This window comes from Cellulomonas cellasea (assembly GCF_006538745.1).
Classification (GTDB): domain Bacteria; phylum Actinomycetota; class Actinomycetes; order Actinomycetales; family Cellulomonadaceae; genus Cellulomonas_A; species Cellulomonas_A cellasea.
Genome location: NZ_BJLR01000046.1, coordinates 1 through 48,490 on the forward strand (window position 1 = coordinate 1; position 48,490 = coordinate 48,490).

Annotated in this window: 34 protein-coding genes and 1 pseudogene; 11 read left to right on the forward strand and 24 right to left on the reverse strand. The window is 70.1% G+C overall.

The annotated features are described in order from the left end of the window. Positions 1 to 590, reverse strand: a 590-nt coding sequence (locus CCE01nite_RS20915; RefSeq protein ID WP_141372973.1) for an immunoglobulin domain-containing protein, incomplete at its 3' end; no start/stop codon positions are given. 739 nt (positions 591 to 1,329) lie between these two features. Between CCE01nite_RS20915 and CCE01nite_RS20920 the strand changes: the two genes are divergently transcribed. Both CCE01nite_RS20920 and CCE01nite_RS20925 read left to right on the forward strand, forming a co-directional pair. Beyond that, the gene (locus CCE01nite_RS20920) at positions 1,330 to 1,950 is read left to right on the forward strand and encodes a recombinase family protein (RefSeq protein WP_034625628.1); all 621 of its coding nucleotides are present in this window, start codon (positions 1,330 to 1,332) and stop codon (positions 1,948 to 1,950) included. Beyond that, a complete protein-coding gene (locus CCE01nite_RS20925; RefSeq protein ID WP_034625631.1) occupies positions 1,947 to 2,582 on the forward strand; it encodes a DUF1016 N-terminal domain-containing protein in 636 nt (211 codons plus the stop codon). Before CCE01nite_RS20920 ends, CCE01nite_RS20925 begins: the two co-directional genes overlap by 4 nt. Before the next feature lie 119 nt (positions 2,583 to 2,701). Here the strand turns inward: CCE01nite_RS20925 and CCE01nite_RS20930 are convergent, their stop codons facing one another. Continuing rightward, entirely contained in the window at positions 2,702 to 3,322 is a 621-nt protein-coding gene (locus tag CCE01nite_RS20930; protein WP_141372974.1) for a DUF4352 domain-containing protein, read from the reverse strand. A 27-nt stretch (positions 3,323 to 3,349) separates the two neighbouring features. Next, on the reverse strand, positions 3,350 to 5,797 hold the full coding sequence (locus CCE01nite_RS20935) for a membrane dipeptidase (protein ID WP_034625638.1): 2,448 nt from the start codon (positions 5,795 to 5,797) through the stop codon (positions 3,350 to 3,352). 136 nt (positions 5,798 to 5,933) lie between these two features. Here CCE01nite_RS20935 and CCE01nite_RS20940 point away from each other — a divergent pair, with 136 nt between their 5' ends. Together CCE01nite_RS20940 and CCE01nite_RS20945 are read left to right on the forward strand one after the other, a co-directional pair. Beyond that, positions 5,934 to 7,724 carry a sensor histidine kinase gene (locus tag CCE01nite_RS20940; RefSeq protein WP_052103535.1) on the forward strand — a complete coding sequence of 597 codons (1,791 nt, stop codon included), beginning with the start codon at positions 5,934 to 5,936 and terminating at the stop codon, positions 7,722 to 7,724. Further along, positions 7,721 to 8,392 (forward strand): response regulator transcription factor, encoded by a 672-nt coding sequence (locus tag CCE01nite_RS20945; protein ID WP_034625641.1) that lies wholly within the window; start codon positions 7,721 to 7,723, stop codon positions 8,390 to 8,392. The genes CCE01nite_RS20940 and CCE01nite_RS20945 overlap by 4 nt, the downstream gene beginning before the upstream one ends. Before the next feature lie 91 nt (positions 8,393 to 8,483). Here the strand turns inward: CCE01nite_RS20945 and CCE01nite_RS20950 are convergent, their stop codons facing one another. The 4 genes from CCE01nite_RS20950 to CCE01nite_RS20965 form a co-directional block, all read right to left on the reverse strand. Beyond that, positions 8,484 to 8,882 carry a hypothetical protein gene (locus tag CCE01nite_RS20950; RefSeq protein WP_052103537.1) on the reverse strand — a complete coding sequence of 133 codons (399 nt, stop codon included), beginning with the start codon at positions 8,880 to 8,882 and terminating at the stop codon, positions 8,484 to 8,486. Continuing rightward, positions 8,879 to 11,299 carry an ATP-dependent DNA helicase gene (locus CCE01nite_RS20955; RefSeq protein WP_169743977.1) on the reverse strand — a complete coding sequence of 807 codons (2,421 nt, stop codon included), beginning with the start codon at positions 11,297 to 11,299 and terminating at the stop codon, positions 8,879 to 8,881. Before CCE01nite_RS20955 ends, CCE01nite_RS20950 begins: the two co-directional genes overlap by 4 nt. Before the next feature lie 31 nt (positions 11,300 to 11,330). After that, positions 11,331 to 12,536 (reverse strand): MobF family relaxase, encoded by a 1,206-nt coding sequence (gene mobF, locus CCE01nite_RS20960; protein WP_084142473.1) that lies wholly within the window; start codon positions 12,534 to 12,536, stop codon positions 11,331 to 11,333. Positions 12,537 to 12,637: 101 nt separating this feature from the next. Further along, positions 12,638 to 15,034 (reverse strand): hypothetical protein, encoded by a 2,397-nt coding sequence (locus CCE01nite_RS20965; protein WP_141372976.1) that lies wholly within the window; start codon positions 15,032 to 15,034, stop codon positions 12,638 to 12,640. Positions 15,035 to 15,469: 435 nt separating this feature from the next. On the opposite strand from CCE01nite_RS20965, the gene CCE01nite_RS20970 reads away from it, so the two are divergent. Next, positions 15,470 to 15,895: a hypothetical protein gene (locus CCE01nite_RS20970; protein ID WP_141372977.1), complete on the forward strand. Its 426-nt coding sequence runs from the start codon at positions 15,470 to 15,472 to the stop codon at positions 15,893 to 15,895. Beyond that, positions 15,892 to 17,223, forward strand: coding sequence for a hypothetical protein (locus tag CCE01nite_RS20975; RefSeq protein ID WP_034625650.1), 1,332 nt, complete (start codon positions 15,892 to 15,894; stop codon positions 17,221 to 17,223). Before CCE01nite_RS20970 ends, CCE01nite_RS20975 begins: the two co-directional genes overlap by 4 nt. A gap of 42 nt (positions 17,224 to 17,265) precedes the next feature. Here the strand turns inward: CCE01nite_RS20975 and CCE01nite_RS22465 are convergent, their stop codons facing one another. The 12 genes and pseudogenes from CCE01nite_RS22465 to CCE01nite_RS22620 form a co-directional block, all read right to left on the reverse strand. Further along, entirely contained in the window at positions 17,266 to 17,388 is a 123-nt protein-coding gene (locus tag CCE01nite_RS22465; protein WP_281282422.1) for a hypothetical protein, read from the reverse strand. Positions 17,389 to 17,830: 442 nt separating this feature from the next. Beyond that, the gene (locus CCE01nite_RS20980) at positions 17,831 to 18,208 is read right to left on the reverse strand and encodes a PASTA domain-containing protein (RefSeq protein ID WP_141372978.1); all 378 of its coding nucleotides are present in this window, start codon (positions 18,206 to 18,208) and stop codon (positions 17,831 to 17,833) included. 448 nt (positions 18,209 to 18,656) lie between these two features. Next, on the reverse strand, positions 18,657 to 19,061 hold the full coding sequence (locus CCE01nite_RS20985) for a hypothetical protein (protein ID WP_034625653.1): 405 nt from the start codon (positions 19,059 to 19,061) through the stop codon (positions 18,657 to 18,659). A 209-nt stretch (positions 19,062 to 19,270) separates the two neighbouring features. Further along, positions 19,271 to 20,959 carry a DUF4474 domain-containing protein gene (locus tag CCE01nite_RS20990; protein ID WP_052103544.1) on the reverse strand — a complete coding sequence of 563 codons (1,689 nt, stop codon included), beginning with the start codon at positions 20,957 to 20,959 and terminating at the stop codon, positions 19,271 to 19,273. 40 nt (positions 20,960 to 20,999) lie between these two features. Continuing rightward, positions 21,000 to 21,470: a hypothetical protein gene (locus CCE01nite_RS20995; protein WP_034625659.1), complete on the reverse strand. Its 471-nt coding sequence runs from the start codon at positions 21,468 to 21,470 to the stop codon at positions 21,000 to 21,002. Positions 21,471 to 21,510: 40 nt separating this feature from the next. Next, positions 21,511 to 24,159 carry a hypothetical protein gene (locus CCE01nite_RS21000; RefSeq protein ID WP_141372979.1) on the reverse strand — a complete coding sequence of 883 codons (2,649 nt, stop codon included), beginning with the start codon at positions 24,157 to 24,159 and terminating at the stop codon, positions 21,511 to 21,513. A gap of 170 nt (positions 24,160 to 24,329) precedes the next feature. Beyond that, positions 24,330 to 25,325, reverse strand: coding sequence for a LuxR C-terminal-related transcriptional regulator (locus tag CCE01nite_RS21005; protein WP_141372980.1), 996 nt, complete (start codon positions 25,323 to 25,325; stop codon positions 24,330 to 24,332). 1,457 nt (positions 25,326 to 26,782) lie between these two features. Further along, a complete protein-coding gene (locus CCE01nite_RS21010; protein ID WP_157464164.1) occupies positions 26,783 to 27,853 on the reverse strand; it encodes a hypothetical protein in 1,071 nt (356 codons plus the stop codon). A gap of 343 nt (positions 27,854 to 28,196) precedes the next feature. Continuing rightward, positions 28,197 to 34,304: a toxin TcdB middle/N-terminal domain-containing protein gene (locus CCE01nite_RS21015; protein WP_034625669.1), complete on the reverse strand. Its 6,108-nt coding sequence runs from the start codon at positions 34,302 to 34,304 to the stop codon at positions 28,197 to 28,199. A gap of 12 nt (positions 34,305 to 34,316) precedes the next feature. Continuing rightward, positions 34,317 to 37,487: a Tc toxin subunit A-related protein gene (locus CCE01nite_RS21020; protein WP_052103549.1), complete on the reverse strand. Its 3,171-nt coding sequence runs from the start codon at positions 37,485 to 37,487 to the stop codon at positions 34,317 to 34,319. A 9-nt stretch (positions 37,488 to 37,496) separates the two neighbouring features. Further along, entirely contained in the window at positions 37,497 to 37,622 is a 126-nt protein-coding gene (locus CCE01nite_RS22470; protein ID WP_281282423.1) for a hypothetical protein, read from the reverse strand. Positions 37,623 to 37,919: 297 nt separating this feature from the next. Beyond that, a pseudogene (locus CCE01nite_RS22620) lies at positions 37,920 to 38,093 on the reverse strand (ComEA family DNA-binding protein); the annotation flags it as partial. A 126-nt stretch (positions 38,094 to 38,219) separates the two neighbouring features. Here CCE01nite_RS22620 and CCE01nite_RS21905 point away from each other — a divergent pair. Next, complete coding sequence (locus CCE01nite_RS21905; RefSeq protein WP_052103551.1) at positions 38,220 to 38,978, forward strand: helix-turn-helix transcriptional regulator; 759 nt, start codon at positions 38,220 to 38,222, stop codon at positions 38,976 to 38,978. A 1,653-nt stretch (positions 38,979 to 40,631) separates the two neighbouring features. On the opposite strand, the gene CCE01nite_RS21035 is transcribed toward CCE01nite_RS21905, so the two are convergent. Further along, positions 40,632 to 42,335 carry a zinc metalloprotease gene (locus CCE01nite_RS21035; RefSeq protein ID WP_141372982.1) on the reverse strand — a complete coding sequence of 568 codons (1,704 nt, stop codon included), beginning with the start codon at positions 42,333 to 42,335 and terminating at the stop codon, positions 40,632 to 40,634. Positions 42,336 to 43,179: 844 nt separating this feature from the next. Between CCE01nite_RS21035 and CCE01nite_RS21040 the strand changes: the two genes are divergently transcribed. Further along, complete coding sequence (locus CCE01nite_RS21040; protein WP_141372983.1) at positions 43,180 to 43,548, forward strand: hypothetical protein; 369 nt, start codon at positions 43,180 to 43,182, stop codon at positions 43,546 to 43,548. A gap of 11 nt (positions 43,549 to 43,559) precedes the next feature. On the opposite strand, the gene CCE01nite_RS21045 is transcribed toward CCE01nite_RS21040, so the two are convergent. Further along, a complete protein-coding gene (locus CCE01nite_RS21045) occupies positions 43,560 to 43,943 on the reverse strand; it encodes a winged helix-turn-helix transcriptional regulator (protein ID WP_034625692.1) in 384 nt (127 codons plus the stop codon). A 77-nt stretch (positions 43,944 to 44,020) separates the two neighbouring features. Here CCE01nite_RS21045 and CCE01nite_RS21050 point away from each other — a divergent pair, with 77 nt between their 5' ends. Both CCE01nite_RS21050 and CCE01nite_RS21055 read left to right on the forward strand, forming a co-directional pair. After that, positions 44,021 to 44,428 carry a RidA family protein gene (locus CCE01nite_RS21050; protein WP_034625696.1) on the forward strand — a complete coding sequence of 136 codons (408 nt, stop codon included), beginning with the start codon at positions 44,021 to 44,023 and terminating at the stop codon, positions 44,426 to 44,428. A gap of 346 nt (positions 44,429 to 44,774) precedes the next feature. Then, entirely contained in the window at positions 44,775 to 45,341 is a 567-nt protein-coding gene (locus CCE01nite_RS21055) for a hypothetical protein (RefSeq protein WP_034625700.1), read from the forward strand. A gap of 145 nt (positions 45,342 to 45,486) precedes the next feature. On the opposite strand, the gene CCE01nite_RS21060 is transcribed toward CCE01nite_RS21055, so the two are convergent. The 3 genes from CCE01nite_RS21060 to CCE01nite_RS21070 all read right to left on the reverse strand — a co-directional run bounded on the left by CCE01nite_RS21060 (position 45,487) and on the right by CCE01nite_RS21070 (position 47,540). After that, positions 45,487 to 46,383, reverse strand: coding sequence for an endonuclease/exonuclease/phosphatase family protein (locus tag CCE01nite_RS21060; RefSeq protein ID WP_141372984.1), 897 nt, complete (start codon positions 46,381 to 46,383; stop codon positions 45,487 to 45,489). A gap of 186 nt (positions 46,384 to 46,569) precedes the next feature. Continuing rightward, complete coding sequence (locus CCE01nite_RS21065; RefSeq protein ID WP_034625709.1) at positions 46,570 to 46,995, reverse strand: VOC family protein; 426 nt, start codon at positions 46,993 to 46,995, stop codon at positions 46,570 to 46,572. Between the two features lie 8 nt (positions 46,996 to 47,003). Beyond that, the gene (locus CCE01nite_RS21070) at positions 47,004 to 47,540 is read right to left on the reverse strand and encodes a GNAT family N-acetyltransferase (RefSeq protein ID WP_084142476.1); all 537 of its coding nucleotides are present in this window, start codon (positions 47,538 to 47,540) and stop codon (positions 47,004 to 47,006) included. Between the two features lie 136 nt (positions 47,541 to 47,676). On the opposite strand from CCE01nite_RS21070, the gene CCE01nite_RS21075 reads away from it, so the two are divergent. Next, a complete protein-coding gene (locus CCE01nite_RS21075) occupies positions 47,677 to 48,333 on the forward strand; it encodes a trimeric intracellular cation channel family protein (protein ID WP_034625712.1) in 657 nt (218 codons plus the stop codon). The last annotated feature ends 157 nt before the right edge of the window (positions 48,334 to 48,490 follow it).

Sequence of the window (48,490 nt, forward strand, 5' to 3'; positions counted from 1 at the left end):
TTCTTGTCCGCCGGAAAGTAGAGCAGCAGGCTGCTGCGCCCTTCTCCGGTGAAGTCGTCTATCCAGAATGTGTGGTTCGCCCACGCCTCATCGACAACGCGGCCCAATCTAAAGTTCAGGCAGGCCGCCAACTTTGCGGTATTCTCAGGCCCTAATCTGGCACTCCAGCCTAACGCCTCGAACTTCGATGTCGCGATGTGGTCGAAAACGCTGCCCGGCTCTGCGACTACGACCTCGACCTCGACCTCGTAACGCTCGTTCACAAGCCCGATGAGCGTTAGCCGTGCTGGATTGTAGGCAAGCTCGTACAGCACAGTGAACGTGCTTGTGCTCGTGGGCACGGTGAGCCTGCCAGGCAAGGCGCCTGTGGCGGCTCGTGGGACGGGGACTCCGCCGACGAACCACGAGACCCTCAATGGTGCCGCCGGGCCGACGCCACCGTCGCCCTTGGCGGCCAGGCTGAAGTGCGTCGTCGTCTCCTGACCCGAAATCGTCCAAGACAAGTCGCCGCACGGTGACTTGCGCGTCTCCGTGCGGAGCACGGCGTGCTCGAATACGAAGCCGGTGCGCTCGATCGTCACAAGGTCCACAGCACCAGACTCCTCGTCGTTGAACTCCTGGTATCACGAGCGGCGTTGAATCCAGCGCCACCTCCGTGCCGTGCTCCGTAGACGCCGCCCGCAGGGACACCAGACGCATCTCTTCACTCCGAGAGTGTCCGCACCACGACCTGGCGCGAGGCTTCCCGCGCACGTACTCCAGGTGGAGTCCTTGCCGACCCAATGAACACCGTCGCGTTCGCTCTGAGACAGAACGGTTCTACCGCTCGGTTCTGTACCCCTTCAACTGATTGAGGTCAGGTGGGCGCCGTCACTGCACGAAGATGCGGCGATCGGTGACCCCGCAACCAACCAGATGGACCCGCGCGACGAGTGACCGGACGATCGAGGACGCGGCGGCACGGTTCTTCGCCGCGTGGGAGGAGCGCGCAGCCGCGGAACTAGAAGCTGCCGACGCGGTGGGGCGTCTGCTCGAGGCCGAGCTCAGCCATCGGTGTGCGGTCTTGTCTTTACCGAGGAAGTAGCTCCGTCTCCTGGCGGGGGGTGGAGGCCTTGAAAGTTCGGTGCGTGCACGCCGACATCGTTTGGGCCTGCAACGTCGGCCACCGAGCGACCACCCGATACCGGCGTCTCACTTCCTTGGAAGTGAGACGACCCGCGGGCACCGCTCCCCCCGGCTGGCCGTAACGGCGCGTCGCGTTCCAAAATCCCTCGCCAAACGCGCGTCGCACAAGGTCGCTACGGCGACGAGTTCCACTACGGTCGGCGCATGGAGCTGGGCTACGCACGGGTGTCGACCGCCAAGCAGGACCTCGAACGCCAGATCGACGCCCTCACCGCGGCCGGCATCCCGGCCGAGCGGATCTTCGTCGACAAGAAGTCCGGCGCTCACACCGACCGCCCCGGCCTGACCGCGCTGCTCGACTACGCGCGCGAGGGCGACGTCATCGTCGTGCACACCCTGGACCGGCTCGGGCGCACCGTGCGCGACACCCTCAACCTCATCCACGACCTCACCGACCGCGGCGTCGGGCTGCGCAACCTCGCCGACCCCATCAAAGTCAACTCCTCGGATCCATCCGACCCGATGGGTCAACTGGCCCTCGTGCTGCTCGCGCTGTTCGCGCAGATGGAGCGCACGTACATGCTCGAGCGCGCCGCCCACGCCCGCGCCGTCGCCGCCAAGACCGGCCGGCGCACCGGCCGCCCCACCGTCGTGGACCCCGACAAGCTCACCTATGCGATCCACCTGCGCGACGCCGGGCACACCATGGCCGAGATCGCCGTTAAGACCGGCATCACCCGCGCCACCCTCTACCGCCACATGCCACCCCGCCCCGCCACCCCCGTCACCGCCGCCGGGCAGCCCGAGCCGGCGCCGCGCTCATGAGCCTGACGCCGGGCGACGACCGGTCGGTCGCGGACTACCGCCAGCTGCTCGACGACGTGCTCACCGAGGTCCGCGCCGCGCGGATCCGCGCGGGGCAGGCGGTCAACGCCGAGCGCACGCTGCTCTACTGGCGCGTCGGCCAGCTCATCCTCGAGCGCCAGCAGCAGGAGGGCTGGGGCGCGACGATCATCGACCGGCTCGCCGCCGACCTCGCCGCGCAGTTCCCTGGCGCGCGCGGCTGGTCCCCGCGCAACCTCTGGTACATGCGCGCCCTGGCCGAGGCCTACCCCACCCGCGTTCGTGCAACAGCTGTTGCAGGACTCCCGTGGGGCCACCTCACCGTCCTGATGAGCCAGGTCCCCGACCCCGGCGCCCGCACTTGGTACGCCGAGCAGGCCTCCCGCTACGGATGGTCCCGCGCGGTGCTCACCCACCACATCAGCACCCGCCGGTACGAGCGCGTCGGCCAGGCACCGGACAACTTCACCGCCACGGTCCCCGCCGGCGAGCAGGACCTCGTCCGTGAAGTCCTCGCCGACCCCTACGACCTGGAGTTCCTGGCCCTCGACCCCACCCACTCCGAACGCCAGCTAAAGGACGCCCAGGGACAGCGCCGTCAGATCTGCCGTTGAGCCCGATGCTCGGTTGACCGCTTGCTGCGTCGCGCGGCGCTCGACGTGGGCCGCGTAGGGCGCCGCCCCACTCCGCTGAGCACCCGTTCCAGACGGGTGCTGCCGACACAAGTGCCGCATTACGGACGAGCGATTCCAGTCACGACGACGCCACCACTTGGCGCTGCGCTGCCGTAGAGGCGGGCAAAGGAGACATCCAGCACTCCCGGGCCAACCTCGTACAGGCCCTCGAACTCAATCGTGCCGCTGAGGGACTGCCCGCTCGAGATGGTCTCGACCCAGCTCCCGGAGAACGGGTCGGCCTCGTAGGCGCGGCCGCCTTCGTCGACCGCGGTGACGTTCTTGAAGAGCGGGACCGTGAGGCTGTCATCGGTCCCGTTGGTCACGGTAGCGTCGATGCGCAAGTGTCCGCCCTGATTCTCGACCTTCGTGACCTCCACGACAACGTCGCCTCGTGTCGCCGACCACGGCCCTACCGCGGGGTCCGGTTGAACCGTGTCGGCTGGGGGCGGCTGATCGCGGCCTGGTGTCGGGGCATCGCCGCTCGACTTCGAGGGGCCGGATGACGCGAGCGGATCCTTGTTCGGCTTGGACTGTCGCTCACCGAACGTCACGGACCCACCCCAGGGCGTTGCCACTTCCTGGATGACGAGCCCCTGGCTGAGCGCGTAGGCCAGGCAAGCGACTACGAAGACGGCGGGCGCGAGCCAGGCCCAGCGCTTGCCGTTGGGCTTATCCACTTCGACCTCATCTCCTCCGTCGCCTGCTCACGACGCCGGCCACTCGGGAACCCAACGCAGGAGGTGGCCGTCGTCGCGCACGCGGTACACGTGCGTGCGCGATGCGGTCAGATTGACGTTCCGCGGGTCGCCGCTCAGGCGCGCGGAGCCCGCGGTCGTGTGCCGCCAGACTGAGCCGTCGTCGTGCAGCGTGAGCGCGGCGTCGGGCTGTGCGGCTACGGCAGTCACCCGCCCCGGTCCGCGCACGGCGACCCACTGCCCGGAGCCTTGGTCGTGCGCCGCGCTGCCGTCTTCTAGCAGGAGGCACACGCGACGGCCCGACGCCGCCACCATGCGCGCGGGTGTCCCGCTCCAGATGCGGCTCCACCCCGTGTACGCGACGTTGCGGTACACCCAGACGGTTCCGTCGTCGTGGAGTTGGTAGAGCTCGTCGGCGCCCACAATATCGACGGCGCGCGGGTTGGTGTCGATCTCCGCCCAGCCGGTGAGCGGTGTCCCGGTATACGCCCAGACGCGCCCGTCGTCGTGGAGCTGGAACAGGTCCTCGCCCCGTGCGGCGAGGCGGACGGTGCGCGGGTTCCCGTCGAGGAGCTGCCACCCCGTGTAAGGCGTGCCGGTGTACCGGTAGATCGCGCCGTTCGAGTGCCGCTGATACAGCTCCTTCTCGGTCACGAGCAGAGCCTTCGTCGCGGGGTTGGTGTCGATCTCGGCCCAACCGACCCTCGGCACGCCGGTGTACTCCCAGATCCGTCCGTTGTCGTGGAGCTGGAACAGCCGGCCCCATGCGGCGGCGACCAGCTCGGTCGCGGGATTGTCGTCGAGGAGAGTCCACCGCGAGTCCGGCGCGCCGCTGCGGCAGGCCTCCCACGTCACAGCGAATGCCTCCGCCGAGTAGAACATCCCACCGAGCTCGGCGTCACCGAGCAGCCCGGCGACGTACAGCTCCTCGAGGAGGTCGGGGAGCAGACCGATGTGCGCCATGCCCTCGGCGCTGAAGTCCCACGACCGCTCACCGAACCGGCACCGCGTCAGGGCGTCGGGCGGGGCCCCGGGGCTGTCCGCGTAGACCACCATCCCGCGAGCGGCGCGCGACGTTGCGTCCAGCGGGACGGGTCCGGCGAAGCGGGGCGCTGGGAGGCGCTCGAGTCCACTCGCGTCCGAGCCGATCGCGACGCCTTCGTAGCCGTTGCTAATCTGCGCCCGGACCTGCTCGGCGACATGGTCCATCCCTTCGCCGATGCCGACGCCGACCAGGCCCCGCAGCGCACGGAGGCGGCGCAACGTCCGCACGGAGTGGTGGCGCTCCGTCGCATGGCCCCCGCTACGCACGCCGGTGTGCCCCGCGACGAGCGGGTACCGCTCGGCCTCCGCGATCGAGAGCACGTCCTCGACGGTCCGCTCCGACATGTGGTCGACGTCAATGAGCACGCCCCGTCGCATCAGGTGCCGCACGGCGACCGCGCCGAGAGCCGTGAGGCCGCGCGCGTTGCGGTGCCCGGTGCGAGTCGCAGGCGGCGCTGGGACGTCACGCAGCAGGTCCTCGCCGAGCGCCCTCTCGGCCACGGCGCGTCCGATCCAGCCCAGGTCCGGCGGAATGTAGGGCGCCGTGATCCCGGAAACGGGCGGGGCCGGCTCGATCGTCGCGTGACGTCCCGTGAGGTACCGGGTGCTCAGGGCGAGGAGCGGTTCGTACACTGCGCTGCCCCCGAACGCATTGTCGGCCAGGTGGACCGGGAAGAAGTACCGCACGCCGGCAGCGATCAACCGGTCAAGCTCGTCCGTGACCTGCGCGGGCGTAGGGTGCGGAATCGGGTCCGCGCCCGCGCCGGTGGGCCGGCGCGCGCAGAAGTTGCCGATCGCGTCGACCTCGATGCCGAGCACCACCGCGAGACGCCCCGCCGATACGGTGCGACGGAGCTCCTGCGCGTTCTCGACCACGTCCATGAACCCGCTCAGTGCCGCGAGCTTCTTGATGGCCTCGATCTGCAGGTCCGCCGAGGTCCGGTCGTCCGTCGGGCCCTTCGTCTCCGTGAGGTCCGCCAGCAGAGCGCTGTTGACGGCCAGCGCCACCACGACGCGCAGACCACCTTGCCACGCTCGCTCCAGCCACTCCACGCGGGCCTGCTGGTGGGTGCGGTCGTGCCAGGTCGGCCAGGTACGGAAGCCCGGCCAACCACGGGCTTCGTGCTCCGCGACGTACCCGGGCGTGGCGTCAACGCCCCCCATCGCGCGCAAGGTGCCGACGACGTTGGCGCGGACAGCGTTGCCGCGCAGCTGGAACGGATGGAACTCGTGGTGCCCGCCACAGTCGTGCAGCGTGTCCGCGGGCGCCCCGTCGGGCGCGCCGTACACGAGCTCGGTGCCGAAGCCGAGGTGCGCGGCCGGGTGGATGTGCATGTCGACGAGACCGACGAGCCGGTCCCCCGCCAGCCGGTTGACGCCCTCCGCGTACTTGCCGCCCAGTGAAGCGATCATCGGAAACCCCTCTCTGCTCGGGCGGGGTCTGGAACGACCCCGCGGTTAAGAGCAGACTGTCCGCCGGGGGTCTGGCGCGGCACGGTGTCATCCCGCCGATCGTGGAGGGTTATCCCTCAACGCAAGGGGGAGTGCGATGGGCGGGCCGACGCGAACGACCCGGCTTCCCGTCGGCGGCAGCCCGTTTAACGTCGCGCGGCGGCGCGCCGCGGACCGGGCGGGGACCGCTGCGGTCGCCGCGGTGTTCGTCGGGGTCGCCACGATGGCCGCCGGCACCGTGACGTCCTGGGACTGGCTCAGCTCGGCCGGCCCGCCCTACGTGCTGTTCCATCTCATCGGAGCGCTTTTCCTGCTCGCGGCGGCGACCGCGCTTGTCCAGCGGCAGCCAGCCGTCGTCGCCCTCCTTCTGGCCCTCGTCGGCGTCTTTTGGTACGTCGCCGACCTCCGCTCCTCCACGGTGCCCGCGGTGTTCGCGCTCGGCTTTGTGCTCGCGTACCTGCCGTACGCGGGACTCGCGCACGTCGCGCTCGCGGCCCCGTTCGGCCGCCTCTGGAATCGCGTCGATGTCGCCGTCGTGAGCTGCGCCTACGCGACCGCGGTCGGCTCACAGTGGGTACGGCTCGTCGTCGACGATCCTCCGATGCCGTGGTACTGGTCGGACTCCCAACCCAACACCGCCGCCGCGCGCACCGGCAGTGCCCTCGCGATCGTCCTGACCATCATTGCTGCTGTCCGCTTCGTGGGTCGCTACCGCGCGGCCGCGCGGGGCGTCCGGCGGCCCTCGGCCACGATCTGGTCGATATTCGCCGCTGCCTCGATCCTGTGGGCGGCCACCGAGCTCGCGAGCCTGCTCAGTGCGGACCAACGGGTCCAGAACGCCCTCGTGATCGGCGCCGCGGCGCTCACCGGTACGGCCCCGGCCATCTACCTCGCCTCGGTGACGAGGAGCTCGTGGGGAAGCCGACGCCTCGCGCCGCTCCTTACGCCCGGCGACCGGACAGGTCCCGCCGCCATGCAGCACGCTCTCGCGGTGGCGCTCGGCGACCCGGGGCTCCGGGTCGCATTCCGCGGACCGGACGGAGCGCTGCTCGACGTGAAAGACCGCCCGGTCCCCGTGCACAGCCCGTCCGAGGTTGTCACCCCGGTCCTCGTCCGCGGGGAGGAGCTGGCGGTGCTGGTGCACGACCCCGCACTCGCGACCGACCCGAGGTTCGTCGCGAGCATCGTCGATGTCGCGGCGCTCGCCCTAGAGAACGCCCGGCTCGTCGCCCTCCAGCGCGAGCAACTCGTAGAGCTGCGCGCGTCGCGGCGCCGGCTCGTCGAGGCGACCGACGCGGAGCGGCGCCGGCTCGAACGGAATCTGCATGACGGAGTGCAGCAGAGCCTGCTTGGCGTGCTCGTGCTGCTGAACCTGGCCGCGGAGACCCGCACGCGCGCCCCGGCCGAGGGCGACGCGCTACTCGCACGCGCCGCGCACGAGGTCTCGACCGCCCTCGGCGAGGTCCAGGACCTCTCGCGTGGCGTCTTCCCGAGGGTCCTCACCGAGCAGGGGCTCGCCGGTGCCGTCGAGGTTCTAGCGGAGCGGAGCCCTGTGCCCGTGGTGGTGCACGTCGACGACCGTCGCTGGCCACCCGAGCTCGAGGTAGCAGGGTACTTCGTGATCTCCGAAGGGCTCGCCAACGTGCTCAAGCACGCCGAGGCCACCGTCGTCGTAGTCAACGTGACAGGGTCGGCGTGCGAGCTCGTGGTTTCCGTGACCGACGACGGTCGTGGCGGTGCTCACCCCGGCTCCGGGACCGGCCTCGTCGGGCTCCGGGACAGGGTGGGTGCCGTGGGTGGGATCCTCGAGGTCTCAGACGCCCGGCCGTCGGGGACGGTCGTGACGGCACGCATTCCCCGGGTGGCGGCGGCCGAGGCGTCGCGGTGAGGGTCTTCATCGGCGAGGACCAGGGGCTCCTGCGCGACACTCTCGCCCAGGCGCTCAACGCTCGCGGAGTAGAGGTCGCCGGGACCGCCGGTTCGTTGCCCGACATACTGGACCGGGTCGCCGACGTCCGGCCCGACGTATGCCTCCTCGACATCCGCATGCCGCCCACCGGGACAGACGAGGGGCTCCGCGCGGCCGAGTGGATCCGTGCGCACCATCCGGGCATCGGCATACTCGTCCTATCCCAGCACGCTGAGACGGCGTACGCAGTGCGCCTGCTGGAGGTCGAGGACGAGGCACGCGGGCTCGGGTACTTGCTCAAGGAACGCGTCGCCGACCTCACGGTGCTCATCGACGCGATTGAGCGAGTCGCCCGCGGGGAGGTCGTCGTCGACCCAGTCCTGGTCTCGCGGCTGCTGGCACGCCGCCGCGCGTCGGACGCCCTGAGCCGCCTCACCGAGCGCGAGCGGGACGTGCTAGCTCTCATCGCTGAGGGCCGGTCGAACGCATACGTCGCGCGGCACCTGCACTGCAGCGGTAAGACGGTCGAGAAGTACGCCGCCTCGGTGTACAGCAAACTCGGCCTCGCGGTAGAAGACCCCATCACCCGCGCCGAGATGAACACCCGGGTCCTGGCAGTCCTTGCGTACCTACGTCACTCCACCTGAGGGAGCGCCGCCCCGCCCACGCGAGACTGGATCGGGACGCGACCCGACCGGCATGAGGACTGCGCTCCTCGACCCAGGTTGGACCGCCCGGTCAGCCGCTCGTCCGGTGTTCGCCGGGCCGGCACCCTGTCCGCGCGACCCACTCGGTGAGCCGAGTTCTAGAAAGGTGGAACCGCTCGTGCCAGCCGAGCGGCGCGTCGGCGTGCGCGGTGGTGGAGAAGGCACCTTCCCAGGCGAGATGGAGGGCCGCGAGCTCCTCGACGAATTCCCAGTGCTCCGTCCAACACTCGGGGATGTGACGGCGGTCGAGGGAGTAGTGGTGGGTCAGCCAGGTGACCCAGGTGTCGAGGTCTTCGAGCAGGAGCCGCTGGTCGTCCGGGCCGTGTGCGGCCCAGCAGATTGGGACCGCAGGTCCGAACGGTTGTGGGAGCTCCGCCTGGGGGAAGAACGCGTCGACGACGGGTTGGGAGCGTGCGGGTCTGCGGTTCATCGGGCCATACCTTTCTCGAGCTCGTTCGGGTGAGCGATGGGGCTCCTGCCCGGGGCGTTGACGGACGCCGGGATGGAGGTGGGGCCGTTGGCGAGGTCGTCGTGGGCGACGGTCGCGGCAATCCGTGCACGCCAGGCGCGGCGTGCGTCCGGGTCGTCGGGCTCCGGTCCGAGCTCGACGACCCAGGCAGGCGGGTCGGCGATGGTGTGGTCCGTCAGCGCCTCGATGCGCGCGGCGATGAGCTCCTCGATCTGGCGCAGCGTCGCTTGGGCGCCTGGTGACAGGTGCGAGGTGTCCGGGTGGGTCGGAAGGGCGCGCGGGTCCTCGACCTGGGTGCTGAGCCATGCGTTCACGCGGCGGCGTAGCGCGGCGGCGAGATCATGGTCCGGCTCGTCGGCGTCCTCGAGCGGCGACACCGTGAGCAGCGCGTCTACGACGTCGTCCATTCGCGGGTGGACGACGGCGCCGCGTTCCAACGCGGCATACAGCGGGCCGCAGGACGGCGAGGCGGTGATGGCATCGAGTAGGGCTTCGGTGAGTCCGGCGTGGCGGAGCACGCCGAGCCATCGGGGTGCGGAGGCGTCGGCGTCGATCGTGTCCCGGATGGGGCCGAGCCGCTTGAGTGAGGTTGCGGCGTTCTGCCGGGCGGCGATGGTCTGGGTGGCGGACAGCTCCGCCCCGGAGGTCGCCAGGATAGTGGCGAGGACGTCGCGGCCGTCTGGGGTGGCGTGGGTGTCGGGTAGGTAGTCGCAGGCCGGGTCGACGTCGTCGACGGCGACGTAGACGTGGTTGTCGTGGCGGCCGCGGGTCATGGCGACGTAGAGATTCTCGCGCGTCATTCCGGGTGCCGCGAGGACGTGGGCGTGGTCGACGGTGACGCCCTGCGCTCGGTGGGTCGTGGTGGCGTAGGCGAGGTCGACGTGCTCGGCAACGTAGTCGGGCGGCAGGACCACGGTGCCCGGCGGTTCCTTGCCGTCGCTGCGACGGGCGAGCCTCGTGACGGTGAGCGCTCCGTCGGGTGAGCTCGCGGTTACCGTCCACAGGTCGCCGTTGCGGACGTGTCCGCCGTCGGCGCGCAGCCGGCGGTTGTTGGTGCGGGTTACGACGTGGTCGCCGACGCCAATGACGGTGCCGTCGCGGTTAATGACGCCGTCCGTGGCGACCAGGCCGTCGGTGACGCGGTCGTTGTGCGCGCGGGTATTCAAGCTCGCGACGGTGCGCGCGTCGGCGGCGAGCAGGATGGCAGTGACGCCGTTCTCGGTGTCAGCCTGCCAGGCGGTGTAGGCGGCTTCGCACATCGCTTCAGCGGGGCCGGCGGTGATGCGCTCGTGTTCCTCGTAGGTGTCGAGCACCGACCGGAGTCCAGCACGCAGCGCGCGCGTGGCGTGGGCCTCCCACCGGTGCGTGAACCGCCACAGGGACGTCAGCGTCGCGGGGTGGGCGCGCTCGGCGAGCAGGTTGAACGCTCCCCCGGCGTCGACGGCGGACGGTTGCGCATGGTCCCCCACCAATAGCAGCTTTGCTCCGGCGGCGGTGGCCTGGGTGGTCAGTGCGTCGAGGCTCATGGTGCCGGCGAGGGAGGCCTCGTCGACGATGACGAGCTGCCCGGGGCGCATCGTCCACCGTTGTTGCTCGCCGGTCAGGTGGCCGATGGCGGTGTCGATGGTGCGTAGTCGGCGCAGGTCGAGCCGTGGTGTCTCGTGGCGCTCGGCGGCGAGGCGGCTCAGGTAGTCGGCGCGAAGCTGGGCGCCCTTGCCGGTCGACTCGTGCAGCCACTTCGCGGTGTTCTCGCAAGGGATGCCGAGCGCGGCGGCGAGCTCGGCGGCCGCGGTGGACGACGGCGCCAGGCCCAAGACTGTTCCCCGCCCGTGCTCGGCCTCCCAGACCGCCTTGACGTTGGCGAGCGTGGTCGTCTTTCCGGTTCCTGCCGGGCCTACCAGCACATCGACGCGACGCTGGGATGACCTGATAGCGCGGATCGCTGCGATCTGATCCTCGGCAAGAGTCACTGCGCGGCCGTCGACGCGATGCAACGGTGCGTGGAGGTCGACCGCCGGCCGTCGCGGGGTCGCGCCGGGCATCACTGCGGCGTTAGTGGCAGCCGCAAGTAGACGCTGCTCCGCGGCGAGGACGTCCGCGTGGGTGTAGCGGGCTTCGCCGGGCCGGGTGAACACGGACGTCCCATCCGGGCCCTGGTACTCCTCCGACGGCGTGAACGGCTCTGGCGGCTCGAGGCTCACGCATCGGCGCAGCGCCGCATCCGACACACGATCGAGCAGTTTGATGCGGTCGGCAGGCGTCGCCATCCGCAACCCACGTGTCGTGCGTGCCGTCTCAGCCAGGACGTTCCACCGTGTCCACGTCGAGCGCCGCTCCATCACCTGCCCCACCGTGTGATCGGCAAGGCGATCGATCACGGGTTGCGGAACCTGCCTGGCCGTCACAGTTTCAGCACGCGACCGGCTGAGCACGTCGCCAGTCAGTGCCTCGGGCGTCCTGCCGGTGCGGTCTGAAGCGCGTCCGCGCCACGCCTCGACGAGCTCGGCCAGCGGGCGTACGTGCTTGTCGGGTCGCGTTGCCCGGGTGACGTGTTGGCGCCAGCCGCAAGATCTCGATCCGGTTGGGCGCACGCCCGTGGCCGGCATAGAAGTCACCGATCGTGGCCGTCATCGCAGCATCGATCTGCGTCGTACGCGTCGAGAACTCCGCCATCAACCCGTCATTGGTGCCGTCGAGCTCGAACCCGGGCGAGCGACGGACCCCGCGATGACGCCACGACCACGACACCGGCAGGCGACGAGCCAACTCGTCGGCGAGGAGGTCGTCATAGAGCTCCGAGATCGTCACCACGGCGTGGTGCAGAGCTCGCGAGTCCACCGACAGCCAGCGCCCGTCGGGTGACTGAACCTTGTTGGCCACCACGACGTGCGTATGCAGATTTGGGTCACCTGCTCGTGAGTCCCAGTGGTCGAAGGCGGCGGCCACGGCTCCGCGCGTTGGTCTCTGCTCACAACCCGCCGCACCCGTCCTCGTGAACAGCGCCGCGTTCTCGAAGAAGGACAACGAGTCCTGGACCGCTTTTCGGTGCGCGGCCAGCACCTCTGTCTGGGTGCGACGGTCGCCGAGCGCCCACAAGGTGGAAACCGACTTCGGTGGAGTGAAGGTCATGTCGAAGCCGGCCACGGCAGTGTGCCGCGGCTTAGCCAGCTCGCTGCGGGTTATCACGTCGACCGCTGCCGTGCGACCTTCACCCTCGAGCTCCTCGGGCAGCCCAGCGACCCGAGCGGCGATTTGATCTCGCACTGGGATGTACGTCGGGTAGGGGCGCCCAAGCGCGACGCCTGAGAGAGGGTCGCGACCAGCACCAAACAGTTGAGCCATCGCCTCTTCAGTGACCAACGAACCATCGAGATTGGCGTCACCGTCGCCTATACCTGCCAGGCCCTGCCCGAGCCACTGACCCGGCGGATTGCCTGAGGCGGCGTAGTAGGTCGTCAACGATGGTTGGCCGGTTCCGTCACAGTCGCCAATTGCTGTGTGCTTCAGAAGGTATTGATATCCGGCACCCGCGGACAGCCGACGCATCGTCATGACCATGGCGCGGCCCGACCGCAGTGCGCGGTGGCCGCCCGCGCAGCAACGTTCACCATGCATCAAGGTAGGCAGTTGACAGCACAACGTCGTAGCGTGTGGCCTTGCGTCACACGTAAGCGACCTCGAACGAACGTCGGAAGCTGCCTGCACGAGTGCACGAGTTAGGGGACGTGCGCTCCGACTTGCGCATCGTGGTCAACCGGCTGCTGCTCGGACGAGGTCGTGCGCGCGGTGCGACGTCGCGCGGGGTAACCCGTCCACATCTCGGAGAACGAGCTGGTGTAGCGACGGCTAAATCGGAGCACCTCAGTCGGCTCGCCAATACTGGCCGCCCTCACGAGATACGCTGGTTCCGTGATCGGAGGCAGCCCCATCCAGTCAAAACGCGTTGGACGCGTGAACAAGTGTTCATAGCTCCGCGGGCCAACAAACTCGTGCCGACTGCGGCCCCACGAATCCTTAGTCACGCGGTTCGGAACGAATAGCAGCCTGCAGAAGCCTAGCGTCTCGATCCGAGTCACCGCCTGCCTGGTCGCCTCAAGCGCGGCCTCGACCTTCGCGACATCCGGACTGTTTCGTCGATAGTGAGAGTAATCGTTTCTGACTGATGCGACGTCAGCGTTTACGAGTATCCGCGTGACTTCGCGTAGACCAGCCACGATCCTGTTCCGGCTCGGAGCAGTCAAGTCGATGAAAGGCACGGTGGACCGAAGCAAGAATGTCTTGATGCTCGTTTTGCCGTCATAGTCGGGCAACTCCGCATCCGGACGTCTGTACTTATCCGGATCGTCGGCGCATTGCTCCAGTCGCCTACCTAGTGCGCTGAAGCCACTCACGAGATTTGCTAGATCAACACGATCAGCCGTGTAATCGGCTGAGCCGGCGGGACTCGGCGCAATCTCTTGCATGAGCGCGAGCCCAGCAATCCTGTCTTCCTCATCATCATACGTAAATGGGAAATGAGCCGTCGTGTGATCGGTGAGAAACGCCCATGCCGTGAACGCCAGGGCATCCAGAAGGATTCCTTCAAGCCTCGAGAAGTAGGGCGATGCCGAATCAAGAAATCGCTCGGAAGCGCCGATCTCGGATGACTGCGCCAGCGCCCACAACCGCTCATGGCGGGACCAAAATTCAACGTGTGGATCCTTGTTGCTAGTTACTGAGAAGCCCAGCTTCCACATAAGGGTGCTGATCAGCTCGTCGTCGGGGAGAACGCCGCCATCTTCGAGGCCGACTTCTTCGCACGCGGCTATCATGTTCGTCTTCCGCGCGAGCACCATTCGCTCGAGGACACTCCTTGGTTCGCTCCTCTGAAAGAAGTGATCCAATCTCTCATCGACGTCCTCCACGTCGATTCCACGCAGCTGCCACTCCAACTCCTCGACGTCCGTCGCAGCTTCTCGAACGTAGAGGCGGTCGAGAACGCGCCGAAGACGCAGCAACGCGAAGCCGGGATCGTCGGATGCAAACCTGACACCGTGCTCGCCAAGCTCCGCTCGAAGCCTGAAAGCACCTGACCGCATGCCTCCAGCGATGACGGGGCGCCGTATCTCCCCCGAAGGCACGCCAATGCGCCCGGACCGCACGAGTCGGTCGAGCGAATTTCCGATCAGTTCGTCGCGAACAAACAGCATCAGCTGCAATAGTTGCGCGCGCGCCAGTCCGCCTGTCATTTCGGACGCGGACTTCGAACCTAGGATCGGTCCAAGAGAACCGCGAACCTCGCCGCGAGTCCCGTCGAGCAAGTCAATCATGAGCGTCTGCAGCTCCGGCAGCGATAGAGAGTCGCCGACCAGCGGTATCAAAGTCGCTGACCGCTGATCGCCGAAGTGCGCCGACATGAGACCGCTTACCTCGGCCGCAAATTGCCACCATTCGGCCGCCTCGCCCTCCGTCTTCTGGAGGATTTCGTGGAACTTGTCGCGATCACGATTTATCGCGGCGGAGCGGCTTGTGTCAAGCAGCACTGGATGGATCGTTCGGCAAACGTTGCGTGCGCAGTGATAGGCCGGAACTCGGCGCGTGGATTCCAGGCTCCGCGACGTGGGGGCGTCTCGGAGACCGTAAGGACCGATGGTGTAATTGCCATACTGAAAGACGCCGATGGGTAGCGGCTCTAGAAGCCTAAGCGTTTCTTCAGCAGTCAGCGCATCTTTCTCGTCTTCGTGCAGTTCCGCATATCGATCATACAACTCACGCCCAAAGATGAATGGAAAGTATATCCGACGACGCACGATCTCACGATCAATGGCGCTCACGAGTTGACTTAAGTCCGTCTTCTCGATGTCGATGAACAAGTCTTTCTGTCCCAATGCGAGCGCGCACATCAACTTTGCTTCTTTAGCTTGCACGCCCTCTTTCCGGACCAGCCGGTCTCGTAGCGTCGAGCCGGCTGCTGTAAGTACGATAGAGTGGTTGAGGGCGTCCGATATCACGTAGTTGTCCGGGATCGTGCAATCGCCCAATATTTCGATCAGATCGGCGATTCTGACGAACTTCGCCCGCCAGTCGACATCGGTAAACTCATCCTTGAGCTGTTCAACGCCTCGATGCGGCACGATTCCTCCTCCGTCGAATGCGATGCTAGCGGGGTGCGGCGCTGCCGCCTAGACGCGGCGTCGCGCGCCGGCGAGGCACCAGGGCAACAGAGCGCGGTGCCCTCCAAGCCTCGAGTGCCAGAGGTGTCCCGCATCTTCTTGCCTCACCGACGCTCTCGCGACGCAGCCTCTCCCACGAGCTCCTCGAGCATGTCCTGCTCGAGGAGCTCGGCGGCGCGATCGTCCGGCGAGCACCCGTGTGCGCGTGGACGCAAGGCGGACCCGCTGCCACGGGGGGACGGGCAGCGGGTCCTCGCCAAGCACAGTAGACCCGAACCGATCCGTGCGGTCGATGCCGACGAGCTCGGTGGAGCGCTGAGGTTGTGGCGCGCATCGCCCACCTGTCGATGTCGGCCCCGGATGCCGGCGAGGTAGCGACGGCACGGGCGGTGAGCGATGACGACGACCCAGACTTCAGCTGTGCATGCGCTGATCGACAACGCGGGCACGGGCTGGGACGCCGCGTGGACCCTGACCCACGCGGCGTCGCACGTTGCGGCGATGTTCGCCGAGACGTTGCCGTTCATCGATGCCATCCCGCTGCTGCTCGTTTCCGCGGACCTGCGAGCGGCCGAGGAGCACCTGGAGCAGGCGCATCGCGACCTGCCGCTCCGCCCCACGACGGCAGACGTCGGCCCCGCCGACGTCTGCCGTGACGCGGCCCCTGCGCATCCAGCGGTCCAGCAGCTGGTGCGCGCAGCACTCGAGCCCGTACGCCACCTGCGGTCGTCCGATCCGACCGGAGTAGCGGCCGTCAACCTCGCCCGCGCGGACGCGCTGATCTGCTCAGCACGCCGCCAGCTCCTCGCGAGCCAACCATGAGCAGCGCCACCTACCGCGAGCTGATGGACCGAGCCGCCGGTCAGCTTCACGATGCGCGCCGGTCCACGGACGTGCGCTTCGACGATCGCGCGAGTGCCCTCGCAGCCGTCGCGGATCAGCACTCCGTCCTGTCCGCCATCGGCTCGCACATCTGGGCGGTGCTGACGCCGGGACGCGCGGCCGGTGTGCGCGCGGCACCGTATCCGGACTCCATCGAGGTCGCAGCGGTCCGACTGGCGACAGCGATCAGCGAATCCATCGGCGCCCCTGAGCCCTACCCGGCGCTCCTCGACGGTCCCCACGCCGCGTGGGGCCGCTGCGCACAGACGCTGCGCGCCGCCACGGATTTGTTCGCCGTGCACCACGATGCCACTGGGGCGCCACGCACTCCCGATGCCCGAACGCTGGAGTCGCTGCCGGTGCGCGATGCGGCGCTGTCGTACCTCGTCGCGCTCGCCTTGGACGTGACGTCCACGACACGAGCGATGGCCCTGCGCGCCGGGCAGGCAGGCGTGCCCTGGCCGAGTGTCCGCGTTCGTGTCCCTCTCTTCGAGCGTGTCGAAGACGCGGCCAGAAAGCTCTCTGCACTCGTCCCGCTCGCCGACGAAGCCGCGCTCCCTGACGTCGGCCTCGTGCCGACGGAAGCGCGCGGCGAAGACGTCACCGAGGAGTTAGCGGTCCGCCTCCTCCGTGTGCGTCAGCGCTCGTGGGAGCTTCCCGCAGCCTCAAACCGTTCGATCGCGACTCTTCGCGATCTTGCGGTGCTCGGAGTTGCGGTGCATGCCCATACCGCTGCGTTCCACGGCGCCAACCCCGCGACGTCGCGCCTGGTCGATCGAGCTCGGCGTTGGCAGAAGCTCGCAGCCTCGCTCGCGAGGTTGCGCAGTTCTGCACCGCCGGACGACGACGTGCGCGCAGACCTCACCGCGACAGCAGGTCTGCTGTCTGCGATCGCTCCACTTGCCGGACCGAGTCGCGCGGGCGCGTCGGACCCACAATCACGTCGTGCCGGCGCCACCCTGAACGGTGGCGTACGCCTCATGACAGACGTCGCTCATCAGAACTCCCGCGCCTTCTCGGCAATCGCGCGCACCAGCGCCATCTATGTACCCGCCCGCAGCCTGACGGGTGACGAGGTGACGGACGATCCCGAGCTGGTGCGTGCACACCTCGAAGGGCGACTTGTCCGCGCACCAGCGCGCATCCTCGCCGAGGTCGGAGAGCTCTACCTCCCTCTCCGGACGCTTCCCGTCCAGGCACCGGTGAGCCGGCACGCGCCGGTCGCGGCGCGTGCCGTCGACGCCGAGCCGATCCGCTGTCGGGCCTAGCGGCCTTCTCCGACGCGTTCTGCGTAGCCGCGCCCGGCTGCTTCAGATGACCGCGTTCAGACGTGCCGCGAGCGTCGCCAGCGGCGCGCCGGCAGAGAACGCCTCGGCGGTCCGGCAGAATCGGCGGCCGCCATCCTGCTCTTCCGGGTCGGGCTGAAGCGTCACGGCGCTTCCCGCTGACGTGGGCCCGTCCCCGCCCATGGCACCGCGTGACGTGATCGGACCGATCTCGAGCTCGAGGTGGGCGCACGACGCGGAGACGACGGTGATGCTGGTGTCCGACGTGGGGGCCCTGTGGATCCGTCGACGATGGCGTTGTCTCTGATCTGCACGCCCATGGCGGCCTGGTGACGAAGCACGCGAGAGGGATCCGCCATCGGCGAGGCGCTGGACCGATATGCACGCCGGGGCCCTTCGATGCCCAAACTTTATGAGCAGATGAAAAGAGTTCCATGTGCACCGCACGGGCGGGGCGTAACTGAGCAGGAAGACGACCCAGACAGGCACGCACCGCCAACCGAAACTCTGCAGCACACCCAGCCCTCGCCAGCATTAGTAGCCGATACGCCAAGAAATGCGCCGAACTTGACCTTTCTCAAAGTGAGCCCTAGAAGAAGATTCTGATTGCATCCCCGCCACGGGCTGCCGCACCCGCAGGCGGCAACTGCCTGACAATCGGCGCGTTCGCTGCAGCGGGCGGTGGCTCCGGAGCAACTAGCAGCAAGCTGGTCGCGCTCATAACCCCCCGCGCTTCATCGAGCGTCTTTCCAATCAGGTCCGGCACCAGTGCCGCCGCCCCGCCTGTTGCAGCGAGCAAATCTTTACGTGCTTCCGTGGCGCTACTCGACGCAAAATAGAAGGCTGCCGCCGCTGAGCTGAGAGAGACCACGCCGCCAATAAGAAGATTGCGAGCTCCCGCATCGTTGAATGACAGGGAGGCGGCGGCAAGGATTAGGAGTGTTCCGACCAACAGCACAGCCAACACCGGTCTCGTCATACTCGCCTCGGCTCCAGCGTCTGCGCGGTGCTGCATAATGAAGCGGTGCACCAAGACCGAGATCAAGCCGAGAACCACTACTAACGCAATCCCGCCAAGCACGAGGTCGGACCGCGAATCGTCAGTTATCGCGGCCGCCGCGGAAGCAAATCTCACTCGCATCGCATGCCTCGCCTTCTAGAGCGCCGAAGTTGGCGTTCAGTGGAAAGAGTTTAGGCGCACGCAACATCCCTATGCAGTATCGTGCGATCGCAAGACCGTTGAAATCCCCCCTCTCTTTTTGCTTGCCGACCTTGAGTGGGCGCCTGCGCGCGCGGCTTAAGGTCGGCCAGCCGGGCGCCTGTGCGCGCGGCTGGCTGCCACCGCAATAGATGCGTGTGCGTCACCTGCCGGCCAGCCTCGTCGCAGAACACTCCCCGCCTTGCGAGCGTGCCAGCTAATCTTCATGCCAACTGAAGACAAACTCTCGACCGCGATTTCCCCATGCGTTGTAATCCCAATCGATCGCGTGAGCGCCAAAGCCTAGAACGCCCTCCTTCCATAGCCCTACGCGACCGAACTTGCTGATACTGAACGGCTGAACATACGTCTCCGCACTCCGCGCCCTGTTCTTTGTCTCGATGCGGCGCCCGATCGGCAAGTAGTAGCCTGGAATAAGAGCCATGTAAAGTTCGAGCGACTTCCACCACGTGATGCGATTATCCACCTCGAGGGGGAACTCGATATTCTGAGGGTCACCGGCCGCTCTAACTTCGAAGCTGATGCGAAAGCCGGGCTCGTCTCTAGCCATAGTTCTGAGACCGATATCGAGCCCTTCATCGCCCAACGGTTCGTCGCTCATCTTGCACCTCTTAATTCGTTTCGATTGTCCTGCCGACCGAGCCAAAGGCCGATTCGCGCATCACGAGACGATAGACGCCGGCCTATCCCTCCTCGACGCTGCTGCGGCGAGCGCACTCGATGCCTACGGTGAAGACGCGACATCCTCCACTACGCCGGTGGTCCTCCTCTCACATCAAGACCCGTCACCAATCTCGTGGCCGAGTACACCTAGCAGTCCGGGAGCTCGTCGAGATTGTTGCCCGGGTCCGCGTCCGGACCCGTGCGCAAGTACCGTCCGGTCCGCCCGTCGACGACGTGGACGTCCGCGACGGATGGGCCGGCGCCCGTGTAGTACGCGACCGTCCCGCTCGTGATCTGCAAGATGGCCTGAGCGGCGCTGACCGTGCCCCACGCGCCGCACAGGCGCGTGATGTCTCCGCCGGAGTCCTTCGCGGTGGAGGTCACCCGACGATGCCTGCCCTCGCTCGCCGCGCCGCCACCGATCACGAAGGCGACGTACAGCGGGTGCCCGCCTTCGGGGACCGGCGAGGTCCTCGGGTTATCCGGCTCGCCGGAGGTCCCGGTGAACCTCCACCGCGGCTGGGTCGACGCCGCGGCGTTCGCGGCGAACCCCGTCGGGCACTGAAACGAGAAGACCACGGTTTTCATCTCGAGATTCTCGTCGGCGTACTGGTACGTGACGGTCCCCTCGGACCCGAAGACGCTCGGCTTGGGGTCCTGAAGGACGAACCGGCCGACCGAGCCGCGCGCGATGCGAGCCGGTGGGCTCATGACGTAGGACCCGAATGCGGCGGTGATGCTCGTCAACAGCAGGTCCGAGGGGCCCTTCGTGTTGTCGATCATCACGTAGCACGAGAAGTCCAGGGGCAGGGCGAGGGTGCGCTGCACCTCCGCGACCCAGCTCGAGAGCGTCCGCGGGACGCTGTTGAGCCACGCGTCGATGGTGCTGCCTGCGATCCCGAAGGCGTCGGCGAGCGCCGCGACCACCGTCGGGCCGGGCACGCCGTTCTCGATGGCCGCACGCGCCGCCGCAGAACCGACGAAGTCACCGAAGTGAAGCAGCTCGAGACCCGCGACGCTGAGGAAGTCCGCATCGACCTGGTTCGGGTCGTTGTTCGGGAAGCCGAAGGAGTTGTAGGCGCTCACGATCGTCTCGTTCGACGCCCGCACGGCGGCGAGGGCAGGTGCTGGCCTGGTCGGCTGCGGCACGGCGAACGGTCGGCTGAACGTGAAAGACACTGTCGTGCCGTCGACGTGGAGGTCGCTGTAGGGGCGCCCAGCGATCGCGCCCAGGAACGCGTCGCGCATCGCCGCGTCCTTCAGCCTGATGCTGACGTCCACGCTGAGCTCGCTCGGGTCCGACAGCACACCCCACCTGAACCCCGTCAGCCACCAGTGGATCTCAGGGCCGCGTGTGAACAACGTCGTGCCGTTCCGGCGCAGCTTGGCGCTCAGGAGGAGCCGGTCCCCGTCGGACGCGCAGTCGTAGAACAGGTCGTGGGACGGCACGTCGTCGTTCGGGCGCTGGCCGACAGTGGCGTCGAGCACGGCGTAGCCCAGGCCGGTGGACCCGATCGGCCGGGTGTACACGCCGATCTCGCAGCCGGTCTCGAGGCCGTACTGCCCCTTCCACAGCTCAACCATCCAGTGCTTGCCCGCGTAGTCGAAGAAGATCGGCTCGCAGTCGATGACCGCACTCATCGCCAGAGCGCCGTCGTCGTACCCGTACGCGTACCCGAAGCTGCGCTGCGGGGCGTCCATGCGGGAGTAGATGATGTCCTGGTCCGGGTCGTACAGGAACCCGGCGGCGTACACGCCATACCCCAACGGGGTGGTCGGCGACCAAGGGCTCGGCACGGTCAGCTTCCAATCATCGACGTCCGGCGCGTCTGGCACGCCGGGTCTTCGAGCGGGGTCAGGTCCGACGTGGTCGGCACTACATCTGGCCGGCTTCCACGTCGGCGGAGAGCGTCTCTCCGGCGATACGGGCCGTCACGTGACCGCGCACGCCTCGGACGTCGAGCTTGGGCATCCCGCCCGGGGACGCGGTTCCCCAGTCCGGGCCGCCGGTGCCGGCGGTGGCGTCGATCGAGACCCCGATCCCGACGGCCCAGATCTTCTCCTCGACGGAGCTCGTGTCCGCACCCGAGGCGCTGCGATGTGCCGCCCCCGGCACGGTGCGCGGCAGGATGCCGGCGTACGTGGTGCTCACACTGATCTGCTCGACAGGTTGCTCGACCCAGTGGAAGTGGTGGTACCAGGGGTCGAACCACCGCCGCTGCCGCTCCCAGTGAAACGTACGGCCGCCGCTCCCGATGCTTGAGTAGACGACCAGGTACGACTTGAAGGCGTACGCCTCGAGCTTCCACTGCCCGTCGGTCGTGTACACGGTGGATTGCGAGCTCATCGCACCTCCCGCGGTCCGGACGGTCCTCTGCGGTCGACGTTCACGTGCCCACCACGCGCGGGTCGACCCACACCGCCCAGTCCTGGGCGGACGACGGTCCGGCGTCCACGCGCAGCTCGATCCCGACGTCCTTCCCGGCGAGGTGCGACAGGTCGGCCGCGATCTGCAGCAGCGACCCCGTGTACCCCTTGTGCACGTCGACCACGGGGTTCCACACGCGGCCGCCGCCGGGGAGCGAGTGGTGCTCGAAGACCATGAACCTGGCACCGTCGGTGAAGAACGCGCCTGACCGGAAGCCGACGAGCGCCTCGAACCGGGCATGGGCTGGCAGCCGGGTGTCGGGGTGCCAACCCTTGATCGTTCCGTTGGCGACCCACATCGGGTGCGTCCACAGCGACGTCGTCGTCCGACCGTCCTCGAGCGCGAGCGGGCCGAGTCGGACGAAGCCACGGGCGTCGCCGTCACTGCCGTCGAACGGCAAGACCTGCTCGTTGCGGGTGTTGCCGAGCGTGTCAGTCAGCTCGGCCCCTACCCAGCGGGCCTGTGACGCGAGTGCCGCGACGTCGATCGTCGTCACCTGGGGGCCGGTCACGGCCAGCCCGACGTCGACCTGCACCGGATTCGTCAGCTGCAGGTCGAGGCGCACGCGCTGCCCTCCGCGCACCCACCGGTCGAGCGTCCGGTCGTAGGCGGTCCCCGCGGTGACAGTCGTGCCCCGGGTGAAGGCGAACACCTCCGCGCGGGCCAGCTGCCAGTCGGCCGCAACCGCACGACCCAAGGTCGTGATGAAGCGCTCGCGCTCCTGCGCCGCACCGACTGCGATACCGTCAGCGAACTCCGCGAGAGCACGGTCGCGGTCGGCGGCGGACTCATCGTCGCTCTCCAGCACCTGGACGGGCAGCGTGAGGTACCCGTACTCGTCGGGCACGCGGACCGTCGGGAACGTGTGGCCGATGGTCCGGCTCTCACCGGTGTCGACGTCGTTGAAGGCGCCCGTTCGCATCCGGTGGACCTGCCCGGGCGCCTGGTTCACCAGCAGCGCGAGCAGGAACGGCTCGTCCCCGCTTGTGCCGCGGTCCCACTCGCTCTCCTTCACGCAGAAGAGGGAGTTCAGGCGCACGACGTAGTCGCTCCACGGACGCCCGGCCTGCACGGTCCGGCGCTCGCGTCTAATGTCGCCGTAGACCCGGTACCGGCCCTCGGCGCGACCGTCGATCTGCAGCGTGAAGGCAGTGGTGACGTTGTCGGCGAGTGCCGCCAGCCGAGCCGGCGTCCACACCATCTTGGTGTTGCCGACGAGGTCGGCCGGCCCGCCGATGAGGTTGAAGAGGAATGCCGCCACCGACTCCACCGCGGACTGCACGGCGCGCACGAACGATGTCCCGAGGGCGACGAAGACATCGCCGACCGACGCGGAGCGGTTCTCGATCTCGAGGAAGGGGGGCAGGGAGGAGTACGGGCCGAGGTAGTACGCCTGGTCGTCACCGGACTCGAAGTCGTTGTACGCGAGCAGCGGGTGGTCGCGCGGCATGTAGTCGAGCACGTCGCTGCGGCCGCCGGCGTGGACCACGATGTCCGAGTCCGTCCCGGCACCTGGGTCGCGGCCCGTGACCAGCCGCACCCGGAGGTACCACTCGTCCGCCTGCTCGTTGACGGGGGGCGGGTACGGCCCGACCGCCGCGAACCCGTACGGAAAGCGGTGGAACTCCTCGAACTGCCGTTCACGGTCGGCTGCCGGAAGCGTCGCCGTCCTGACCTGGTCCCAGAACTCCCCGGCCCCGAGGCTCGTCATCCGAGCGCCGAGGAGCTCGAGCCACTGGCTCGAGGTGGACCGGGCGAGGTCGGTGGCGGCCTTGAAGAGGTCCTTCCCGGAGATGTCCGTCAGCCCGCGCACCTGGACGCCGATCTCGGCCTGCCACGTGCTGTCGAGGGCGATCCCCGGCGGCGCGAGGTAGTAGACGCCCGCGGGGATCGGGACACCGAGAATGTGTTCCGGACGTGCCTCGGCCGAGTCGCGGCACGCCCGGTACGCCCGGCAGACCGGACCGTCCGACAGCGGCGACGCCGGGTGGCAGACGATGTCCATGACGCCACTGATCGACGACAGGGCGCCGCACCAGGGCGCAGGCTTGCCGTGCGGCTTGAGACCGAGGTGGTCGGGCAGCTCGTACGACCCCGTCCACAGCGGCATCGCTGCGCGCTCCGCGACGGGGACCTCGAGAAACGTCCGAGTGCGTCGAGTCTCGTCGTCGACCCAATTCGAGTGGCTGTAGAAATCCTGTAGGGCGTGCAGGCCAGCCCCAACCACGTTGCGCGCCGCGCCGACGTCGTCGGCGCGCCACGCCCACGCGAGGCCCGCGAGCGTCCCCGAGGTGTAGCGCCTCCACATCGTCAGGACCTGCCCGGGGGCGAACAGGTCGTCGAAGTGCAGGTTCTTCAGCAGCGGCTTCCCGGCCAGCGACGCCTTGAGTCGGGGGATCCCGCCCGTCGCCCACCAGTACGGGTTGTAGAGGTAGCTGTCGACGTAGTCGGTGTGCCAGGCGACGTCGTCCGCGGCAGTCAGGCCGAAGCCTGCATCCAGTGCCGCACCCCGGGAGATCTCCTCGTGGTACCAGGGGTCACCGGCCGCGGGATCCTCCCCGCCGAACAGCAACGTGGACCCCACCATGTGTGCCAGCCAGCGCAGCATCGTCGCCCCCGTCCTGAGTGCCGTTCCTCACGGTAGGAGCCCGTACCACCGGCCACGCCATACGCGGTTTCGCGTACTGGCCGGCGCGACGGGAGCGTCGGTAAAATTTTGCCCCCCCCCCCCTTCGCCGGTCCGGCGCGGGGCGAGCATCGCGAGGCTCCTCGACGGCGCTACGGCAGCGCGGCGACGCGCGAACGTGTGGTGGCGCTCAGCGCCTCGAGCAGCGAAGCGGTGCCGAGCTTCGCGTTGATGTGCTCGACGTGCTTGTCCATCGTCCGCGGCGAGATGCCCAGCTCCCGGGCTACGATCCTGCGGGAACGCCCGGACGCCAGCGCCGTGAGGACCTCGCGCTCGCGCGGCGACAGCGGGCTGCTGAGCTCCGTGCTTTCGGGGAGGAGCGCGTCGATCTCACGTCGGACGCGCGCGCGCAGCTCCAGCGCACTGCTCCCGATCCGTAGCAGTCGCTGGGCGCGGCTCAGCGCCTCGCGTTCGGCGGTGTCGTACGGGCGGCCGTCGCGGCCGAGGGCGAACGACGCCCGCACGTGCGCGGTGAACCGCACGGGAACCGCGACCTGCTCGGTGATGCCCATGGTGGAGCGGAGGAAGTCGAACACCCATCCGGAGCGCCAGTCCGGGTCGAGTTCGTCGGGGCTGCGCACGGCGACGTCGCCCGTGATCACGTGGTGCCACAGCAGCGGGTGGTCCCGTGCCCTGCGAGCGGTCATGACTGCCATCGCCGGGTCGAGCCGCGAGTTCGGGTAGGTCGCGACGGACGCCATCCGATCACCGATGTGCAGGACGTTCCACGCGCACGCGTCCGAGTGGCTCAGCCGCAGCAGCGCGGCGTGCACGGCGCAGCGCGAGTCGTCCGCACCGTCGTCGAGCGCCGACAGGAGCGAGTCCATGAGCAGGTCAAGCGCATCGCGTTCGCCGCGCGACTCCATCGGTAGCCCCCCACCGGCAGCCATGTGCCGCTCATGACGACGAATCTCCCCCGCGCGCGTGCGACCCGTGACGCGTCGTCCCTCAAAGCATCCCACCGGCCGGTTCGCCAGAGCCAGGACGAGAACGGGTGTGACGTCGATCAGTACGCCGCTTGGTCCGACAGTGCCCTGGTAGGGGCATGGGAGTAGCCGGTCCGCGGGTGCCGAGGCGAGACGCGGCAAGCCTCAGATGGCCTGCTGCATCGTCACCCAGAACGGCCCAGCACTGCAGGGCCCCTGTGGTCCGGCTGCCCTTTCGCAGCAGCGAAGAGGACGTAGAGCAGGCCGCTCGCGAGGACACTTCAGGTCGAGAACCGCCCGGACGGGTATCTGCCGAACCTGCTGTCCTGGCGAGCGGTCGCCGTTCGCAGTCCCAGTACGCCGGATGGTCCGGCGGTACGGGATGGCGAGCGGCACCAGCAGCCGCCCGGCGCCCGGCTGCCTCATCCCACGGAGGCTCACATGACCACACCGATGCCCTTACATCGACCACCCGGGCACGGCTCGTGCCGCTCTGATCTTCTATGCCGAAGTCTTGCTGCGTTGTTCCTGCGTCGGGACGTGGGGGCCACGCACCAACCGACCCGCGCGCGCGGGGGACTTGGGGCCCTTCGTTACGACCCGGCGGACTTGAACTGGGTATACCAGAGGTTGCGCAAGGACCGATCGAGTGCGAAGTACTCGTGCTGCGCCAGGATCAGCCGGGTCGCCAGCCGGCGAAACCCGCGCCCGGGAAGGACCGACGCCAACCGGTACCGCAGTGCCCGGTCATCCACGGTTACGCGAGGGTCGATTCCGGCTAGGAGGCCCAATGGATTGCCGGTGAGGGCTCCAGCGAGAGCCTTCCAGTCCGCGACGTACGAGAGGTGGAGCGAGACCGCGGCGTCGCCGTTGGTCCGGCGCTGGATCTCTTCGGCGATTACGCGGAGATCACGGCGGGTCGTGGTGCGGGGGCGCCCGTTCGCGTGGTCGGCGAGCAGCTTGCCCCGGCAGGACGGTGCCTTGACGCGGTTCGCGGATGCACCGCACTTGTGGCGGGAAGAAGGCTTTCCGGACGTGGTTCTCGCCCTGCGGACCGTCCGGCACCGGCGATCAGCAGTGCGCCCGTTCACGAGCGAGGCCGCCTCCGCAGCGAAGCGGGATCCCGATGCGAGAGCAGCGCGCGCCATGCTGAACGAGAACGCCGCACCGGCGGACCCGGACGTGCCGCACCTCGAGCGACTCGTGATCGTGCGGGCCTCGAACATCAAGCGGACTCATTCCGACGACGTCGGGGAGCTCGCGGTCACGAAACTACCCGCCGGTCGTCCGGTTCTCCACGAGGTACCTCCGGGGGACCGGGCCGAGTTCGCACAGGAGGACGACAAATGGCAACCGCCTGAGACTCAGCCGCAGTAGCAGCGGCGATATTGTAGGCGGCAGGGGGCCGGCGTCGACCGAGCAGCCTCAAGCAGACGGCGCCTCCACAGCCCTGGCCGCTCACCGCCAGCGCTTCGAATGAGATGTGCGTGGCCCAGTTGGCCTACATACGCGACGCGGGCAGGGTCAAGCTACGACGCCAGCCGTCGGTCAAGGGTCTACCGTGGTCCACCACGAAAACCAACGCGCGCTTTCTCGCCGTCGCCCGTCGCTATTTCGCTCTACCGTCCAGCATGCTCACCGTCGGGTGATACGAGGCTCACTATCACCGCATTCACCGCCGCTTGCCGGTCAATCATTGCGGAGTACCTCCCCTCGTCTGTTACCGCGAGGTAGGGATCCGTGCCCGAGAGAACCGCATCTTGCCACTTCTGATCTTCCTCGTGACGATCCACCGCTGCCGTGCACCATACGGAACCAAACAGCCGACGAGCCACATGCTCGGATACGAACAGGTCATCACCTATAGACGGGGTACCGCCGTTCTCAAGGCTAGCCACCTGCAAGAGGAGCAGTCGCTCCGGCACTAGCTCTCGATGACTTCGGCTCGGTCCGACCGGTTCGTTCAAGAAGGGAACCTGGGCGCTCGGCAACCATGGCGTCACGCCAAGCCGCTCGTCGATTGGATAGCTGATCATCCACCGAAGCGCATCTGCGCGTCCACGGTGAAAGGCAGCCGCGAGTGCATCTGGACAATGTGCCAATTGAGCTCGCAGCAGATTGCGTGGCACTCCCCAGCCTAGCAGTTGACGTGGACGACCCCCAATAGTCGCCACAAAGACGATCAGCCGTGGGTAGCCTACACGAGTGGCGCCGGACAAAAGCACAAGAAGGCGGGTCTGCCACCATGCCGAACCTTCTTCGAGGTCAACTATGCCCACCTCCGCGCCAACTAGGGGCTCCAGCGTCCGAAGTATCCCTCCGCCGCTGTCGGCTACGTTTTGACCGGGAATGCTGCCGAGGTTCGCCGCAATGCTTTTTTGGTTTGTGGTTCTCTCCGCCGCAAGAGCTGCCCCGGCAAAGGAAACTTCGAAGCCGCCCGGACCGCGCAGGGTTCCCGCGCCAGCGGCGACACGGTCAATCAGCAGCAAGGTTACGGGGATCGCCGAAACCACCACAGCGCCTAACAGCACAACGGGGGACAACGTGCGCTCGGCGAACGAGCCCGAACGTCGGAGCAACTCGAGGGCGACCACGAGCACGACCAGGAGCAGACCGCTGGAGATGAGCGCAGCGAGCGCAGTGGACGGCCAGAGACGGGCGTGGGGGAAACCCCGGTTTGCATCGCTCATCGCAGCCTAGCCCTTCTACCGGGCCCGATGTGTGCCTAAATCTGCACCCGGTTGCTCAAGTGTCTCGCAGCGCCGGCAAGGACGGAAGCCCTTCGGCATAATATGAGGCGGCGACGTGCCACGTACCGTCGCGACGGCGTCACTGCGCCGGTCGGCTCGCACGAGCGGGGCGGCTGCGAGACCGGCTCGATCCCGAACACGATCGCCTGGTGCAGCTCGACGCCCCCGCGCCATAGGCAACGAAATCCTCGCGGTCGTCGGTCCCTGATCGCGCCCTCGGCAGCGACCTCTCACATGCGATCCGTTCGTGCCGAGATGTGCCCGAGGCGCGAGCCGCGATCACTCACGAAGGCATCGCGAAGAAGTCGCGCACCGGGTTCTTGGCCCAGTCCAGGTAACCGGCCGCGTCGGCGAAGGTCAGCCCGAGTCCGATGAAGTATGGGAAGGACTCCAGCACCATGAAAAGGACGTCTCCGAATCGGTACACGTCGTACTTGTCGAGGGCGATGAGCATGTCCGTGGTCGCGGCGATGCCGACGGTGTTGAGCGCCTGAGGCGCCCAGGCTGGCAGGGCGACATGGAATGCCAGCGCCCCCGGGGACGCCGTCCCGAGACTGACCAAGGAGGTGGCGCCGCGCAGCGACGACGCGCCGCCGGCGTTCGCGCCGAGCCTGGCGGCGCTGTCGAGATAGGTGACGCGCTCGCTGAGCCCGCCGGCGGCAGGCGTCCGCGGGTCGACCTTGCTCAACCCGACGTTGATCCCGATGCCGGGGTTGTTGTGCAGGTATGCGGTGGCGCCACCGAGCAGCGCGCCGGAGACGAAGCCGATCAGCGCTCCCTTGGCGACATGGGTCCAGAACTGCTCCGCGCTCCCCCGGCCGCCCGCGTAGCCGATCGCGGCGCCCGTCCCGGCGCCGGCGAACGCACCCTGGATGGCGCCGGAGCTGATGAACGCCAGGTAGGACGCGCCACCCGTTGCGCCGCCCAGCCCGAGGAACACCGCCGAGCCGGCCGCCCCGCCGAGCGCGCCCGAGACGCCACCGAGGAGCCCGCCGACCAGCACGCCCTTCCAGATGTCGCCCCCGGCCTTGGACGCGGCGTAGCCGCCCAGGATGGCGCCGGCGGCCACCCCGACGGCGGCTCCGAAGAAGACGGCACTCGCGCTGATGGTGACCCCGGCCAGCGCCCAGGTCGTGCCCATGGTGAAGAAGCCGGCGACGACCAGGACGGCGACCACGACGACGACGGCGACGATCGCGAAGAAGTCGCCCCAGCTGAACTGGCCCGTGGGGTCGCGGAACCGGATCGGGTTGCCCCTGCCGTAGCAGTAGGGGTTCCACGAGTCGATGCCGTAAATGCCGTGCACGGTGCGGTCCGGGGACAGGAAGCGGCCCAGGCGTGGGTCGAAGCCCCGCCGTCCCATCCAGAGCAGGCCGATCTCGACGTCGAAGGGCTGGCCGAGGTAGCGCACGTCGCCCGGCACGATCGCGGCCGTCGCGGGACCGTTGCGACCCTCGATTCCCAACAGCACGCCGTACGGGTCGAGCCGCACGCGCGCCACGAGCGCGCCCGCCGAGTCAGTGAACAGGGTGGCCGACCCGTGCACGTCGGCGTGCAGGAACGCGCTGGACGCCGCGGCGACCGCCAGCACCCGCCGGTCGCCGAAGGTCACCCAGATAGTCGCCTCGCCGTCGACGAGGTCGGCGTGCGGGTCGGCGGTGACCGTGACGCGGTCCGGCGCACCAGGAGTGACCACGCGGCGGAGCGCGCGCTGACCGCGGTAGTCGAAGACCTGCTCCACCCCACGGTCGTCCGGCAGGTCGACCCGCACCAGGTCGTCGACGCCGTTGTACGTGAGCGTCCCGTACGGCGCCGTCGTGAGGAAGCCCGCCTCGTCGTAGCCGTAGGCGCTCCCGCCGGCGGCCACGACCTGGGCGGAGTCCGGTCGTGCGTAGGTCAGCTCGCCGAGACCGTCCACGGATCGCATGTCACCGGACGGGTCAAGGCTCCACCCGCGGTGCAGCCCGTCGGCATAGTCCACGGCCTCGAGGTGCCCGAAGTCGTCATAGGTGCAGGTCATCTGCTCGCCGGCGTGCGCCGCCGTCACGGACAGGAGGAGCCCGCCCGCGTCGTAGGTGTAGCGCTGGTCGCGCAGCACGGTCGCGTCTGGTGCCGTGACCTGCAGGCGGACGGGCTGGCCGGTGAGCTCGTCGTAAGACTCCTGCGCCACGACGCCATTGGCGAGCTCCAGTCGACGCAGCCGCCCGACGACGTCGTAGTCCGCGGAGCGGACGACCGAGGGCGCCTCGACCGGCAGGCCGCGCAGGCCGTAGCGAGTGCTCACCCGCCGCCGCGGCCCCCCCGGCCGGGCGGCCGGGAGGTCGGTGGCGACCTCGCGCCCGAGCGCGTCGTACTCGGTGTCCGTGACCAGCTCGTGGCCGCCGTGTGCCTCCACCCCCCGGCGGGTCTGCGCGATCCGGCCGACGGCGTCGTAGGCGAACGTGAGGGTGCCGATCCGGTCGACCACCTGCCACAGCCGGCCGCGGCGGTCCTTCACGCCGTCCGGCGGCGCGGGGTCGTCGGGGCCAAGGTACCTCCAGGTGATCGACGGTGCCGGGTCGTCGTCGACGTGGGCGGCCACCGGTCGGTCCAGCAGGTCGTACGCCGTGCGGGAGCGGCCGCCGTTGGCGAGGCGGCGCTCGACCTGCTTGCCTGCTGCGTCCAGGATGAACAGCGTGCGCCCGGTGTCCCCCGACACCTGCGCCAGGATCCGGCCCAGCAGGTCCTGCACGACGACCGACGTCCCCCCGTCGGCGTGGCCCACCTCCGCGAGCCGGTCCCGTGCGACGTAGCGGTAGGTCGTCACGTCCGTGCGCCGTTGCGCCCCGACACCGGTCTCGTGCTCGACGGCGACCACACGGCGCAGTGCGTCGAGCCGGCTCGTGACCACGTGGTGCCGCTGACCTGCGAGCGTCGTCTCCTCGACGGTCCGGACGAAGCCCGGTCCGTGCTCCTGCTGCACGCGGGCGCCGTCGGGGCGCACCTGCTCGACCATCCGCCCCGCGGCGTCGTACCGGTAGGCCACGTGCGGTGCGTCGATCTCCGGTGGCACCCAGCTGTCGTCGGACGCGTAGCGCGGGAGGTAGCGCCGGGACAGCGCCCCGCGCGCGCAGTAAATGGACACCTCCCGCACGATGTGCCGCCGCCCGTCGTCGCCCTCCCCCGGTCCCACGACTGCGAGCGTCTGCCCGCGTCCGTCCAGGTGCGCGACCTCGTCCGAGGTCCCGGCCTCCCCGTGCCGCACCCGCCGCCTGGTCCCGGTGCGCGCGGGTGCCGGCCGGGTCCCCGTGAGGTCCGCGACCCGGTAGTCGTGCTGGACGCTGGGGAGCACGTCGTCGTCACCCGGCGACACGGTCACGACCACGCGTCCGAGCGGGTCCAGCCGGTCCCGGGTCGTCCGCCCGTTCTCGTCGGTGACCGACACGACGGCCCCGGTGCGAGGGTCGATGTCGGCCGTGCGGCGGTGACCGACCGCATCGACGACCTCGCGCAGGGCCTGCCCGGCGACGTCGAACCGGGCGACGGTGGTGCCGCCCACGGGGCTCCGGCTCTCCAGCACCCGCGCCTCGGGCGGGCCGGACCGGGCCCAGGACACCTCCGTCACCCACCAGCCGCTCTCCCCCGGACGCCGCAGGTAGCCGTGCGCGGCCCAGTCGGGCTGGTCGGCGCCGTAGACCGACTCGGCCAGCTCGTCGGTGACCGCCAGGCGGGAGATCCTCGTCAGGAACCCGTCGGCGACCATGCCCTCGGGCAGGCCCGTGTGAGCCGGGCCGTCGTAGGCGTGCACGGTCACGGCCAGCAGGCTGCCGTCCGCGGCGGACTCCGTGACACGGACCGGCTTGCCGACGACGTGCCGGACATCGTCGCGCGCGAAGGTGATCTCCGTCGTGACGTCGTAGTCCGGTCGGTCGGGGTCGGCCGCCCGGAAGGCCCGCTCCCGCTGGCGCAGCACGTTGCCGTCCCGGTCGTAGGCCAGGTAGGAGATCTCGCGGACCGCGAAGGGGCGCTCACCGCGCTCCCACTGCTCCTCGGTCGTGCGGGCGGGCCGGGGCAGAGCGACGAAGCGCCCGTCCCGTGCCTCGAGGAGCTCCACCTCGTGCTCGTGCCGGACGACCTGGAAGGGGCGCCCCGCGGACGGACTCCCGTCCGGGGCGTAGCGCGCCGTCTCGAGCAGGCGATGGCGGAGCGCGCCGAACCGGAGCCGGTCGCCAGTGGTCAGGGGCCGCAGCGTGTCATCCGGGTGCAGTCCGACCGAGTAGCGGTTCGTGGTCAGCATTGTCGGCACCACGTCGTCCCCGACGTCCTCGACCTCGACCTCGGCGAAGCCGGCGAAGACGCGGCCCCGGGGGTCGTAGCTGCCGTCGTGGTAGCGGTTGCGCACCAGGTGGGTGGTCCCGGTGACCCGGTCCTCGTCGAGCACCTCGGCGACGCAGTGCACCGGCATGGGGCAGAAAGTCGTCCATCGCCGCCCGGCCGCGCGGTCCTGGGACGCGTAGTCCGTCGAGGTCCGGTAGCTGATCCGCTGGACGGTACCGAGACCGGCGTCGACGGACGCGAGCAGGTAGGGCTTCCTGCCGCCCTGCAGGTCCAGGAACACCGACCGCGTGCCGCTGCCCCCGTGCGCGACCCGGCTGAACAGCACGCCGGCGGTGCCCGTGCCGAGGAGGTCGACGAGCCGGACGGCCTCCGGCGGGCAGGGTGGCGTCCCGCGCACGACAGTGGGCGGGCTCCAGCCGGTGGCGAGGTTGTGCCAGACGAGCACCCGGTCGAGATCGACGTAGACGCAGTCGGCCCGGCCGTCGCCGTCCACGTCGACGAGGTGCAGCCGAGCCGGGTCCAGCGGGGCCGGCGCATCGGGCAGGGCACCCATCTCGTGGGCGTCGGCCCACCGCCCGCGGCCGAGCCCCGGCCAGCAAGTCACCCGGCCGCCACGGACCCGGACGAGGTCCGGGAGCCCGTCGCCGCTGAGGTCGGCCAGGCGCACTCGCGGATCGCCGATGGCGACCGGCGGCGCCTGACCGGCCGGCACGAGTACGGGCCGCGGGGACCAGCCGTCGGGCGCGCGGAACCACAGCGCGAGGGAGTCCCGGGTCGAGGCCAGGAGGTCGACGGTGCCGTCGCCGTCGAGGTCGGCCAGCCTGGCCGTCCCCGCGCCCGCCGGGCCGGCGAGCTGCACCGCTGGCGCGTCCCGCCACACGACCGCGGGCCCGAAGCCCCGACCGGGCACGAGCGGGTGATACCCGCCGAGCGGCCGGTCCAGGACGAGGAGGTCGGCCGTGGCGTCCCCGTTCAGGTCGGCCAGCGCGACGCCCGGGTCACCCAGCCCCGGCGGGACGACGTCGATCCGGCGCGGCGGGGCCCACCGCCCCTGACCGAGGTTGTCCCAGACCCTCGCGCCGCCCGGCCCCACCTCCAGGAGGTCCGGGAGCCCGTCGCCGCTGAGGTCGACCAGCTCGCCGGTCCCGTCGGCCAACGAGCCGGGGCCGCCACCGGGCACGGCCGGGGCTCCCACCGGCCGCAACGTCGCCCGGGCCGGCTCGGTGTAGCCCAGGCGCAGGACGGGGGCCGCCGCGACCTCGCCGTCCGCCCCGTGCCCGGTGAGCGTCACCGAGGTCAGCAGCGAGTGGCCGGACGGAGCGCCCTGGGTGTACCCGAGAGCCCACCGGCGGACCAGGCTCTGAGCTGCGGCCGGCGCGTGCAGCTCGATCGTGGCGCAGCGGGACGAGGACGTCACCAGCCGCCCGGTCCTACCGTCGAGGAACGGATCGGGTCGCTGCTCGTAGCCGAGCCGCACCTGCCAGGTGCCCCACTCGACGCGGCTGAGCAGGAGCGATCCACCGTCCGCGACGTAGCGGTACGTCACGGTGTTCCCCGCGACGTCGGTCATGCGCTCGAGCAGCCAGCTGGACGTCCGGCTCGACGGGCCCAGCACCTCCTCGATTCGCGTGCCCGCCGTGGCGCCGAGCACGTAGCGCGTTCCGTCCCGGTCCGCCACCTCCCACCCCTCGCCGGCGCGCCGGACCAGCCAGGTCAGCGTGTCCACCTCCGGTCGCCAGGTGCCGTCGTCCAGCGGCAGGAGCTCACCGACGCCAGGAATCGCGAACCGGTCGCTGTCGCCGTAGGTCAGGACGCCGTGATCGGTGGAGCGAACGACGGCGAGCGTCCCGAGCGTCCAGCCCAGCCCGAACGGCCCGGTCGAGCCGGCCGACTGGTAGGACAGGTCGAGCTTCGGACGCAGGCCGTTCGGTCCGGCCGGCACCTCGATGGGGACACCGTACGACCCGCCTCCGGTGTTCAGGTCGGTGCTGAAGGACGTGCCGAGCCCGCGCACCGCCCCGCCCCCGGCGGGGCGGCTCAGGACGAGCGGGTCGGTGCCGCTGGTGGCGCTCACGAGCCGCGTGCCTCAGGCGCGGGGCGTGTAGCTGTAGCCGAGCAGGAGGGCGAGGTTGGCGACCACCGCGCGATCCAGACCCGCGTTGGCGGCCTCGGGGATGCTGATGCGCCAGTCCCCGATCGCCGGTCCCGTGGCCAGGCCGACCCACGGGCCCGTCTCCGAGCCGATGATCCCGGCGGCGTCGGTCGTCGCTGCCACGGCATCCGCGGCCGCCGGTGGTGCCACCTCGACCGTGATCCCCTGCGCGGACCGTGAGCCGTCGGTCGTCAGGACCAGTCCCAGCTCGGTCAGGACGGGGTCGCGCTGGCTGCGCGGGAAGTCGGACGCCGTCAGGGGCAGCACCAACTCCCCGGTGTCCTGGAGCAGGTAGAACAGGTCCGGGTACAGCCACCGCAGCGGGACGGCACGCTGCCGCCCGTGCACCGACGGCCGCTCGGCCAGCTCGGTGAGGACCTGCTCGTGCAGGTCCCGGTCGTAGCGGGCGGAGTAGTAGAAGGTCAGCCGCACGTCGGTCAACGCGCCGAAGTCCAGCTCGTTCACCGCCTTCGGCAGCTCCAGGCGCCACGACGAGCAGACGCCGGCGCCCTGGAAGACGCCTCGGGCCCGCGTGTCGTCCGCGACAAGCAGCCCGTCACGGCGGCGCTCGTACTCCGACAGGACCAGGGTCTCGCGGGGCTGCAGCCGGAACTTCACCGCCGCCGGGGCACCCGGGACCCGGTAGGCGCTGACCCCGTTGTTGGTGAGGAACCCGCGGACGCCGCGGACCGGGACCAGGCCCTCCACCTCGACCTCGACGGCCTCGATGCGGCCGGCGTACGTGCCGGGGAAGGCGTGGTCGAACTCGTCGACGTCCGTCTCGAACTCCATGACCCCGGTCTGCCGCAGCCCCGTTTCGAACGCCAGGCCGTGCGACTCGGCGAGCGACACGGTGTGCTTCACCGGCTGCGGCTTGCCCCGCGCCACTGCGACCAGGTCGTACTGGAGCTGCGAGATGTCCGCGAGCAGGGCGTCGGCGCCGAGCAGGCCGTTCACCTCGAGGAGCGAATAGTCCGCCCGGATCAGCGTCAGCGCCTGGTCGGTCTCGAAGTTGTAGGCCTGCTGCATGAGCCGGGCGACCCGCAGCGCCATCGTCAGGTAGCGGCGGTAGATGCCGTGCATCACCTCGCCCATCCGCCACCAGACCTCGGGGGTGAAGGTCGCGTCGTCGAAGACCGCGACCAGCTCGTCCGCGTGCCTGGCCCGCAGGTCGGCGACGGCGACGGCGGCGTCCGCGGCGGCGAGCCGGGCTCGCGCGGCGGCCCGCTCGGCGACCGCCTGCGCCTCGGCCTGCAGCAGCTGCGCGGCCTGGCGACGCATCCGGTCGACCTCGTAGTCGCGGTTGAGCCGCTGCGCGGCGAGCGACTCGGCGGCGGCGAGCGTGCCGCGGTCCCCCGACAGCCGGTAGTTGCCGAGCACCATCCGGTCGGCGAGCGCGTCCAGCTGCCGAGCGTTCCCGTCGTCGCCGCCCGAAAGCTGTGCCGACAGGGCCGAGTGCATCAGCGCCTGGCTGGAGGTGGTGGCGTACGTGTCGGCATCGGTGGTGGCGTCCGCCGCACGCTGCGCCGCGAGGCCGACGGCACGGTCGTAGACGGTGACCTCGGCGGACGTGGCGTCCCGCTGCAGCCGGGTCGCGGCGGCCTCCGCCCGGGCCTGCGCGGTGGACTGCACGAGCTGGGCCTGGGTGAGCCGCGCGGCGTCGGCACGCGACCAGTAGGCGACGACGTCCCGTTCGGCGGAGACGGCGAGCTGGGCGAACTCGACGGCCACCGACCGCAGGTAGTCGTAGGTCCAGATGGGGACGAACTGCGTCGGCATGCCCCAGAAGTCCAGGCCGGCCGCCAGCTTCACGAGCTGCTCCCAGGCGGTGAGCAGGACCGTGGCGGTGGCGGCGTCGCCGGCGAGCCCGGCCGGCTCCGCGGGCAGCGGCAGCAGGGCGCGAGCCGCCGCGGCTGGTCCCGCCAGGCCGGGGGTGTCCCACAGCGGGCTGGCCGGCGCGCTGCCGTCCGGGCTCAGGACCTTGCCGAGCACGGCGAGCGCCTCGGCGTGCTCGTCCTGCCGGTAGTGCGCGATGCCCCAGTCGACGTAGAGCGTCCCGAGCCTGAGCCAGACGAAGGGCGCCTCGGTCTCGGTGTTCAGGAACGAGTAGCTCGCGGCCCGCAGGTACTGCTCCTCGGCCCGGGCCCAGTCCCCGAGCGCGTGGTGGCACTCGGCCAGGCCCAGCGGGATCTCGTAGAAGTACGCGTGCGCGAGCCCCAGGACCGCGTCGCTCGCCTCCTTCGGGCGGACGAAGCGGTCGAGCAGGTCGGTGCGCGTCACCCGGTCGGCGTAGAGCAGCCGGACGACCTCCGCGACCGGCTCTGCCCCGGCGGTCCACGTGAGCTCCTGGACCGCTCCCCCGGCGTCCGCGAGCAGCAGGGTGCGATCCGCTGTCACGGCGGTCGGCAGCTCGATGCGCTCCGAAGCGGGCAGGCGCAGCGCGCGGAACACGCCGGCCGCTCCCGGGTCCAGGACCCGTGCGCGGGGCAGCAGCAGGTCACGGTGGATGGCCGGACCCAGGTCGACCGCCTCCTCGAGCCGCGGGACGAGGTTCGGCGCGAGCTCCTTCGCCCGGTCGAGCACCACCTGCGCGCTCCCCGCCTGCCCGGCCGCACCGAGCGCGGACCCGAAGGCGACCGAGCTTGCTGCCGCAGCGTCGGCCGCCGTGCGCACCGCCGTGGCACGCAGGCCCGTCGCATCCAGGGCGGCGGTGCTCGCCAGCACGCTGTCGTCGAGCGGTCGAGTGCTGACCGGTCCTGGCCGGGGGCCCGGCAGGGGCAGCACCGCCAGCCACGCCAGCGAGATCTCGACCAGCGGCTCGAGCAGGGACACGTGCCGCGACAGGTCCACCGTGGAGCTCCACTCCCACGTGCTGCGCGGGTTGAGCTGTCGCCAGATCAGCCGTTCGGCGGACCGGTAGGCCTCGACGGCGTCCTGGTAGCGCCGCGCCGTCACGGCGGCGGTCGCCTCGACGAGCGCGGACTCAATGGCGGCGAGCTCGGCGGCGGCCGGCTTGCCGCCGCCCGCGGGTGTGTGGGCGGTGACGAACTCGGTGAGCACGGCGGACGCGTGCCGGAAGGAGTAGGTCTCGGCGACGACGGCCATGGCGATCTCCTAGCGTGAGGTGACGACGAACGTGTAGCCGCCCACGAGCTGCTCGCGGTCGTACGCGGCCACGCGCAGCGGCCACGCGCAGCGGCCACGCGGACGTCGTGTCGCAGCCGCAGTCGTCGTCGTCATGGTCCTCGGGCGCGGGCAGGTCGACCACCAGGACGACGCACTCCGGGACGACCGTGCCGTCGAGGTGCACCGGCACCGTGACGGGCTCTCCGTCCAGACCCACCGTCGCGTGCGCGCGAGTGAAGTCCCTGACCGGGTAGGGGCCGAAGAAGTGCCCGGCCGGGTCGGTGGTGACGACGACCAGCGCTCGGAAGTCGGCCTCCGCCGGCTCGTCGGCGGTCGCCCCCAGATGACGACCTGCAGCCCGGATGCGGGGCGTCGCCGCACGTCGCCCGCTCCACCGGCGGTGAGTGAGTTCCGCACCTTGGCCAGCAGGCGCGCGTGCATGCCCTCGACGGCCATGAGGTCGTTCACGGTCCGGAAAGGCCCGTGCTCCTCTCGGTGCCTCACGATGGCAGCGGCCACCGCCTCGTCGAGCCCCGCTGTGAGCAGCTCGTCGACCGACGCGCTGTTGATGTCGATCGGATCCATGAAATGTCCCCCTCTTAAGACCGTAAAACGGGGACCGTCATCGAGGGCATGGGCATATCTACGGACTGGACTGGAGTGGCATGCTGTGCCTCTCCGTGCACTTAGCGACACGGGGGCCCTCTGGAGGTGGAGCTGCCCGTGGACGGCGTGCGCACCCGGACGAACGCCGACGACGTGCTGCACGTCGTCACTGGCGTGCTGTCCGGCGTGTCCGCCGGTGAGGACCCCAGGCAGTGCCTGTGCCGCGTGGTGAGCGGCCTGGTACGTGCCGAGGCCTGCGGCTATCTCCGGTGGGAGGCTGACTCTGGCCGAGCGAACGTGGACGCGGCCTACCCCGCGCCGGCCGGCAGCGCGGTCACGGCCCAGGCCTCTCGCGGCCTCGCCGGTGCTCCCTCGACGCTGCACGGTGACCCCATGCGGGTCGGATCGAGCACGTGGACGGTCTGGGTACCGCTGGGGTCGTCCGGGTCAAACACGGGCCTGCTGCTCGTGCGCCGACGCGGCTTCTCCGCGTCGGCTGTCAGGCTGCTGACGGACGCCCAGCAGCCACTCGCGGCGGTGGACGGCGTCCTTTCGACCGTCGAGCGAGTGCCGCAGCAGCGGAGGGCGGCACGCCCCGTCATCCTCCTGACGCCCCGCGAGCACGAGGTCCTGCAGTTGTTGGCGGACGGGTTACTCGCGCGGACGATCGCCGCCCGGCTATCGCTCTCGCCGCGGACGGTGAACCACCACCTGGGCAGCATCTACGACAAGCTCCAGGTCCATGACCGCCTGTCAGCGGTCCTGCGCGCGCGGGCCACAGGTCTGCTCGTCGACGCTCCGGTGCTGCCGCAAGGTCGCTCCGAGCGCGCGGAACGTCTGCACGCTACCCGCCCGGCGCAGTAGACAGCCGAGCTCTGACGACGGTAGGTGGATGTGTGGCCGTCAAGCCGGCGCGCAGGTGGCTAGTTGGCCGGTGGCCGTGTCACCGCCGCCGTGGTCACGTTGGAACCGCTCGTTGCCGCTGGCATCAAAACCCTAGAACGAGCCGGCGTCCCCGAGGTGGGACGGCTCACCTGCGTGCCACAGCAAGTATTCCGAGACTGCCACGGCCAGCGCTGTGCATATCCAGGCCTCGACCGTCGCCTTGCGTGCGACGACGGCCTGGACCAGCTCCCAAGCTCGGCTCAGCCGAGCAGGTGCTCGGGCGGGCAACGCCGATCGACCGTGTACACAACGCCGCGGGTCAGTACAACTAGGCCGCGCACGTGGGCAGACCTGGCCACGCCGCCGTGTGCTCATCGAGATCGCAGGCGGACGTCGCCGCCGTCCCTTGCTTGTCGCCTGCGTTGAGGTCTCGCGATCCTCGGCTCTTTCGTGCTCCGAGCCGAAGGCTGACCGCCTGCTTCCGCGGCCGCCGCTCCTCGGTCCGGCACCCGCTTGACGCGGGATCACCTGCAGGTCAATGACGGCGGACCGGTACGGCGGCCGGCCAGGTCGCCTCCGTCGTCAGATTGCGAGGGCTCGGACGCCGGCAACCGCAGACGAAAACTCCTCGCCGGCGTCGAGGACCACGTCCAGGCGCGCCCCGCTCCGCACCCGCGTACACGGTCGGGACGACCGCGGCGAGCGAAGCGACCACCGTCGCCTGCTGACGCGCCCGACGCGCCGCACCCAAAGTGCTCCCGGCCGCGCCGGCGTCGACGGCAGGGGGCCGCTCGTCGCGGCGACCGCGGATGGCGCACGCCTGTTCTGAATCTCGCGCGCGGCGCGCGCACATTCCGGGGGAAGGACGGCGAACCTGCCCGAACACTCTTCGAGTCCGTGGTAAAGAAGAGGACCTAGAGATGCAGGCGTTCTCGCGTGGCCCCTACGAGAACCGGCTCGAAGTTGACTCGTGCCAGGCCTACCTGCGAGTGAGGTCCACACCCGAGGGCGGATGCCCGCCACGAGCGGATGCGGGCCGGTCCCCACCCTCTACCGAAAGCCGCTGTGGACATGTCTACCACTGACGACAGCATCGCGAGCCCGGCCGCGCTTCCGAGTTCGGCACGATCTCCCGCTACCTACAGCCCTGAAGAGGTCGCGACCATGCTGGGCACGTCGGCATGGTGGGTCCGCGAGCAGGCCCGCCGCGAGCGCGTCGCCCACCTGCGACTCGGCAAGGGCCGCATCCGCTTCTCCCCCGCCCACGTCGCCGCACTCATCAACAGCGCTACCGTCGAGGTTGCCGAGCCCCAACCGGGACCGGGACGCAACGCAGCCCCTGAAGATGCAGCCGTTCTCGGAGCGAGCGTCCGGTCGCTCGGCGCACACCGCCGCCGACAGCCGGCCTCGGATGGCCGCCCGGTCTTCGCGCCCAACCCAGCCGAACACCAATCCCCCGCGGGGACACAGACGCCACGTCGGAGCCGATAGATCCACACCGATCCACACATCACCGCAGTTCAGGGCGGTGACGCGATAGGACGTGTGTCCGTTATGCGGCTTTGTCAGGGTTCGAATCCCACTCGGGGCACTGTGTTGGCGCAGGCACGCAGCTCCCCCGCGTTCGACGGGCTACTCCGAGTCGACCGTCGTGAAGCGAGCCTCGGCCACGCTCGTGCCGGTGTCGGAGTCGCACTCGACCCGGACGGTGTGCTCTCCTGCCGCCGGCGCCACGACCCAGTCGTCGAAACCCCGGCCGACCTGCTCCTCGTCCACGTACCAGCGCCCGCGCTCCGGCTCGGCCAGCACCTCGCCCTCGGTGGACGCCCAGAGGCGCAGCGGCTGCCCGGCGCCCACGACGGCGCCGTCCTGCGGGTGCATGACGACGAGCTGGACCGGGCGCGGCGCGCTCGTCGCCCTCGTCTCGGCGGTGACGGTCGAGAAGCCGTCGTGCACGAGCAGGCGGAACACGAGCTCGGCTCGGCTCGGGAGGTCCTCGACGGAGAACTCGCAGCGGTTGTCGGTGATCCCGGCGGCGAGGCTGTTCCACGACCTGCCGTCGTCCGGCGAGAACTGCAGCGCGGCCGTCCACCCCTCGTCCGGTGCCGCGAGCTCCCAGCGGGCCACGCCGGCACCGCTCTCGAGGCGGACCTCGAAGCCGTCGATCTCCACGGGCCGCTCGGGCGCCTCGACGCGCCAGACCTCGGTCCGCTCGCCGTCGGCGCCCGTGCCCGTCACGCGAAGCGCGGCACCGCGCTCGAGGTCCGGGAGCAGCACCGACAATACGTAGCTGTCCTCGGCGCCCCCACCCCCGTCCTCCCCGGAGCAGCCGCAACCGCAGCTGCGCGCGGGCAGGCGCTGGACGTCGGCCGCGGAGATCACCCGGCCCTCGGCGTCGACCAGCTCGGCGACGAACGCGGTCGGCCGTCCGCCGTGCACCTGGGGCAGAGCAGCGACGCGCGTGACCTCGGTGACCCGCAGCTCTCCGCGCTCGACGACGCCGATGATCGAGACGACCCGCTCCGCCCTCATCCGCACGACCTCATGAGGACCACGCTCCCACTGCGGCGGGTCGGGGATGTACTCCCACGGCCACAGGTGCGGGTGGATGTACATCGGAGCCTTCCACCGCTGGCTCCTGATCCTGGTCGGGTTCAGGCGGGCGTTGTTGGTCAGACGCCCCTGGTGGTAGAGCGACATCCACGGCGGCCCGCAGTAGGACATGAGGTCCTTCTCGGTCGGGCGGTGCACCTGCCCATTGCGGGGGTCGAGGCCGTACTCGCCGAGCGAGGCCGTCGGCGTGCTCGCCGGGTGGTACGGCTCGTACGCCGGGTAGCCGGGGTCGCCTGGTGTCCCGCACGGTCCGTGCGCCAGACCGGCGCCGTGGCCGACCTCATGGGCCATCGTCACCTGCTGGCCGTTCGGGCCGGTGCTGACCCCGCTCGACTCGCAGCCTCCGACGTTGGCGATCGGGGTCCCGGCAGGCAGCAGCCCGTAGTAGATGACGTCCGTGCGGTTCCCGTCGTTCATCCGGACGCCGGCGACGGCCGCGTTCAGGGCGATCCACTGCAGCGAGCAGCCGCCGGGAGACGTCGCCACGCCGGTGAGCGGGGTGCTCCACGGAAGGGTGCCGGCGCTGGAGAAGATGCCCTGGGCGTCGACGGGCATCACCGTCAACGTCCACGCTGCCGTGGTCCTCAGGTCCGCGACGGTCGGCGCGGGCAGGGTGATCTGCGGGGGGTTCGCGGCGTTCACGGTCGGGTCCGGCCCCGCGTAGCTGATCATCACGCCGCGCAGACGCAGCTGCTGCCGGGTGTGCACCGAGAGGGATCTCATAGGTCGACACGACCCTGTCGGGCGAGTCCGTGCGGAACAGCTCGACCGTCAGACGCAGCGTCCCCGCCACGACGTCCTCCGGGAGGACGAAGTTCAGCGTCGAGCCGATCGCGCCGCGCTCGGCGGCATACCCGGGTCGGGACTGGGTCGTCACGACGCCGGGCGCCGCGGGGTCGAGCCGGGCCACCTCCTGCCACAGCGGCCGGAAGGCGATCAGCTGCATGCGCTCGACCACCAGCCGTCCGCTGACGTCCGCGCTCGCACCGAGCACACCGGAGCGGACGTAAGTGCGCACCCACGCCGGCTTGTAGGCCATGAGCTCGACCGAGTTGTCGGCGCCGCGGTCGTCCGCGTTCGTCAGGTGCTCCTCGGCACGGTGGTACTGGATCGCCTGGGTCACCTCGAGCGCGTAGACGAAAGGGTCCCGGAAACGGTGCACCTTCTCGACGTCGAACCGGTCGTCGGTGTAGGAGCCCAACAGCTCGACGAGGTCACGGAGGTCGATCGTCGTGAACGGGCGAGCTCGATCCGGCATGGGAGGCTCCGCTGAGAGGGGTCGGCGGTCGAGTCGGTCGGCCAGACCGTCGAGGCCACCTTCTCGTACGGGCACCTCCGGTCGATGCCATGAACCGATCCGGCGCCTCATCGGGCGGATCGGTCGGGACGATGCGCGTGCAGCATCCGCAGAACCGGTCCTGCGCGGACGTTGCTCGACGACAGGTGCGGTGCGACCCTCAGCAGCATGCTGAGTGCGCCGGAACACGAGCCGGAGCCGGCGGTCGCTGAACCTGGCTCTGCGCCGCCCCGTCGTCGGCTCATCGGCCTCTGCCTCCTGGGGACCGTCGTGCTCCTCGCGATCTACGCCGGTTTCCTGGTGCCGTTGCTTCAGCGCGGTCTGGCGGGCGACTCAGGGGTGACGCCCGGCGACCCCGTCAGCGTCGCGGCCGACATGTCGACCGCCGACGTGTTCGCCTGGGTGCCTCCTCCTCTTGTCGGCGTCGCCCATGTCGTGGCGATGTGGGCGATCGCTCTCGGTCCCGTGCTCTCCGCGGTAGGTGTCGGTGTGGGTGCGTACCACGCGTCCCGAGAGGCCGCCGCTCGCCGATGGGTCCTCGCGATCGCATCCGGCCTGACCTTCGTCGGGTGCGTCGTGGCGTTCGCGCTGGCGTTGTCGCCCTGGGGCCGGGCAGCGAGGCTCATCCTCTTCGACTGAGACGGTGGATCTCACCGCCTCTCGTCGTCGTCGAACCGGGCCCGCGCCCGCTCGACGTCCGGCAGGTTCACCGTCGTCCACCGCAGGAGCGCGTCGACGAGCTCGTTGAGCGTGTCCCCGGTCGGGGTGATCCGGTACTCGACGGCGACGGGCCGTGTGGCGATCACGACGCGCTCGACCATGCCGTTGCGCTCGAGGCGACGCAGCGTCGCGGTGAGGGACTTCTGCCCGACGGCCGGGATCTCGCGGCGCAGCTCGTTGAAGCGCAGCGGCCGTCCGCACAGCGTGTCGAGCACCTGCAGCGACCACTTGTCGAGGACCTGATCGAGCAGCTCGCGGTGCGGGGCGTCGACCTGGAGCAGGGCGGGGTCGCTGGGAGAGGTGGTGTCGTTCACGGAACCTAGTGTCGTTGAAGTTCCCTCCAGGAACTAGGTAGACATGGGGTACCTACCCGTTCGACGCAAGGAACCCGATGTCTGTGCAGCTGCTGTCCCCCGAGTCCATGCTCCAGCCCGTCCCCTACGCTCACGTCTCCGTCGCGACGGGCACCCGCCACGTGCACGTCGCCGGGCAGATCGGCCGCGACCCCGACACCGGCGACCTGGCCGACGACCTCACCGGCCAGGTCGCCCAGACGCTGCGCAACACCGCCCGCGGCCTCGCCGGCGCGGGTGCGACGTTCGCGGACGTCGTGCGTCTGCGCTTCTTCGTCACCGGGTGGTCCCCGGAGAAGATGGACGCGTTCATGGCGGGCGTCGAGCTCGTGACCCGTGAGCTCGACCTGCCCCAGCCGATGCCCCCGGCCTCGCTCATCGGTGTCGACATCCTGTTCGAGGCCGACGTCCTCGTCGAGGTCGAGGCGTACGCCGTGCTCGACTGAGCTCCGTCGGCCGGGGCGGCCGGTCGCGGCCCGCTGAGATCGGCACCGACCCGCAGCGACTGGGCGCCGGCTCGCCCCGTCGCCGATCACGAGCACCGCTTCACCGACGACGGCAGCGGCACACGCACACTGTCAGTCCCCCCCTCGCGGGGAGATCGGCCGGTCGGCTACCAGGACGGAGTTGCGCATGAGCGACACGGCTTAACCCTCGGGTGTCGCTGTCGCATGGTCTTCCGTCGAGGCTCGGGCCGAGGCGAACGGGTGGGAGTGGCTGGCGCTGCTGTTCGAGCAGCCACCCGAGGCGGCGTGGCCGCTGCGTGCGGCGATCGACGCGTGCGGCGCGGCGATGCGGCACGCGAGCGCGTCCGTCGAGGACGGCACGAGCGAGGGCTCGGGCGTCGAACCGTCCGTGCACGGCCCGGTGATCTCGCTGCATCACCCGGGCACCCGGGAGTCGTTCCGCGCGTGGTTGACGGCGTTCGCCCGCGAGCTGACACGGACCGGGTGCCAGGGCCGCGTGCTGGCCTCACCTCAGGTGGACACCCCGGACGAGCTGCGCCCCGTCCGGGCGCGATGCCGCCCTGCGGCGTTCCTCGCGTACTCGATGACCGTGCCACCCGACCTCCGGGGTGCTCCGGCGGGCACCCCGGAGCGGTGGGGCGTCGACCCAGCGGTCACGGAACGGATGTGCCGGGATCTCGCCGCGTGGGCCCGCGTGCCGGGCGACCAGGTCATCCTCACGCAGGGGACGTCACGGGTGGCGTACCAGCGCCTCGGTCTGGCCGACCAGCTGGCGTGGCCACTGGTCCACGGCTTCGTCGCCGGCGTGACCGAGGTGACGGAGGCACCTCCCGTCCTGCGGGACGTGTCGATGCCTGGTACGCCCAGGACCGTCCCGACCCGGACGCCCTGACCGCTGCCCGCAGCGACTTCGCCGACATGCTCATCACGCCCGCGGTTCTCACCCAGCATGGGTAGCCGCGGTCCCGGCCGCGCGGCGGCCGAGCCGCGACCACGACGCCGAGAGCGACCGTGGTCACGGTTCCAGCCGCCGGTTCTCAGTGGAGCGTGGTCGTGGCCTTGAGGATCTTGTGCTTGCCGTCGTCCGGCTCCTCGTAGGTCAGGTTCCCGCCGGCGCTCAACGGGGTGTGGTTGGCGGAGAAGAACACGTAGTCGATCTTGCGACCGGCCACCGTGTCGGCACCGACCCTCCTCGTCTCGTTGTTGGCGAGCTGAGCCGCCTCGATGAAGCGACCGTTGGACCGCCCCTCGGGGTGCTTGTAGAGGGGGTCGAGGGCAGCGAGCGTGGGAGTGGTGTTGAGGTCGCCGCCGACGACCACCGAGTGGCCTCGACCGATCCAGTCGCCGGTGATCTCCTTGACCCGTCGGGCCTGCCGCAGCCGGACCTCCGCCGCGTTGTCGTCGTAGACGGTGAAGTGGGTCGAGCAGGCGTGCACCCGGTGCGTGCCCTTGTCGAACACCGCGCAGGCGATCCCGAAGTTCTTGCCCTCTCCGGCGACGTCGAAGGCCTCGTCGAAGGCGCTCCCCGCGCCGGGGTGGATGGCCGCGTTGCCCTTGGTCCCGCCCGGGCAGTCGTCCTTGGCCACCTGCTCGTGGAACGCGACCGTCCACGCGGGGTGGTTCGCCCGGAGGGCCGTGACCCAGCCCGAGCAGACCTCTTGGGCGGTCACCGCGTCCCAGCTGCCGGACTCCGCCAGTCGCACCACCCGGTTCCACCGGGCCTCGTCCTGGTCGGTGTTGTGCTGGACGACGCGCAGGTTGGCCGAAGCGGCGGCGTTGCTCGCGGCAGCGGCGTCCTCCACGTCGGACACGGCGACCGAGCTCCCTGCGTGCGACGACGTGTCGACGTCCGCGGCGGACGACGTGGGCATCGCGCCCGCCCCCAGGATCATCACTGCGGCCGCGGCAAGCACGGCGCGAGTCCTCGTGATCATGTGCGCTCCCCCTCGAGTGCGATCGGCACACGTCACTGTGTGCCTGCGGCGACTCTACGCACGGTGAGCCCCGCCAGCACCGGTCCCGGACGGCTCGACCGCCTGCCGAGGCGGCACGACCCGCTGCGGAGAGGCACGAGCGGGCGGCGGGCCGGCACCTCTGTGGCGCCGGGCAGCCCGGCCGGGCTAGGCGTCGACGAGCTCGCCGCCCCACTCCTCCGGCGCGACGTCGGCGGTCGTCTGCGTGAACGTCCACTGGTGGCCGGCGAGGTCCTCGACGGTGTACTGACGCTCGCCGTACGGGTGGTCGGTCGGTTCCAGGAGGACCTGCGCACCGTGCGACCGGGCGCGCTCGCAGTGTGCGTCGACGTCCTCGACGCGCACCATGATCGAGTGGCTGACCGCGCCGGCTCCTGGCTCGCGGCGCTCGCCCCCGCCGTTCGCGGCGATGACGTCCCCCTCGCCGCAGCGCAGCTGCGCGCGGTGCTCGCCGATCCGGAGCCGCTCGACGAGGCCGAACGTCGCCGAGAGCCACGCGACGGCGGCGGGGACGTCCGGGTAGGTGAGCACGGGCACGACAGCGGACTCGGGCATCGACCGGTTGGATCCCATCCCGGGAGTCAACCGCCCTCCCCATTCGGGTGACAAGGTCTCGGGCGCCCGGGAGTCGCGTCGGAGGAAGGGCCCGCTGCCGGCTCGAGGACGCACCGCATCCGGAAGTTGGTGAGCTCGACGCCGCCGAGCACCGGGTGCTGCTCGGCGACGACCGTGAAGCCGTGCGCCTCGAAGACGGGACGCGCGGTCAGGCTCGCGTTCGTCGTGAGCTCGCGCAGCCCCAGCTCCTCGGCCGTCGCGCGGACCCAGCGCAGGAGCGCGGAGGCGACGCCGCGCCGCGCGACGTCCGGGTCGACGAAGAGCATGTCGACGTAGCCGGTGTCGTCGACGTCCGTGAAGCCGACGACGCGGCCGGCGACCTCGGCCACCTGGGTCCGGCTCGCGCTGCGCCGTGCGGCCCAGCCAGTCGGGTCGATGTCGGGGCTCGCCCACGCCACGACCTGCTCCGCGGTGTAGTCGTGGCTCGCGAGCACACGGATCGCCCGGCGGAACACGTCGAGCGTCGCGGCCGCGTCGTCGTCGCGGTACGGGCGCAGGTCCACGCCGCGAGCCTAGCGACCGGGCAGCGCGGACATGCGGCACGCGAACTCGGGGCCGCGTCGCCGTGCGGCGTCCCGGCGCGGCCGTCCCGCAGCACTGCCCGCTGCCGGGACCCCGTCCGTGCGGTAGACCCGTGTCGTGACCGCCACCACGACCGTGCTCATCGTGCTCGACCTGGTCGGGACGTTCGCGTTCGCGCTGAACGGCGGGATGACGGCGATCCGGGTGGCGCACGTCGACATCGTGGGCGTCGTGACGCTCGGGGCGATCACGGCGGTCGGCGGCGGGATCCTGCGCGACGTGCTGCTCGGCGCGCTGCCGCCCGCAACGTTCGTCGACTGGCGCTACCTGACCGTCGCCGCCGTCGGTGGGCTCCTCGCGTTCGCGTTCAGCCGCGGGCTCGACCGGTTCAGCAACCCCATCGAGGTGCTCGACGCGGCGGGCCTGAGCCTGTTCGCCGTGACCGGGGCGGGTCGCGCGCTCGAGCTCGGCGCCGGGCCCATGCAGGCGATCATCCTCGGGGCGGTCACGGGGGTCGGCGGCGGGACGCTGCGCGACGTGCTGGTCCGGCAGGTCCCGAGCGTGCTGAGCAGCGGCGTCTACGCCATCCCGGCGCTCGTCGGTGCGGCGCTGGCGGTGGCGGCCGCGACGACGGGCGTCGACGAGGTGCTGGGCGCCCCGGCGGCCGTCGGCGCGGCCGCGGCGTGCTTCACGATCCGGATGGTCGGCCTGCGCTACGGGCTCCACGCGCCCCGGCCTCCGGGCACCGACCGCAGCGACGGAGCCCGCGCGTAGCGCGTGGCGGCGCCCGGGCAAGTGACGACAACCGCTTGCCACGGCCGTCCGGCACGACGGTCAATGGGGGTGCGGGACGCCTGCGCGTCCCCTCACGGCGTCCGGGCACCGCACCGGGACCGTCACCCCACGAGGAGAGGATCGCGCGATGCCCGGA

What these genes read in the sequence shown, in the direction of transcription:
- CCE01nite_RS20920 (WP_034625628.1), top strand. Translation starts at nt 1,330, where the DNA reads ATGGAGCTGGGCTACGCACGGGTGTCGACCGCCAAGCAGGACCTCGAA.
- CCE01nite_RS20935 (WP_034625638.1), bottom strand. Translation starts at nt 5,797, where the DNA reads ATGATCGCTTCACTGGGCGGCAAGTACGCGGAGGGCGTCAACCGGCTG.
- CCE01nite_RS20950 (WP_052103537.1), bottom strand. Translation starts at nt 8,882, where the DNA reads ATGAACCGCAGACCCGCACGCTCCCAACCCGTCGTCGACGCGTTCTTC.
- CCE01nite_RS21020 (WP_052103549.1), bottom strand. Translation starts at nt 37,487, where the DNA reads ATGGCCGTCGTCGCCGAGACCTACTCCTTCCGGCACGCGTCCGCCGTG.
- CCE01nite_RS21010 (WP_157464164.1), bottom strand. Translation starts at nt 27,853, where the DNA reads ATGAGCGATGCAAACCGGGGTTTCCCCCACGCCCGTCTCTGGCCGTCC.
- CCE01nite_RS21035 (WP_141372982.1), bottom strand. Translation starts at nt 42,335, where the DNA reads ATGAGATCCCTCTCGGTGCACACCCGGCAGCAGCTGCGTCTGCGCGGC.
- CCE01nite_RS21050 (WP_034625696.1), top strand. Translation starts at nt 44,021, where the DNA reads ATGTCTGTGCAGCTGCTGTCCCCCGAGTCCATGCTCCAGCCCGTCCCC.
- CCE01nite_RS20985 (WP_034625653.1), bottom strand. Translation starts at nt 19,061, where the DNA reads ATGAGCGACGAACCGTTGGGCGATGAAGGGCTCGATATCGGTCTCAGA.
- CCE01nite_RS20925 (WP_034625631.1), top strand. Translation starts at nt 1,947, where the DNA reads ATGAGCCTGACGCCGGGCGACGACCGGTCGGTCGCGGACTACCGCCAG.
- CCE01nite_RS20970 (WP_141372977.1), top strand. Translation starts at nt 15,470, where the DNA reads ATGACGACGACCCAGACTTCAGCTGTGCATGCGCTGATCGACAACGCG.
- CCE01nite_RS21000 (WP_141372979.1), bottom strand. Translation starts at nt 24,159, where the DNA reads ATGCTGCGCTGGCTGGCACACATGGTGGGGTCCACGTTGCTGTTCGGC.
- CCE01nite_RS20975 (WP_034625650.1), top strand. Translation starts at nt 15,892, where the DNA reads ATGAGCAGCGCCACCTACCGCGAGCTGATGGACCGAGCCGCCGGTCAG.
- CCE01nite_RS21055 (WP_034625700.1), top strand. Translation starts at nt 44,775, where the DNA reads ATGCGGCACGCGAGCGCGTCCGTCGAGGACGGCACGAGCGAGGGCTCG.
- mobF (WP_084142473.1), bottom strand. Translation starts at nt 12,536, where the DNA reads ATGCATGGTGAACGTTGCTGCGCGGGCGGCCACCGCGCACTGCGGTCG.
- CCE01nite_RS21065 (WP_034625709.1), bottom strand. Translation starts at nt 46,995, where the DNA reads ATGGGATCCAACCGGTCGATGCCCGAGTCCGCTGTCGTGCCCGTGCTC.
- CCE01nite_RS22470 (WP_281282423.1), bottom strand. Translation starts at nt 37,622, where the DNA reads ATGACGACGACGACTGCGGCTGCGACACGACGTCCGCGTGGCCGCTGC.
- CCE01nite_RS20995 (WP_034625659.1), bottom strand. Translation starts at nt 21,470, where the DNA reads ATGAGCTCGCAATCCACCGTGTACACGACCGACGGGCAGTGGAAGCTC.
- CCE01nite_RS20940 (WP_052103535.1), top strand. Translation starts at nt 5,934, where the DNA reads ATGGGCGGGCCGACGCGAACGACCCGGCTTCCCGTCGGCGGCAGCCCG.
- CCE01nite_RS21060 (WP_141372984.1), bottom strand. Translation starts at nt 46,383, where the DNA reads ATGATCACGAGGACTCGCGCCGTGCTTGCCGCGGCCGCAGTGATGATC.